Consider the following 57,671-nt stretch of genomic DNA (forward strand, 5'->3'; position numbering starts at 1 on the left):
TGGTCGCAATCCAGTTTATCAACAGACTGATTTTCATCAATTAAAACAACTGGTTAGCTCTTAAGTAAGTGCCATTCGATCCTGGGTCAATAAGATAAGCTGTGTGGGGGATGCAGCCCTGAGATGGAATGAAGAAGGCCAAAACAGTACCTTCTCCCTGTGCTTTTCAGAGGAAGAGCTGGGGGAGGCAGCCCATCAAATAATATGGAAACTTTTGGAAGAGAAAAGCTTGGAAGGCTTTGAACAACTGGGAGCTGACGATATGATTGAACTTTACCGCTTGGCTAATTACTACCAGATAGACTTCCTTCAAAATCTTTGCCTGCAGACACTTTTTAAAGCTATTCGGTACAATTTGCTGACCGCTGGTCAGTTAAATAAGCTAAAAGAATTGAAAGTATCCCACGCTGAACTGAGTGATGTATGTAATAACCTTCTTGAAATGATAAATCTTGAAAGCCCATTATTACCAAATCCGACAAGCCCGCTCATTGAACGACCTTCTCCCCAAACGCCTTCTTTCTTTAGGAGACTTCAAGAGAGATTTTGCACCATCATGTAATATCGGGGGGCTGCTGCAAACTCAAATCATGGTAAAGATCCGAAAGGGGGCGGGTCCGAAAGGAGTCAGAGCCGAATGGCACTTACTTAAGCTTTTTCGGGTGATCATTCTTTCTGATTTCTGATCGCATTTCTTCTCTTGGCATGGTCATTAAAGCGTAAGGCTTTGGTCTTCGCCTTAATGCTCTGGGTTCCACCCGTCCGGGACGATTTCCAACGATACGCTGCCCCATAATATGGAGCAAATCATTCACACCCTCCTACTACGAAAATCAGTTCTGTTATAAGTTGGATGGCTTGATCCCATTCTACTCTGGGGGCATTCTCAGGATGAAGTAAGCTCTACTGACATCGAGTCTAACTCCTACAAACACCAACTCACTTTGTCAGCACGATATACAGTCTGGTTACCATTATTGAAGTAATGTGATGCTTCTGTCAGAGGGTAATCCCCCTCAACACAATTTTTGAGCCGATATGTAACTTTTTCAAAGAAATCAGGTCAAATGCTCAGATGAAGGTATTTTTCAATGCCTGTATCAGGGAGACAGTAAAGGATATTCAGGGATGAACACTATGGATAGTTGCTCAGGGGATAGTTACTCAGGGGATAGTTGCTCAGGACGGCTAGTAGCCAGAAAAAGACCCCTCTCAGTCGATGACTCTCGTCAGGGTGGTTTACACGCGGACAAGAACACCTCCCATTTCTGTCGCGCCAAGCGAAGAAATAGTGAACCTGGTAAGCTTGACCAACCCAGAATAGCGACAAGAGCAGTAAGTCTGTTGCCCAATCCGCAAGTCAATGTAGATCCATCTGTTAACTCCGCCCGTTCCTTTGATTTCCGGTTTGTCTCCAGCGACCAGAATGTACTTGATATTCTGGACGACCTCACCGAGAAAAACGAAAGTCAGGAAGTGGTATTAATGACACACCCTGATGGTCTTCAGCGGGATAACCTGACACGCCGCCTGACCTTGGCAGAAACCGGGAAGCATAATACACGGGAAGGTAGGCTGTTTCGGGATCAGAAACCTTTGACTCTCGTTCTGGATATCCGAAACATGTCAGCAAAAGAGCTCACACAGTTTAATGATTTACTAGACCCCGAAAGCCCTTGTCTTTATGACAAACAGACAAAAAAGAAAAGGACACTTGGCTCTCATATCAGCATCCTGGTATTGGCAGCCTCGGAACAGTTAACCGCAACTGGCACCAATGATACTCAAACTCCCGGTGCCGACTTCTGGCGTAGAGTCAATCGTTCCACCAATACCTGGCAACTCACCGAAACCGTATCCGCTGATGAACCGATGGACGTGACTTCTGATCACTGGCTGCCAGAGTACTCTTCTTCTAAGGGGGCTGACAGTACGATTGACTCTGCCATCACTGTCGATCTGCATATTCACCCCGATTGGCGATCTCAGCTCTTTGGCCGAGTGGGTGTCGACAAAGCAGGAAAGATTTGCCATATACCAGGCGTTCTGGAACAGCTAAAGCCCGGTCAAGGCGTTATATTGAAGGGAGCAGACTGGAGTGATCTGGAACTTCAACACCAGATCCGTCAGCTTCAACACGGTAAACGCTACTACAGCAACGGCAATCCCCGCTTATTACCTGACGATATTGTTTTTTTTCAAGCCGACGTCACGGAATCAGAAGTTCATGAATTGCGCCAGTCTTCCATGAAACTGGTCACATCTCCTCCTGATCACCCCGTTATCATTAACAAGGTAAATCTGTGCCAGTGGCTTAACCCGATAACAATTAATCAAGACGGAGTCAGCGTACCGAACACTGCTCTTTTGAATCAAATCTCATCAGGAGCCGCCATTACCATCACTTCGCCACTGAGTGAGTCACAGTGGTTTATGCTGCTGGGTCACCTCAGAGATATAAAAAAGGAAACAGGAAAATCTCCGGAAATCTTTCTGGCGCACGCCAAAAATCAACCAGACTGGATACAACCTCCTGTCGATTCAGAATGTGAAAAAGGCCGTTTGCCAACGAACCTCCATGCGAAAGTCATCACATACGACTGTGAGACACAGTTTTCTGAGTGGAGAGAACAACAATCTTCAGAACCACTGGTCATCCAGATCAACGCACAAACACGCCCCGGCCAACTGTTTGACAATCTCCATGTTCTGTCGGAACAAACACCTCGCTTTGGTCGCAGTACGACACAACTTCAACGGGCTCTGCAGACAGGGTTACCTGTTGTCTTTTTGGGGCTGGAATCCAACCCTGAAATGCAGCAGGTATTGGAATCTCTCTTGTGCCAACCTTCTTCTGTCATAATTAACGGTTCATTACTGGCGTTTCCACATTCCAATATTCATTTCTTTTGGCCGAGTACAGAGAAAAGTTGTTCGACATTATTTACAGAGGTGATTCAGCGTGCTGAAAAGTGCACTGATATCGATATCTGGAATTCCACTGCAGCCCGACACAGCCTCAGCCGTGACTTACTTCCCAAAAAAGAGCTGGAAGCCATTTATGAAGCCTATAAAGAGCTGCCAACGAACCTGGAAAAACATCCGGGCAAACTGCCGACACTCAGCAGCAGTTTATTGGACAACCTTATTATTGCAGCCCGCCATGCGCAAAAGGTTGATGGTGATAAAGACTTACAACCAGCCCATTGGCGAAAAGCGATTAACAGTGTTCTCACTCATAGTGCAAGGCATAACCCGAGGGTTCGCGACTTTTTAAAAGTCATCTGTGAAAGACTCCTGCCCGATGCTGATCATAAAAACTGGGTTGATCGGGAGCGACTGGCTGACATGCTCAATTCTACCACTCATGTAAACAGGGCTTTTATCCACAAAAATTTCTGGTCCCTGGCCAGGGCTTTTGGTCCTGGTGCTTTCAAAAATTTACAACTTCGATTTGATCACCCCAACCCCATGGGCTCAGACTCGGATGTCGTCGATCGAATGGCGGCTTTGCTGATTAAATATGGGCCTGAAGAATGGCGTCACAGCCTGGTTTCAACACTGCGCCCCAAGAAAGAGCTGGTGAGCAACCGTCCAAAACTTTCCAATCACTCTTCCCGACGGCTAAAGAGGCTGGAAGATGCCCTGGCCAGTGGCTGGGAGTTCTCGGAAAAGGGTCTCTGTCGCACGCAACAAATAACCACTCTTGCAAGAGAATGTTATGCCATAGCCAATAACACCGCTCTGGATAATAACCAGCAACGTGAGCTGATCCGGGTAGAGCTGAACAAGAGCCTCGCATGGAAGAGACACAGCAAAGCGCCACTGGACGAGTTGACAGACGACCTGCTTCTCGGAAAAACCGACCAGTCTGACCGGGAACGGCGAAGACTCAGCCGCCTGAAAGACAGATTATCTGAGTCACCGGTTGTTTTCATTCAGGGCGAAACAGGCACAGGAAAAAGTTACTTTGCCGCTAAAATGGCTCAGGCCGCGGGTGCGTCAAAGGTTATGTCCATAGGGCCATCCACGGATGATAGCGAGCTGGTGCAGCGCTGGGTGTGGCAAGACAATCAGGATGAAACTGATCGCAGCATGGTGCGCCTCAATCAAGTCTTACTCCAGTGGATACAGAGTACTCCCGAGACAGAGGACAGCTATGTCACTCTGATCATGGATGAGGCCAACCTGGCTCAGAACGGACTGCTGGATACCCTGAGGGGGTTATGGGACACGCCTCCCCGTATTTTTGCAGATGGCCAGCCGGTACCTGTCAGTTCCAGGCATCGCGTTATCTTGACGGGTAACCCCGATAGCTACGCAGGGCGGCATATGAGTTCTGCTTTGCAGGAAAAGATGCAGCGGGTTTATTACCCTGCACTGGACAAATCCTTCCTGCAGGACAGAGTCGTTGAACCAGCCCTGTATCAGTATTTACGAGCACACTGTACTGATGAAACAACCGCTCAGCAGATAACCCAGCAAGCGACTCAAGGTGTTCTTGCCCTCTGGCAACATTATCAGAAACTTCTTCCCGAACATGAATTCACTCCACGTGACCTGACGGATATTTGTGCCTGGGTTGGCTGGTACCTTGATCAGTCAGCGTCGTCCATACAGGAACTATCCAGCCAGGAACTATCTAGTGAGTCTGTTCATGCACTGGTATTACAGAGTTTCAGGGATGTATTTGGCCATGAGGCCCAGGAGCAGGCGCAAGAGCCTATCCATGTCATTGAGCACTGGTTTAGCCATCACTTTCCTGTCAACCACACCATTTTGGCAAAGGTACAAAGTCATACCCTGCAGCTGACTAGAAACTGGTTCACGTTTGAAACACATCAAAAGTGGCCAGATTTTGATACATCTTCTGCAGCCGTATCGAATCTGGCCGAAGCGCTACTTCAGGATTTGAGCCGTACCCAGCACGCTTTCCAGTGCAATAGAAAGCATGGTGGCCGCCAGGCGACTCTGGTAGAAGGTCCAACAGGGCGAGGGAAGGATGCCACCTTGCGGCTTGCAATACAGAGTTTTCAGGCTCACATGGCGTCTGAAAAACAGCCCATGCCAGTCATCCACTACCTTAATGCCTGCGACTGCTCATGGGGCACACTACGCAGCCATATCCAAAAAGCAAAAATCAATGGGGAGATTCTGGTCATCTCAGAGATGAACCTCATTGACAGCCAACACCTGGAAGGAGAACTCAATGACATACTGGCCGGAGATGCCCATCCTGGTTTCCATCTATTCGCTACAACAAATCCACCACATTACGCCGCCAGAAAGCCTCTCTCGCCAGCACTGAAGGGCCGATTCAGACACCTGCCTATCAGGGAATACAGACAAAATGAGCTTACATCCATAGCAGTCAGGCTCTTGCCAGAAACGCAGGCTGGTAAAACCTGGGCAGAACAGATGACAGATTATCACTGCCGCCTCAGGCACCACCTGCAGGAAAAAAACATTGCGGTACAGCCCACCAGTCTCGACCTTCAAAACCTTGCACGCGCGGTGGCAACACAATCTTCTTCCAGCCCGGCCGAGATTAAAAAACTTTTTGAGCAGCACTACAGGCTGTACTTACTGGCAGCCAGGCTAACCGTCGACACACTACCGCCCCTGTCACCTCATGGAATAGCCACAGCACCTTTAGATCTACCGCTTTGCAAGTGGCTGAACACGACTCTCTCTCCCCTTGACCATCCCTGGCTGATCAAACGAGGAGGTGTCAATGCTATTCATACCAAAAACCATGAAATAACCCTACAAGCTGGCCTTGAGGAATCAGAAGCCCATCATCAAGTCATTAAACTCGTCGCAGAGGTACGGTGGCAGTCATCAGGAATGTCCATTCAAGCCCCAGACAACGAAGACACTCTTGTACAATCATTTTATGTTTTATGGCAGCGACATTGGTTTCAACACAATTTCCCCCACTTCAATAATGCCGATATTGATAAATATTTCCCCTCAACTCGCGCTCAATCGCTCACACTGAATCTGGCTGCCAACCAGCGCTACCTGGCGCAAATCGAGACATTTTTGAAGACAGCGGATCACACAAAACCACAGCTGCAGGCTGGCAACTGGGCACAGATAAAAGACATTCTCAAGCATCCTGTCAGTCATTATTCAGCTGTTGAGCCAAAAGAACAGGATGAAATAAAATCATCAAAAACCGCACCAGCACTGGATACACAAGCCGTTTTGCCGTCTGCAACTCCGAAGATACTTGATAATGACACAGACTATGACTCTCAATCGGTTCTTCCAACGCATGAGTACAGAACATTTAACTGTTTCCGTGATCCTGGAATGTATCGCTTGCGAGTATTTGACTTGGCAGCCATACCAAAGGGAAGGCTAATAACAACCCGGCAAGGAAGGGGAGAGTATGGCCTTGAAGTCGTTCTTCCCGGGGTGATTCCGGAACAAGGAACACTCAGTTTGGCCAATAACCAAACTTATGGAATAACCACACTTCCACACCTTCAGGAAAGATGGCTTTATTTACCAAGCCTGACGGCTGGTGAAACAATCAGAGCTGTGAAGTTAATACCCGGGAAAAATTTTTCCCTGATGCGGGATCGTTACACTGGTTTACATATGATCCACGTGCCTGATGCCACGCCTGAGGAAAATGTCGCTATACACTACGTTGTCGAGACGCCGAATACGGAGAAAAACAACCATAGATGTGGAGGACAACACCAAACGTTATTTACAACAGGGGAACCAATCAGGCCAGATGCTACCTGCCCCCCCGAAATCAGCAAAGAAATAGAGAATCTATTCAGTTCAAAATGCCTGCAAACACTTCCTGAAGATCAGCAGATGTTACTGAGTGATATAAAAGAAGCTCATGATCCGGAAACTCGCATCTCACACATTTCTATGTACTGCATGTGTTTTTGTGGTGAGTCTAAAACGAAGGACACCAACTTATTACGCTTTTTACTACAAGAAAGACAAGGAGCCTGTAGGCATAGAACCCCGATTTTTGTTGCACTGTGTCGCTATTTTGGTATACCAGCACGAATAATCTCAAGTGCAAGTCATACATACCCAGAGTACTCTCTGGATAACGGAGCAACATGGAAATCCGAAGATCTGGGGGGATCACCTTCAAAAATTATTAAGCATGAAAATAACTTTCCTACCGGGAAAAAAGGTATTTCTCTGGCGGCAGGAAGCCAAAAACTAAACGACACACTGAGAGGAATGAACCCACAAGAGATGGCAGCCATGGCTCAAGCACTTGGCATCACCTCGGAAGAGGTAGTCAGTTCCGCTCATTCAGGGCTGGCTTTACCTGCGAGCCAGACATTTTTAACAAGGGCGGAAGTGATAGAAAAACTGTGGGAGCAAGGTTCTGAATCTGGATTTTCACTGGGTTGTCGGTTTTTAAAGGATCTGGATAAATTAGATTTTCACGAAAGAAATCTGCTGGGGTGCTGTACTACGAAGAGCAAACAACTTGCAGACGCTGTTATTTACGCGCTTGAAAAGTCTGTCCCACCTTGCATTATCACTAAAGAGCTGAAGGAGTTACACCATACATATGTCGTAGACGACCAAGTATCCAGTAGTCACTGGCAACATACCATTCAAGAAATGTTTGAAGGCATTAAAGATCGCTTCGGCATTGAAAGTCACCAGATGCTGGTTATTGCTCAAGTGGCACTTGAAAATAACTGGCTGTCACCAGCTGATGAAAACAGTACTAGCTACCTTCCGCTCCTTGCTTTACTGAATCAGCTACATTCCATCAATATATTGAGACCGTTCGTGCAAAAAAATTTGCTCAATTGGTACATTCATTGTCAAACAAAACAAATCGATATTCTGAATAAAAATAAGTTTTTACCTGACCCCAACCATGGTAGAAGCAACAACCTACTCAAGATGGTCACAGGTTCACACGGTGGATATTCTCCCACTCTAGAATCAGCTTTGAAAAGTGATGATCTGCTACCGGCATGGACAGATGAACCAGAAGGCATTCCCGATATTGAACGACTGCTGACAAGTCATTCCGCCTTTCCCTTGTGTCGTTCAGGTAAAAAGAAATGCCGATCTGTCATTATGGTTGAATGCCCAGAATGGGGAAAAACAAACATTAAACAGAAAACCTCCGGTCTGTTGCTTCGCTGCGCGAATAGTGAGCTGACCCTCAAGGCGCCTCTGGCAAAAGCAAACGGAACCACTGAGGATCAACGACAGAGGAACAGCATAGAAAATCCCCTTGCTGAAAATAGCTATGAATATTGGCAGCTAAGGGATAGCTGTAGTACAGCTATCAAACATGCTTTTGCGCATTATTTATATCAAGCGACGGACTGTAAAGGAGGAAACCTCACAATCGTATTGAATAGCGCTCTGTATGAGTCGATAGGCAACAACAAGTATTTCGGTTCAGTAAAGCCAAGATCGCCGAGTGAAACACTGTCCTCTTTAAACCATTTAGTAAATAACCGTGCAAGGGATTGCTTGGACAGCAGCCTAATAAAGAAAGCTTTCAAGAATGAAAATGCTCTGATTTTAAAAAGAGAAGATCTGAATGTTATTTTCAACGAATTTCTTGAACGCTTGGATATTGAATCACTTTATCAAGAAGATGGTGACCGCATTAAAGGTGTGATTAATCCGTAAAATATGAGTGAGGCCTATTATGAGTGAGGCCTATGTAGGCGACCTATGTAGGCGACCTATGTACGGGGCATGTATGGTCCCGTACATAGCTCCGATGCAATATTCTTTTCAACTGTTGATGATGGTTTTGTCAGCGTATAGTGGCGCTAAGAAAGATAGCAATAACAAATATAAGAGCATGATATGGATACAGTAGTTCCAGTAACAGATCCTGTTTTATCAATCGATACAGCAACTCTTTTGCATACCATAGAGCGTGCGTTTGATCAGTTTGCGGATCAGGCAGCCATTGAAGCTTCCGGACAATCACTAACAACCTACCAGCTAGATGAGTACTGCATATACTTTGCTGCCTATTTACAGCGTGAAGCAAGGCTCCATGCTGGGGATGTTATAGCGGTTCAGGGCGTAGAAACTGTTGCCGGGTTGGTGGCTGTTTATGGTGCTGTTCGGGCTGGGTTGCAGATATTGGTGCTTGATAAAAGCAACTCATTGGAACAGCTTGCCGCAACAGGGGTGTTAGAGGGCTGTCATCTCCGGTTATTTGTTCAGGCTTATCCAGGGCTGTTTGGGAAATCTGCAGTGCATGTGTTTGAGGAAAATACACCTCTTTTGCTTTCCAATGCACAAACAGCCAGTTTTAAAAAAGTGTTGCAGAAGGCAGATGCCAGCCTATGGCTCAGGCCGAGTTATGTTGATCAGAAAAAGAGCCGGATTTTTGGTGTAGACAACGACCAAAAGGCCGCTCAGGAAACAAATACAATTACCCTTACCCTGCCACAGCCTCTACGCTCCTGTTTTGAAGCGCTGATAACTGGGCAGATTATACGATTTTAGGAATCAAAAACTCAGGGCATCATCCTTAGATTTTGAAGACCAGACTTCACTAAGTTAATAGCTGGGTTGCCAGCAAATCCCAGGGCCTGAAGGCCAAGGTATGCGCCTATGAGGTTAAATACACCGAGGTTGGCAACTCTTCTCAGGAGGCGACGCTCCGGCAGCTCCTGAGTCAAAGCTAGTTTATCGGCTGGTGGCGCTCCCAGTAGTTTGGTTACAAGGTATCCGCCACCAATAAACATTGGCATAGTCCCAAAGATATTGGTGAATGTGAGCCCGGCTGCAGGAAGAGCTGGTAATGCAAAACAGCAGACAGGGCTCATTATCGGTAAAAAGGTGATAGCTGCGGCTCCGGCAACCAGCCCTCCTAAAAGAGCTGTGGTGGGTACGCGGTTCTTAATTTCTTTACCTGCGACCCCTGCAAGACCAACACCCATCATGACATGGCCCAGAACACCCTTAACATCACCTAAGACAGTGATTCGACCGGCTTTATTGGCATCCGGATAAAGGGTTTCGAGAGGGATTCTCGAATTTGGGTGATATTGTACTTGTGTGCCGTCCATAGCTCACTCCATCGATTTAAAGCTACCTGCCTTACATAGAGTGCTCTTGGAGCGTGAAGTTCCGGGACTTAGACCAAGGTCTCATACCTATAGATGAGTCTTTGACGAGGAAGCGTTCTCAATTAAGCATACGACTCAGTGGCGCTGAAAGCCGCCAGACGTTAGAAAGTCGTGTGAAAATCGTAGTATTCTACATTGAGCAAGCCTGACGCAGCGTATGGCGGCATTTCAGCAATGCTGAGTTCGATGCCTAATTGAGAACGCCCCCTGGGGTTTACTGAATTTTGTCGTGGGCCGGTGTACGTTTGGATGCCCGGTCAATAATAATTTGAGAGTTATCAGGAGCATTACTTTGGTTGCAGATCGTTCTTCTTTTACGCAACTCTGGCAGAGTTTGCTTTCTTCTCCATTACGAACACTACATGGCTGGCAGCAAAAGCGCCTTACCTGGCTGATTATGCTGGCAACAACTCTTTTTCTTGAAGGTTGTGCTCTGTTTTTCCAGTATGTGATGCTGCTTGATCCCTGTGAGTTATGTGTTTATCAGCGTCTGGCTATTGGTTTGCTGGGAGTTGTTTCGCTCATTATGTTGATTGCGCCATCGAATATTTTCATTCGTTTGAGTGGTTACAGTTTATGGGTTGTTTCCGGACTTTATGGCTTACAGAAAGCGATGATCCAGACTGGCTCCTATGAAACCTTTAACACCATAAATCAGTCGTGTAATTTTTATCCAACTTTCCCTTTTGAATTACCTCTGTATGAGTGGCTGCCTTCATTGTTTATGCCTACCGGTTTTTGTGGTTCTGATGACTGGGCTCTGCTTGGTCTGAATATGGCGGAGTGGATGGTGATTGTATTTGGTATTTATCTGCTGGCAGCGGCTGTGTGCATTTTCAGCAGTGCCTGGTGCTGGATTCGTACCGAAAAACGATAAAAAGTCTCTAAAATCTGTTCTAGAGTTGCTTGCCTTTCTGTTGGTTGTGGTAAACTTGCCGCTTCGGGCAGAAGGTTGAGCCTTGAAGGCAGTATCTGTTTCCCCTTTCTTTGGTGACGGAACCAGTACTTAAGTACTGGTTTGCAGAGCACGCCTTCCAAACCATGAAGTATAAAAACATGGTCTATAAGAGAACCTACCAGTCCGGCATAGGTGCAAGCCGATACGGCGTTGTGCCATTTTGGAGCGGGTTTGCCAAATTCTGAAATTTGAATGATTTTCGGTAGCCATTGCCTGGCGTTTCCCGTTAGAATCGCCCGCTTTTTTACAATTCTTACAGGCGCACATTACTTATGCCCGAAACCCAGACTGATACAGTTACCGCTTTTGACCAGCTGCCATTGTCGGATGCCGTGCTGCGTGCCGTTCGTGATGTGGGTTATGAAACCCCGTCACCGATTCAGGCGCGAAGTATTCCTCATCTGCTGGAAGGGCGGGACCTTCTCGGTCTGGCCCAGACTGGTACCGGTAAAACAGCTGCTTTTGCACTGCCCGTACTGTCCCGAATTGATGCAACCATGAGCGACACTCAGGTTCTGGTGTTGTGTCCTACCCGAGAACTGGCCATTCAGGTTGCTGAAGCCTGCCAGACTTACGCCAAACATATCCCGTCTTTCCATGTACTGCCTATCTATGGCGGTCAGGATATGCGCGGGCAGCTCCGTGGCTTGCACCGTGGAGCTCAGGTTGTTGTCGGTACTCCCGGCCGGGTTATGGACCACCTTCGCCGTGGCAGCTTAAAGCTGGAAAACCTGAAAACTGTTGTGCTGGACGAAGCTGATGAAATGCTCCGCATGGGCTTTGTTGAAGATATCGAGTGGATTCTGGACCATACCCCAAACCAACGTCAGACTGCGCTGTTCTCCGCGACTATGCCTCCGGCTATTCGCCGTATTGCGGACAAGTACCTGACAGATCCTGTTTCTGTTGAAATTCGTGCAAAAACCACCACTGTAGACACTATTACTCAAAAGGTATGGATGGCCAGTGGTCTGCACAAGCTGGATGCCTTGACCCGCATTCTGGAAGTCGAAGACTTCGATGCCATGATTATTTTCGTGCGTACCCGTTCTGCAACCACAGAACTGGCTGAAAAGCTGGAAGCTCGTGGTTTCTCGGCTGCTGCGCTGAATGGAGATATGAGTCAGGCGCTTCGCGAGAAAATGGTCGAGCGCCTGAAAAAAGGTTCTCTGGATATTCTGATCGCTACCGATGTAGCGGCTCGTGGTCTGGACGTTGAGCGTATCAGCCACGTTGTAAACTACGATATCCCTAATGATACCGAAGCCTATGTACACCGCATCGGTCGTACAGGGCGTGCGGGTCGTCAGGGTACTGCAATCCTGTTTGCCGCTCCTCGTGAGCGTCGTATGTTGCGTGCTATTGAACATGCGACTCGCCAGAAGATCGAACCTATGCGCCTGCCTACTCAGCGCGATGTTCGTGATATCCGTATTAAAAACTTCAAAGAGCAGGTTTCTTGCACTATCAGCAATGAAGACCTGACTCCGTACCGTGAAATCATCAATGAGATGATTCAGGAACAGGCTATTGAAGTTGAAGATGCTGCAGCCGCTCTGTGCTTCCTGGCTCAGAAAGAACGTCCATTCCCTGATGGTAATGAGCCCGAGCCTCGTCAATGGGAAGAGCGTGAGCGTCGCCCTCGTCGCGATGATCGTGAAGATCCTCGTAATCAGGGCAAGAAACGCTACCGTATCGGTGTTGGCCGTGACCATGGCGTAAGCCCTGGCGAAATCGTTGGTGCGCTGGCGAATGAAGGCGGAATCTCTGGCCGTGATATTGGTCATATCCGCTTGTTCGACAAGTTCTCCACTGTTTACCTGCCAGAAACTCTGGACCAGGCCGTACTGAGCACCATGAGCGAAATCAATGTTCGCAATCAGGTGTTGGGACTGCGTGAGTGGAAAGAGAGCCCCAACGGTGGGCGTGGTCGAGGTGAACGAGGTGATCGTGGTGGCTACCGTGGTAACCGTGATCGAGGTGGAGAGGATCGTTCCCGCCGTCGTCCAAGTGGTAATGGCGAGCGTCGAGGTGGTTATCGCGGCAATCGCAGCGATGATAGTCGCGGTAACCAATAAGACTTCATAAGACTTCATAAGACTTCATAAGACTTATTGGTGAGTTGTAAAAAAATACCGGATATTTCGATATCCGGTATTTTTTTATCAGTCATTATTTCTGGCTATATGCCACAGCAATAGCTGAAGCCAGTTTGGCGTTGTTCATAATCAGGGCAATATTTGATTTCAGGCTATCACCACCGGTGAGTTCTTTAACCCGTGATAGCAGGAAAGGTGTGGATTCTTTGCCTTTTACACCCTGCTCGTCCAGTTCCTGAAGTGCTTGCCCGATAGCCTTGTCAATAACATCTTTGGGCATGGAATGTTCCTCGGGGATAGGGTTTGCGATAATCATCCCACCCTGCATGCCTGTTTGCCATTTTGTCTGCATGATGACGGCAATATCTTCATGGGAATCAATCTGGTGATCAACCTGAAAATTACTGTCCCGGGTATAAAAAGCAGGCATAGTTTTCACTCCATAACCCAGCACCGGAACACCCTGGGTTTCCAGATATTCCAGTGTCAGGCCGATATCTAGAATGGACTTACAGCCCGCGCAGACGACAGCAACATCGGTTTTGGACAGCTCTTGAAGATCGGCTGAAATGTCAAAAGTTGTTTCCGCACCGCGATGAACGCCGCCAATCCCGCCGGTAGCAAAAACTTTCACTCCAGCCATCGCAGCAATAATCATTGTGGTGGCAACGGTTGTTGCACCATCCAACTTACGGGCCATGATAACTGGCAGATCACGACGGCTGGTTTTGGTGACGGCCAGACCGCTTTTGCCCAGGTGTTCGATCTCTTGCTCTGACAGGCCAACTTTCAGGCGTCCACCGATAATGGCAATCGTGGCCGGAGTTGCACCGTGCTCGCGTATGGTGTTTTCGACCTGTAATGCCGTAGTTACATTGTCAGGGTAGGGCATGCCGTGGGAGATGATTGTGGATTCCAGGGCAACAACCGGACGACCTTCATTAAGGGCGGCTTTTACCTCTGGATGGATATCAAGAAAGGCGTTATTGAGCATTGGTTTTTCCATTATTACATCGATGATTGAATGCGTTTTCTGATGGCCTCGGCCGTCAGTTCCGGATTAATAGTTGCGTGATATTCAAGAGCCATAGCCGCACAGGTTTGGGCCGTAGTAATCGACTGTTCGAAATCAAAATTCTGAAGGTAACTGTGCAGTAGCCCAGCCATCATGGCGTCGCCGGCCCCGGCGACACTTGTTGTCTGGATATCGGGTGATGGCATCAGAAGTTGCTGCTGTTCATAACTGGCGAATACTCCTTCTTTCCCCAGACTGATCACCAGTTGCTGAACACCTTGCTCATGAAACCATTGAGCGCATTCATGGAGATCTACTTCTGATTTGACTGGTTTACCCCACAATAAACCTGCTTCCATGCGGTTGGGTTTCAGGCAGAAGATACGATGCAGCCAGGGATTAAGTCGTTTGGCTTTACTGGCGGAAACACAGTCAGCAAATATCGCCGGAAGATTTGGAATCGTGAATAAGTGTTCCAGTGTTTTCTCAGGCAGGTTGGCATCAATCACCAGTGTCTGACAATGTTGCAAGGCTGCGGTATGGAGCGTTAATAACTCTGGGCTTAACTGTTCAATCAAGGCCATATCATTAATGGCTTGTATCAACTCATGGTTGTTATCGAGAATAGAGAGGTAAATCGGAGTTGGCTTATCAGCAAGCTGTTCTACTGAGGAGGTATCAACACCAGCGGAAGCTGTTGCTGTTAGAACCTGCTGGCCAGCCTCATCTCTACCAACTGCTGAAAGTAAGCGAACATTGTGCCCAAGGCGAGCGATGTTTTCGGCAATATTTCTACCAACGCCGCCGGGAGTCATGGAAATCTGGCCAGGAATGGAATCACCTGGGAGCCCCGGGATTTTTGGGATTCCCTGAATGTCCAGCGTACAGCCGCCAATCACCATGACATCGAGCAGTTCGTTAAGTAGATATCCTTTCCCGCGAATAAAACCCTTTCGGGTCAGATTCATAATGTGGTTCGCTGCAGCTTCACGGCTTATACCCAATTGTTCCCCAAGGGCTTTCTGGGAAATCAAAGGGTTCTGGCGAATAGCTGAGAGAACCTGCTGCTCCCGTTTCGTCATTGGCTTTACCAAACATAAGTTTGTTTAATGTTTCATTTGTTTGGTATTGAATCATCTTGCGGTTTGCTTTTGCAAGGTTTCGTTTGTAAGTGTGATAGGCGGCTTTTACCTGGGTAATGGCGTTTTAGCTGCGCTTTGGCAGCCTGCCTGTATTCTGATTGTTATTGGCGGATCTCTGGGTTCTTTCTTCGGGCCAACACCACCAGACGTACTTGCTCTGACTCGTTCTTATCTGGGTAAACGCCGGGGTAGAGAAGACTATGAACAGTTGCTGGTACTTCTTCACGACTTGTTTCAAGTGATCCGCAGAAAAGGACGTCAGGCTCTGGAAGAGCATATCGAAACCCCGGCCAACAGTGACCTGTGTAAACGTTCCGGCTTTCTGGATAGCCCCCGCCTTGTGACATACATTTGCGACAATCTATGGATGACCAACCTTAGACAGATTTCTGCAAAAGAGTTGGAAGCTTTACTGGATTCGGAGCTGGATGCTTTTGAGGTCGAACAGATGCAGAGTGTCAATGCATTGAAGCGTGCTGCTGATGCAGGGCGGCGGGTTCTTTTCTCCGGTTTGCAGCCCAGCTTTGTTGAACTTAAGAGAAAGCTTCAGGGGGGGGCTACGGCATGAGTCGTAAATCCAAACAGCAGCCTGAAGAATCTGTTGGCTGGAAAGGCGCTTTTGCTGATTTTTGCATGTCAATGATGACTCTGTTTATGGTGCTCTGGATTGTTGCCATTGCAGATCAGGAACAGCGTGAAAGTCTGTCGCTTTATTTCAACGATCCGGGGGTTTTTGACACAGTGAATTCCCGTTATGTGATTAAACAGGTTACTAATGGTTTTGTGGTGAGTCTGGAAAGCAGCAGTGGGAAGACCATTGTTGACCGTCCTGACCCTATTGCCAATGAAACTCGCGGTGGTGACCCCTATGAACTTCAGTTAATGCAGCTCAGCGATAATCATGGCAACGTAAATGTAAAAAAATTCCGGGTGGCTTGTTGATTGAATTGGTTGAAACAGAAGAGCAGCCTATGTTTCAGCGCAGTGAGTATCAGCTAACACCGTTTTTTGAAGATCTGCTGCTGGAACTGGCTCCTAAACTGGTGAACTCCGGTGCTGAGCTGGCTATTATCGGACATGCCGATTCAACCTCTTATACCGGTCGTGCTTCTTTCGAGAATAGCTGGTCTGTGTCTTATGCCCGGGCTAACAGTGTTCGTGAATTAATGGACTTTGTTGGGATGCCTGAGAAAAGTATTGTTCAGGTTTCAGGCATGGCAGACAGTCAGCACTTGATAAAAACACCCCCGCAGTGCTATTAATCGCAGGGTTGAATTGATTCTGATCGATAAGGCGAATAGCAGTAAGAATCGTACTCCTGAAGCTGATAACAATATCTTTACCGTGATGGACGGTGCTCGCCATCAGGCCCGTAAAAATCAAATCTGAATGAACCCCTGCAATTGGGGTTTTGGGGTAGATTAATGGGTGCCAACGAACGGCGATTTTCTAACTCAGGTTTCTGACCCAACATAAAATCAGCGAGCTGCTCTGGGTCTACCCATAGAAGCTCTCGGCAGTGCTGAGTTCGATGCCTAATGAGAGCCCCAGAGGTTGCTTTACTGGTTGTTATTTCCTTGAAGTCTGTTTCTCAACTTTTTAAATAATTCAGAAGTGTTTTGTTCATCACCTTCGATGAACTTTACGACCTCGTAGCCAGGGCGAAGTAACGGCCTTGGACTTTTATCAAGAATTTGCTTCATTTCATCAATTATCTCGTTTAGATCGTCGCCAGTTATATTGCTGAACCGGTTATTGAAAGCAATGACTATTCTTTTCTGTGCTTCAGATGGATCGGAGAACAGTTTGACTACTTCTTCAAATTCTTGATCTTCGCCATCTTCCACTCGTGTGTGCGCGCCTTTGACGTAAATGACATGATCAATTTTCGATGTGAGTCGTGACCTCACACTACGTAGCCGTTGATCACTGATTTTTTGCAGCAGGGTTGGTAACTCAGTCACACGATTGCCATCTGGTAGGCTGAGGCTTTTAAATCCAGTTGGGGCAATCAAGCTTCGTTTTGAGCTGAATACATTTGTTCCTGTGAGGTGGTGTGCTATATGACTTTTACCATTGCCACCCCTCCCTGCCAGAACTATATGTATCCCATCCGTTTGTAAGTCACTTTCTAATCTGTTTGCTTCAATCTGAGTTATATCTTCATCGTCAGTAATGTTGGTGAATCCATCTTTCGTGAAGTTTCTTCCCTCAGTGAACCAACGAAGAGTTTTATCAAGCAAAGTATGGTGAGTTATAGATCGTGTTGCACTCAGCAGGCGCCATATGCCGTGCTCTGGCCCAGGGCGCCGTTTTTCTTCCAGGGTTTTCAGTGCCGCTGCTGCTTTTCTGTGGGAAATCAAAGGTTCTACGCTCAACCAAAGCTCTGGCAATGCCAGCCCTTGGGTATCGGTGTGATCACTCAGCAGATAGGCTCCATCCCCCAGCCCGGCCACAATCATGGACTTGCCTCCCACAACTGTAACGGTTAATTCATCTTCCGTAAGTGCCGGAGCCTGCGGGCTGGAATCTCCCTTCAGTGTTTTGACAATTGCAGCGAGAGCGCCTTCCGCCAATGGAGAGAGCACCATGCCTACACTGGTTTGTTCAGGTGATTTAGCCAGAATCTCTGTGAGCCATGTATTTTTGTTCTGTGAGTTGGAGTCTTTCTGAGGCGCCGGTGTTACGGCTATCTCTTTGGAGAAGGCCTTTCCATTGTTCTTGGTCACTTTAATTTTGAGAACATCTTTAGATGTGGATCCATTGCTCTCAGGTTTGATTTCTAATGTGCGAACACCGCTTTGATAAGCAGTACAGGATAGTTGTTCCAGGTATTTGTGGTAGGGCAGGGAACAACCTTTCCGCTCCTGATTGTGGCAGCTTTCTGGCTGCTGGCGACTGAACTGGAAAACAAAATGTGGGGCATCAATATTACTAAATAGAATCTGGAAAGATTCTTTATCCTTTCCTGTGTGAATCTTTTTTGTCCCCTCTGGCAGGTGATTTTGTGATTGTATCCACATTTCCCAGGCCCCCATGAGTAGGGTCGGACTTTGCATTATCAGTGAGTTAAGCCAGAAGGAGTGGGTATTATGGCTATACCAGCGCAAAGCCAGCAGTGGAATTTGTGTTATTTGACGAACAGCAAAGTCTGTCAAATTTTTTGACAGAAACCAATCCATAGACACATGAGCTGTAGACAGCAGTACACTGAGGGGGAAAATTTTCTGACTTAATTTGTGCAAGCCGTAGCCTGCTGCAATCATGGTTCCAGTCGAGAGGACGTGACGGGCTTCATTCATCAGATGCCAGTTAAGTCGGCTCTGGTTTTCGCTGAGCATATAGGGGGCATACCCAGGTAAATGCCATTGAAAATTCTCTGGGTGTGTTCCAGGCTCAGAGTGCGCCGCTTGCCCTGTAAACGAAGCGGTGAAAAGAGCCAGGCAGAGGCTCGTAGATTTGAAACCTGCCATCTTATTCAGTGTCGGATTATTTATAGGGCAGTGAATATAGTCTACAGGCTTTGAAGCGAGAGCTAAAAACAGTTGTAAGATGTACTGGGGGTTCTGTTCACAACAAATGTGGGTTTAAGCCAATGCGAGGGTTCCTGATCTAACAAGCTTTCCTTCTGCTTCTGCTTCTGCTTCTGCTTCTGCTTCTACTTCGGCTTTGCCAGTACCCAGCTAAAATCGCCCCCCAGCGCAACAGGAGCAAGAACAATCTGAACAATGCTAAACAGTATGGCGAGCCGGTCACTATCAATAACACCCTGAAGATAAAACCCTGTCAGCCACGGCATGAGTCATATGGCCAAAAGAGTGGAAGTCAGAGTCATGCTGATAGGCAGGGCAATATTCCCCGGCCAGATAAGTTAAAACATTGGAGGCCGTACCACCGGGCGCTGTGCCCACCAGAATCATACCGGTCATAAGAGCCGCAGAAAGCCCCCACCAGTGACTGATTCCATAAGCCAGCAGCGGCATCATCAGAAACTGCAGAGATATACCAATAATCAATGGCAGCAGACGACGGAACACCTGGCTGATATCCGGGGCAAAAGATAACCGATAATGCCGCCAGGCAGCGCCAGTATTGGCATGAAGGCAGAAATCCTGGACATTTTTTATCTCGTTATCAGTTAGTACTGGTGTATATTGCCCAGAGTGGAGTATTTTACTCTTCTCCCTGCGGGGAGGTATTTATTTACAACAGGTTTTCCGTATATATGCAGTCAGCAAACCAACCAGAAAGCAAGGATGGCCAGTCACCTGAGGTGAAAACAACCTCTGATGAGGTGAGTAGACTTCTGGCTGAACTGAGCAGTAGAAACATCAAGGATGTTATGGGTCATGAGGCTTTGAGAGTATTGCGTCTGCTCTGGCCTGCTGTTTTCCGTGTTTCTTCTCCCCGACCACTCAAAGTGGGTATTGATAAGGATATAGCTGCTACCGGCAAAGTTCCTCAACCGCTGATTAAAATTGGTTTACGCTGCTATACCCGGCTGGATCAATATTTGGAAAGCACTCGCGACGGCCGGGCTCGCATTGGCCTTGATGCCAAGCCTCATGGCAAGGTGCGGCTGGAAGAGGCAGTCAATGCGGATATGATGCTCTATGACCGTTTCTGCAAGAGAACCCCCCGCAGAGCTTTTGTTGGGCAGTTACGCGTTGTGACCGAACAAGAAAAAACAGAATTGGCACACTGATTCCTCCTCGGCAGTCTTCTCAGGGCTGCCAGTATTCCTGCCATTATGGTTAGTCGCCATACATAAAGTCCTATAACCAGCTGTCTGATAATACCTGTTTCAAATTTCGGGGATTGGTCAGACATGGAAAGCCAGGTTCGAACATCTTCACCTCAAGCAGGTGTGCAGCCTTCTTGTACGCAGCCTCATTCGCCTGAGTCAGATGATAAACATCTGCTTCCCGGTGTTGGCAGGGATGACAGCCTTGTTCCCGCATGCCCAATTACCAAGCGATCTGTAGCTGGTATCGCACCAAATTCTGCTTACATTTCTTCAGGCAGTACATCTCCAGACTCAACTGCCAGTGCTGGCAGTTATGTCACAGAATATGATTTTATGGCTCACTTAGAGGATCATTTGGAGGTTGTCCTAGAACTCATTGCAATGCTGGCGACCTCGAAAATTGCTGCAGAAGATGTTGTAAAACAGATCTTGGGGTTTCTGGATATGTCGAGATCATTTCTTCTTTCCCGAGGCTGCTCAGAGAAAGACTTCCAAACTATTTGTGAATGGCATGCCCGGCTAGGTAAAGCTATTCCTCCCGAAATGAAAGGTATCATCACAGCACGGATAACAGGCATAAAGCAGTTTTGTACTGGCATGGGCAGGCTGCATACGGAGCCAGAAGCTGCAAGAAAGGATCTTGCGTCTGCTGCATCCAGGAGAGAGGCGAACGCATTTTTTTGGAGTGCGCTGATGAATTTGCCTGCAAATGTAGCGCAGGCTTCAGCTGATATGAAAAAGGCTCTGAATGGAGGCGTGCCAGAAGCCAAAAAATGGCTTGGTGCTTTGTTGGCGCTTGAAGCTGAGCGGTGGCGGGAGCAAGTTACCTCGAAAACTCCTTATCTCTCTGAAACGCACCGGAAAGAATATGAACGAAGAGTGTTGGAAGCGGCACATCATGGAGAGTGCTGTCTGCTGAGTACACTGGCTGATTTTTATATTGATGGGGCTTTCGGGTTTGAGAAAAATATCGAAAAGGCTGCTTTATTGATTGCCCAGGGGAGGATGCAGGAATGCCCTGTGGCTTGTGTTTGTCAGGCTCAGCTATTGGGTGGTTTCCGTCATTCTGATTACTGGCGTCATTACTATTCCGACCCCTGTTCCACAAGAGATTTTTTGCAACAGGCAAGGATGTGGTTGGGTATAAAAGAAGTAAATCAAACAAAATCGGTTGCTGAGGGAAAGGTTATTGGCTCTGGTTTCGAATGGCCGCACGATAAGCTTCTGAAAACCTATTTCAATAACGCCAGTAAAAGAGTATATCCTTTGCAGGCCATTCTTATGAAAGTGTTTGAGCTGGGCTGTTCTGACCCGAAGAAGACAGGTTTGCAGGAACTGGAAGGGTATGGTGATGCTGAGCCTTTGCTCTGGCGGGCGGCTGCATACGCCTGCGAAGGTTTGGATTGCCTTGAAGTTGATGCCCAGACTACAGCTCTGCTCAGCTGTAATAGGGGCGAGTGTGGAGCGTTCACGCTTTTGGCACGGCTATGGGAAGATGATAAAGAGAATGCAGCCGGGAGTGCTCTGGCAGGGTACCGCTATCACGTGGCAGATCTTTTTTCTCTGGATCAGAAACCATTGTCTTCGAATTTTCGGTCGAAAACGTTTTATCACGTACAGATGGGGCAACTGCATGACGCTATGAATGCAGCGGCTAAAGCGCTCCAACACAAAGGCTATCATGACCCGGAAGATCTCTTTGTTTACGAGGTTTTGACAAAGTTGATCTATGGTCGGGAACAATGCCTGTTTTCTGATAAGATCATTCCAGGTTGTTATCGTGATGTTATTCAGAGATGGCGCCAACAGGTTCAAGCAACAGATAAAGAGAGCGCGTCCGAATATAAATCACTGTTAACCAGTGAAGCCAGGCTTCTGCGCAGTATTCGTCGGGGCAAGAAAACTGAATTGCCAGATTGTGCTTTTGATACACCCAGAAGCAGCTATCGTGCTTTGGATCTGATCTGTGAAGGTTATTTTGAAAAACCTTCTGAGGATCAATGGTATCAGTTACTTAATAAGCTGTGTGAGTTGGAGGATAAGGAATGTTTTCTGCTCCGTCTGGATGCCGGTGTGAATAAAGTTGTCGGTGCTCTGCAAGCGTATTTTGATGTTGAAGACCATAATCGAAGGCTGCAGTACAAGAGATTGGCGGCCTTACTTTCTGGCTCTATCGAACAGTATGTTTTCTATATCGAAGAGTTAGCTCGACAGGAAAAGTATCAGGCTGCGCTGGCTGTTATTGTTAGAGCCAGAAATGAATGCGCAATCATGGGAGCTGTGTGGGGCTTAGGGCAAGAGGTTCCTGTTAAGGATAATCCTACCGTTAATATTATTTCTCAGTTGGGCTCATTGGAAAAAAAGATCCGGGAGCTTGCCCAAAATGATAGAAAAAAACCGCTGGCTGTTGATGCTTCGGCGCGTATAGATGACCAGCTTTTGGCGTTGACAGATAAATTGAAGGTAACAACAGAGTCGGAAGACTCTGTCAGCGAAAATGTATTAATGACCTTAAGACCATTGCTGCCGGCAGTATTTCATAACTGGGGATACAGTCTTGGCCCGGAAACAGGAGATAAACAAAGAGATGACTGCCGGGAACGGGTGAAAACCTATTTCTGCCTGTTAGGGACTGCAGCTCATAATCTGGACTCTTACGGGGAGGCCGCAGAATATTTCGGTCTTGCTCTAGCCCATGGCTACAGAGGGAACGACCCTTTAGTTCATGCCTATGGAGCTGTTTCAACGCCTTTCATTGGTTCCAGAGTCATTATCACACCAAATAATGAGGCTATTCGGCAATGGATGGTTGATAGCCGTTGTCAGGCGATCCAGGAAGTTATGGGATTAATGGGGAAAGGTAACTTCGATTCGGATGAAATTCGGCGCCTTCAAGGCGTTGCTGGTGAGATGGCAGGATTGGGCTGCTGTGATGGTTATTCAGAAATCTGTGGGAATCTGACCGGAATGGTGCTTGCTGGCTTGAATGATGTACAGCATTTAAAGTCGGCCAGTTATGAGCTTGAGCGAACCAAAAACGTCGCCTACGCAACCTGTGCTCCAGGGGCTGCTATACCGATGATGCAACACTTTGTCGTCCCTTGTTGTAGTTGGATTTTAACAAACCCACGTCAGCTGATGTATGCTCTGAAATCTTTGCCGCCGCTTTCTCCTAAAAAAGGGACTGCTCTATCCTGTCTGGCGAGTGATACGGATTTGTTTACGCTGGTGACCTCAGAAAGGGAGACTGCTTTCCAGAAAGCTATTCGCAATATTGAAACCACTCAGAATATCGATCATCTGCCATTGCTTTACGCAGCAGGGCTTGCTTTTAAAGATGACCCTGCTTATGTGCGTACTGTAGAGATTTTAGGCATGGAGAAGGGAAGCTGGGCTCTTGCGGAGCTTATTGGGCGTCTTGCTGCAGGTGCGCCTGGGAATGAAATTGAACCATCGTTAAACCTGATCAAAACCCTTCCTAAAGATGATCGTGCCGCTGGTCAATTGTTATATGCACAATTAGTTGTTTATGGAGATCACCCAGATGACATAAATAGCTTTCAGTTGATGAAGGCATTGAACTTTGCCTGCATGAGACATTTTGCCTGCGCCTGGACCTGTAAAGGTGTTCTGGCTTTGCGGAATGGGCACGAAGAAGAGGCAAAAGACTGTTTCAACGCTGCTGGCACGAAGTATGTTAAAGACATACAGGTACAGGCTCCAGACCCGGAAGGCTTGTATATGTCTGGGCTGCTTTTGTTCAAAAGCGGGAGGTACAGGCGGGCTTGCCTGCAGTTAACGCAGGCCTTCAGGCTGAATTACTTGCCAGCCATGTGTACTTTGCGACAGTTGTCGGTCAATGGCCCGACAGCGTTTCGTGGTTCAGTTGTGAACCTCTCCCAGCCTTGGCTTGACCACTGCTCCCAAGCGCGGTTAGTGCAGGATATAGAGGCTCTAGAAACATTTAGTGAACCACTGATTGAAGAGATACTCGAGAGAATGCGTACCTATGCAGGTAGCACAGATCCTCAGGTTATTTTTTACCTTATAGAAGCTGTACAGCGTTTTCCCAAACTTCAGGAAAAAATTTCTCTTATCGAGCTTGTTGACTCCTTTCATCAGCACCTGGGGTTGGCTCATGCCCATTTGCTGGCTGTGCACCCCCACAGAAACGCTGTGGTAAAGATTATTCAAGAGATTGCTGGAGAAAGTGGTAAGGATTATTCGCAGCTATTGAAACTCCTGACTTTGGGGGGGCAGCCACTAGAAAAGGAAGTCAAAGTCCGTTCACCCGAAAAGACTCCGGCAGAGGCATCACCGTTGGATACGCCGGAAAGCTCTCCCGCGACAAGTGAGAGAAGGAAAAGAAAGAAGAAAAAGGGCAAAGGCGGCGCCGTTAAAGAGAGCTCGGAACAGCCTTCATTACCGGTTGCGGTTGCGGTTGCAACGAAAGAGCAGATTGCAGCTCCTGTTTCGTCACCTCTTCTCTCAGATAATAGAGTCGAGAATGAGGCTGTTGCTGATCCAGAGCCGATATCGCCACCTTCTAAAGAGGAAGCAAAAAGCCCTATTGAAATGCTTCCGCTGGCCGGGTTGGTGGAGAGTCTGAATGGCCCGGTGTCTGATACTTCTCATGACGAGACTTCTCATGGCGAGACTTCTCATGGCGAGACTTTGCATGAGCTAAACCGACGTTATCACAACAACCTGATTCCCAATGCTGAGCTGTTTTCAGTCTGTTGCAGGGTGATGGAATTCAGTCGTCAGTCAGGTAACCGAGGCCAAACTCTGGGCTGGTTGAAAAAGGCCTACCAGAACAAGACAAACGAAGGCCTATTGCAGATGCTTCAAAGGGAAATGGCTGAGATTCCTCCGCGAGTCGATTGGGTTCTTGATCTGTGCCAGAGCATTGATTTTGTTCACATGAAACTTCCCTTGCAGTGGCGACAGGGTGAGCTTCTCCAGCTTCTCAGGGGGCTCTCACTTTGGAAGGCAGATAAAAGCGTGCAGCATTTGAATAAGCATCTGCTTGCGGGATGCTACAAGGTTATTAGGTCAGCACCCCAGGCTGTGACATTGCCAGAGCTGTGCATGCTCCTTGAACTGGATAGTTCGAAGGAAGCTTCCCAAGTGGTGGCTGAGGTCGCTTGTCGGCGCGCTGATGTCATGAAAAATGATGAGTTGCGAAATACTCTGCTACAGCGGACTGTTTCACAAGGGTTGCCGGAGGTTGTCGTTAAGTTATGTGATGTCATTAAGAATATAGACCCTGAGCAGGCGTTGCAGACCCTTGATGCGGTTGGAAACATGTGTTCTCAGACCGAACGTTGGTGGGAGTTGTATCGTCAGTGCTTAGTGGGGAGTGACAGGCTGCATTCTCTCCAGCAGGTAGATGTTGAGGTAAAGGGGAATGTGCAGCATTACGTTAGTCGTTTGGAAAAAGTCAGAGTGTTGAATAAACAGCTGAAGAAAGAGCTTTGGCTTGTGCGTGCTCGTTTGAATGCGCTTGATCAGCGAAAGGCCGATGGAGTAGCGAAGTTACGCGCTCAGCTTCAGCAATATGAAGATGTTGTGGCTATTCGTTGTTTGTTGGATAAAGCGGGAACTCGCAAGTTAAATGAAGAGAAGAAAAAATTAAAAAATATATCTGCTGAGCAAAAAGCGTTGTTATCAGAAGAGGATCTGAAAAAGATTGCTCGCGCTTCTATGACGGATGTCGAATGGAAGAAGCATTTGGCTATGGAAGAACAGAAAGAGCTACAACGTGCAACTATTGCTGAGATAGAACGCGCCGCTGTTGAAAACACTCTCCAAGAAAAAACACAGTCCCAGTTGAGGAAGTGGAAGCAAGCTCTAAAAAGCAGAGTGCCTGTTCAGTCGCTTGAAAAGCCATATGAAGCTGTTGAGGTAAGCAGGCAGACTATTGAGTTATTGCTATGGACATATGAAAAGTCGTCAGAAAGACACAAAACGACAACGTTATTGGGGAATATTCACTCCCATTCATGTGGTGCAATTCTGGTTGAAAGGCTGCCGACGGTTGTTGCTGCTTTGTGTCGGTCGTGTATTGAAAGCATGAAAACGGTTCATAAGCAGGGTGAACTCAAGCCTCAGATGAAAAATCTGGTAGAACAGGTTATTGAGCTTTGGGGGCGTTGTGGCCTTAGTCAGGAAGAAGCTAAAGGCCTGCGCGCGAAGCTTATCAGTGGACAGGATACGGAGAAACCGGAGGGTCACAGCGACCAGGGAAGTCTGCCGGCAATTCATTCGGTCAGTCCTGATTCAGAAGAACCGGTGAGTCATGTTGACGCGATGGTTTCAGCTTCAGGCTCGACTGAAGAGGTTATGACAGATGCTGGTGAAGAAGAATTAATCACTGCTGCAAAACAAAGTGTCGCTAGTGCGATTTCAAGGGCACAGAAAAAAGTAGCGGAAGAATCGGAAACTGATAAGGGTGTGCAGAAGAAGAGGTCGCTGTCCCTCGAGCCTCATTTACAACGAACAAAGACCCCGCAGTCTCTATTGGAGCAAGTTCTTTCTGCTCCAATAGATCAATTTAGCCCTGACCTGTGTGAGGAGTTATTGGCTGGTGTGGGAGCTGACCCTATGGTGAGCCGGGGTAAATATTTCCTGCTGAGTATGCAGGTGTATTACAAGTGCATGCGTTACTACCATCATCAGAATAACCCGGTTCAGGTCTGTAATTTTTATTATGCTCTTGGCTGCGCGTTAAATGGGAACTTCAGTTGCTTATCCCTGAGGTACAGAAATGCAATTATAGAGGCTCTGGATGCTGCTTATGAGCATATTGTCGATCAGGGTGAGAGGCATTCCTCAACCGGTCAAAGGTTACTCATGGCGTGTAATCAGCAGCGATTATGGAATCATGTGTATTTCTTCGAGCAGATGGTTGATTTGATTGAAGCTAAGGGTTGCAATGCTGAGCTTTATAAGGATGCAACAGATAAGATTCAATACATAGAAAATAATATATTGCAGGCAGGGTCAGTACCTGCTATACATCATCGCTTTCAGGCGCTGTATGATCGGGTTATCCCATATCTTCTCACGTTTTCTGAGCAAGAGCGTGTGAGGTCAAAGGAAGCTTTGCAGCAGAAGAAAGAACGCGTGGGGTTAAAGGAAGCTTTGCAGCAGAAGAAAGAACGCGTGGGGTTAAAGGAAGCTTTGCAGCAGCAGAAAGAACATACATACAGTGTGTTGGATAAATTGGTCAATGAAGATTACAAGTTAGCATTAGAATCACCTGTAGAATTTGTAGCCAAACTGCCTGAGTTTAGAAATGCAGTGAGCCAGATTGCGCCCTTTGAATCTGATCCTCTCGGCGTTACTTCTTATGAATTATTTGTCGATCTATTGGAATTGGTTATATATCAAGATTCTGATTATAGGGAAGATAACGGAGGAGATGAGCGGGTTGATGAAGTAAAAAGGCGGTGTTTGACCGCTATGGAAAAGTTGAAAGATCTGTCAGATATCCCAGGGGTGGTTCGGATATCACCACAATTTTATACTGCAATTCAGGAACTTAAAAAATATGCCGAAGGTAGAGCAGATCTTGAATTCAGTAAGATTATACAAAACGTCCACGTGCGACCCCCTAATCGCTTTGCAGGAAAATCTTCAGAGAAAAAATTTGTGCATCTGGATCCACCCAAAGGCTACTTATGGAGCGATCAAGCCGTGTTGGGTGGAAAGACTATTGTTTAGATGTAGAAGTTTAGAGTTTCAAATAATTAGAGTTTCAAATAAAAAGGTTTCAAAAGCCTTATAAATTCTTCTGTATATCCGCCTGCTCCATGGATACAAATCTCTCTCGTAGTGATGCCTTTTTCTTGGTGGCCAAAGCTAAGAATCTGGCGAGAAACTTCCTTCCTTAATGTCGGGCGAACCGAGAAGTTTTCTGAAAGAAACAAGCCAGCCTCACGGCATGCAGCCATAAAGCGTTCCTGTTCAGATGTTGGCAATAGCACATGAAATAAACCATCGGTGTCCAAAAGAGCTTTGGCGCCGGCTGCCAACTCTTCAAAACTTAAAGAATCATTGTGTCTGGCTTGATGCCTTAATGAGCAGTCTGAGGCTGTGTGGGCGGTGAAAAACGGTGGGTTGCAGATAATGCGATCGTAACGCTTTTGCAGATTCTCGCGGGTAAAACGCTGAATAGATTGTGGGTATACAGTTATGCGGTCTGTCCAAGGGCTTTGTTCCGCATTGTTTTGAGCCTGGGCTGCGGCATCAGGATCAAGTTCAACCGCATCAATATGCGCATCGGCTCGCTGAGCCGCCATCAATGCCAGCAGGCCTGTACCTGCTCCGATATCGAGAATTGTTTGACTTCCATCAAGATTCACCGCTGCGCCGAACAAACAAGCGTCAGTAGAGACCTTCATGGCACAATTTTCTTGGAAAACAGAAAATTGTTTGAAGTGGAAATGTTGGTTTCTGGCCATAGGTATCAAAGAATTGCGTTAAATTAACAAAAATGAAAATTGGATAGGACCAATTTTGTTTGGGTTATAAATACCTGTCGTAGATCAATATATGGGCATTTTATGGGGCGTAAGGTAGTACTCATTCCGATTGAAGTGCTACAGCGTGAAGCGTTGATGCACGGGTTTGGGTAAACCTTTCTGTTTAAGCTTTTGTTTAAAAAAAAGGAGCTATCATGGCCGCATTTTCATTCTTTATGCCTCCTGTTAACCACATGGGTGAAGGCTGCCTCGAAGGCGCGATGAATGATATCGTCAGTCTGGGGTTAACAAAAGCGTTGGTTGTTACTGACGAAGTTCTGAACAAAATTGGTCTGGTTGCAGACGTAACAGAACAACTGGGCGCTAAAGGTATTGCCAGCGTTATTTTTGATGACACTCAGCCTAACCCAACCTGTAGCAACGTTGCTGAAGGCCTGACGCTGTTGGAAGAAAACGAATGTAACTTCGTTATCTCTTTGGGTGGTGGTTCTCCACACGACTGTGCCAAGGGTATCGCTCTGGTTGCTACGAACGGTGGTGCCATCAAGGATTATGAAGGTGTAAATGTATCTTCCAAGCCGCAATTGCCGCTGGTTGCTATTAACACAACTGCGGGTACTGCTTCTGAAATTACCCGTTTCTGCATTATCACTGACGAAGAGCGTCATGTGAAGATGGCGATTGTTGATAAGAACACCACTCCAGTGATGTCTGTTAACGATCCTGAGCTGATGAAGGGTATGCCTGCTTCCCTGACGGCTGCCACCGGTATGGATGCATTGACTCACGCTATTGAAGCTTACGTATCTACTATCGCCACTCCTGTGACCGATTGCAGCGCTCTGAAAGCGATTGAACTGATTGCCCGCTTCTTGCGTCGTGCCGTTGGTAACGGTGCCGATATGGAAGCCCGTGAGCAGATGGCTTACGCACAGCTGCTGGCCGGTATGGCGTTTAACAATGCCAGTCTTGGTTACGTTCACGCTATGGCTCACCAGCTGGGTGGTTTCTACGACCTGCCTCACGGTGTTTGCAACGCGGTTCTGTTGCCTCACGTACAGGCTTACAATGCCCGTGTTCGTCCTGAGAGACTGGCCGATGTGGCTGTAGCTATGGGTGAAAATGTTGAAGGTCTGACTGATGTAGAAGCTGCTGAAAAAGCGCTGTCTGCTATCAAGCGCCTGTCTGCTGATATCGGTATTCCTGCTGGCCTGACTGAGCTGGGTGTGAAGGAAGAAGACTTCGAAGTTCTGGCGACTAATGCTCTGCAGGACGCTTGTGGTTTGACCAACCCTAAGCAAGCGAATCTGGAAGAGGTTATCGCTATCTACAGTGCTGCTATGTAATTGCTGATTGGCTATTGAAGGCAGATAAAAAACCCAGCGTAAGCGCTGGGTTTTTTTATGCGGTTTGGCTCTAACCTTACATCTCCGTGGCTGCCACAACCGTGGTGATTTGATGAGTAAGACCACCAACCATCTTGAAGACAGCCTGCTGCCTTTCTTTGAGTGTTTCAAGCTCAAGCTTCAACCTCGCAAGCTCTGTGGTCAGATCAGAATTTTTTCCGTTAGCGCTGTCCAGTACTTCTCTGATCGCTTCCTTCTCATTGTTTAGCTCCAATGCCTCATCCTGCGCAGTCTGGAGTCTTGTTTTAAGATCTTGCAGGTCGTGGGTCATCTGGGCGTTGTCACTATTGGCTTCCCTTAATTTGGCGTTTGCTTCACTTAATGCTGTACCAAAATCTACAGCCGCCTTGTCCAGCACGGTAAGTTCTTTCTTGGCTTCCAGAATGATGGCTCGCTCTGGTGAAGCGGTTGTGCTGGCAATGTAGAGAACACCCTGACCGTTGGGTTCGCACAAACGCTTGCTGATCGCTTTAAAGGGGGCGGTATTGCTGATCAGGTCTTTTAAGTGGCTGCATGCGTTCTTCAATTGTTTCCAGCCGCTGCTGATTGCATCTGCAGTATCCAGAAATGTGGACGCCATGAAATTTACACTGCTGTTAATTCTGTTCCCTATCATGCTCATATCTGTGCTCTCCGTGTTTAACTGGAATGCCTTGAAGTCTATGAGCAGGGTTCGTTGCTTGCCATGCAACTATGGTCGCACCGGCGTGGTGGTTTAGACCAAAGTCTAAAGGTTGATGCAGGTCAAAAGAGGCTTGAGTGGTATTGCGTATGATTCGCAATAACAATTCATAACATGAAATGCGGGTTCACGTAGCAATTTACCGATCATTGCTGATGCGAACGCTTCTCATTACCTCTATATTCTAGGCTGGCAGTTTATGCAGCTAAACGAATAAACAACGACTCTTGTTGTATGAACCTGCTTTGGTGGCCGTTAGGCCGCCCCATGTTGCCAGAAGTAAGGAGCTCTTAATGTCATTAACACTGGGTGATCTGGGTGTCGGCGATGCCGGACGGGTATCCGGTTATGCCGGTGGCGGTGGCTATCGCCGTCAACTACTGGCCATGGGGTTAACCCCTGGAACCGGGTTGAAAGTTGTCCGCAGAGCCCCGATGGGTGATCCGGTTGAGCTTGAAGTTCGTGGTTTCAGTTTAAGTCTGCGCCGGGATGAAGCCCAGTGCATTCTCATCGAGAAGGAGGCATGCAATGGTGCAGGCAACTGTAGCTGTACTCGGTAACCCGAACTGCGGTAAAACAACACTCTTTAACAGCTTGACCGGTGCCAGGCAGCAGGTTGGTAACTGGCCTGGGGTAACCGTTGAAAAGAAAACTGGTGTCTACGCCTTCGCAGGTCGGGATATTGAGCTGGTTGACCTTCCCGGAACCTACTCCCTTGATGTAGGTATTGGTAATACTGCTATTGATGAGAAGCTGGCCCGTGATTATGTGCTGGCTGATGAAGCAGATCTCTACATCAATATTATTGATGCTGGCAATATTGAACGTAACCTTTATCTGACCACCCAGCTGTTGGAAATGAATCGCCCTATGCTGGTGGTTCTGAATATGATGGATGTGGCCGAGGAGAAGGGCGTAAAGATTGATGCCGAGGCGTTGGCTAAGGGGCTGGGCTGTGATGTTATTCCCGTTATTGCCAGCCGCAGCGAAGGTGTTGATCCACTCAAAAAGGCAATAGAAACTTATCTGGCCGGTAGGAAGGATGAGCGAGTAAAAGTTTGTTATACCGGCGCTATTGAACATGCGCTGGAACAGCTCAAACCGGTTGTTGGCGTGAAAGCAGCTGAGCTCAATGTGTGTAAGCGCTGGCTGGCTGGCCGCCTGCTGGAAGGTGATCAAAGCCTTGAAAGTGTGATGTCTGCTGAATCCATGGCTGAAGTCATTGGCACCCGCAATGAGCTACAGGCTGCCGGGGAAGAAGAGGTTGATATTCTCTTTGCCGATGCCCGCTATCAATTCATTGATACCCTGACCAGCGATACGGTTTTCCGTAGTCAGAGCATCAGCAAATCCCTGACTGAGAAGATTGACTCAGTGGTTCTAAGCCGTGCCCTGGGCTTGCCAATTTTCTTCGGCATTATGTACCTGATGTTCCTGTTCTCTATCCATGTGGGCAGCGCATTTATCGATTTCTTCGATATTCTGGTAGGTACTCTTTTTGTAGATGGTATGCGCCACCTGCTCGAAGGAGTGGGATCTCCTGAATTCCTGACCACCATATTGTCTGATGGTATTGGTGGCGGTATCCAAACAGTTTCTACCTTTATTCCGGTTATTGCGGCTCTGTATCTTGTGCTGTCTCTGTTGGAAGATTCCGGTTACATGGCTCGTGCGGCCTTTGTTATGGACCGTGCTATGCGTGCGCTGGGTCTGCCTGGTAAAGCGTTTGTTCCTGTTCTGGTTGGTTTTGGCTGTAACGTACCCGCGATTATGGCAACCCGTACCCTGGAACAGGAACGTGACCGTAAGCTGACGATTCTGATGAATCCGTTCATGTCCTGCGGAGCCCGTTTACCTGTTTACGCACTGTTTGCCGTGGTGTTCTTCCCGGACAGTGGTCAGAACATAGTGTTTGCTCTGTATCTTACTGGTATTGCTGTAGCAGTTATTACCGGCCTGATTATGAAGCATACCCTGCTGCCAGGTGAGGCAACGCCTTTTGTTATGGAACTGCCACGTTACCATCTGCCAGCCTTCCGAGGCATTCTGCTGCGTACCTGGGATCGTCTGAAGTCTTTCATTGTTCGCGCTGGTAAAACCATCGTTATAGTTGTTGCGGTTCTGGGTGTGCTGAACTCTCTGGGTACTGATGGCTCTTTTGGTAATGAGAACACCGAACGCTCTGTGCTTAGCCATATCGGTCAAGCAATTACCCCGGTTTTTGCACCAATGGGCATGGAGCAGGAAAACTGGCCAGCAGCTGTAGGCCTGTTCACCGGTCTGTTCGCTAAGGAAGCGGTTGTAGGTACTCTGGATTCTTTGTACAGCAACATGTCTGAGGAAGGAGGGGGCGCACACGAATTCGACCTGATGGCTGGCGTAAATGAAGCCCTGGCGACTATCCCTGAGAATCTGGCAGGTATTGCCGGTGCTCTGGCCGATCCTCTGAGCCTGAATGTTGGTACCACCGACAATGTGGAAGAAGCCGCTGAGGAACAGGGAGTAAGCGTAGGAACCTACGAAACCATGCGTACCCAGTTTAAAAGTGAAGCTTCAGCCTTTGCTTACCTGCTGATGGTTCTGCTCTATGCTCCTTGTGTAGCGGCCATGGGTGCAGTGAACCGTGAAGCCGGACGAAGCTGGATGTGGCTGGTCGGTGCCTGGTCTACCTATGCAGGCTACACTGTGGCGTCTTCTTACTACCAGATCGTGACCTTCAGTCAGCATCCGGGTTCTTCTGCAAGCTGGCTGACGGTATTTGGTTTGATCTTTGTGGGTGTTCTGGTTGTCCTGCGAAAGGCAGGGCTGCGGGAAGCCCGGTTGAACATGGCAGGTGCTGTTGGTGCTAAGTGATATCCGTCGTTTCCTGGTATCGAAAGATGGAATGGTCAGCCTTTATGAGCTGGCCAACCATTTCGATACAGAGGAAGGTGTTATGTCTGGGATGCTGACCCACTGGTTGAGAAAGGGGCAGATTATGAGAGTCGAATCTCCCTGCACTCAAAGTTGTGGAGGGTGTGACCGGGCTAGCGATGGCGTTTGGTATCAGTGGGTCAAGCCGGAGGCCGCTCCGACCCTGATCTCTCTGGGAACTCCCTGTTCCCGGTAGTTCTGCCTTAGCGTCTCCCTCCGCTGATTGGATGAAGCAGGGGGAGAAAATAAAGCTGTCTTAATCTTTTCAGGTTTGACGGCTTTTTTGTTTTCTTCTTTCTAGGAGGGCTGTTATCCAGATTGATATTCTCAAGCCCCTCTGGCGCAGGTTTAATGCTGACAATTACCTCACCTGGGACAATTGTTTGGGTAAATCCGTTTGTCCTCGCTTCTTTGGGCACATGAATATCTTCCGGAATAAAAGACAAAGGAGGGCGCTCCCCGGAAGACAGGGCAAAACTGGCAGAGGTTACGCCAAGCAGGGTTAGTGTAATTGTGATTGTTAATATTACAGATTTCATGGGGGCTGCTGATCTCCCACGAGCGATAAGCTTTTTAATGGAGGAGAGTCAGTCTAGGAGAAAAAGCCAAAGAGGCCAGAAGGCTGCTGTGAGCATGTGTAACATCCAGTGAGTTCGTGGAACTTTTTATAGTGTGGCTCTCTCTTTTGACCGGGGCGCCCTACCTCAAAAAGCAATTTGTATTCTGGAAGAATACAAGAATGCCATTCAGCATACTGATAATGCTGAAAAAGCCATGGAACAAGTTCTTAGGCATCAACTGCCGGCAGCCACTCTTAAAAGGAGTGTAATAAAAGCTTATGAAGCTGCTGTTCGTTTAAGTCCCTACGCACAGAATTCTTTTCAAGCACTTATGGAAAATGTATTGCCGCAAGGCAGCAGAGAGGTTTCTTCTGTCATAGTGCCAGTCAATAACTATTTCTATGAGTTTGAAAGACTACAAAGCGTCTTGGAAGATGTTGAGAATACAACAACATAATATGGGCATGACTTCCTTTGGAAAATAGCTGCTCAATATGTTTTATATCCTCAATGTTTAGAACAAAGCGGTTATAAAGACTTGTTTCAAATAACAATGAATGTCTCTCCGGAAGGCTCGCTTTCTTTAGCCAAGAGGTATGACTTTATGTTGGCGGTTCACCCGCAAATCTCCCCGGAAAATAATGAGTTTTCTGGTAAGTGGCGAGTGCTGATAGAGAGTAGTTTGGATGCAACTGATCGTTATGCTGCCTTTGTGGTTAGCAATGAGGAAGACATTAATTCACTGGTTAATTCACTGGAAGAGCGCTGCTCTCAAAACAGTCAGTATATCGAAGAGTAAAAAGTTACTGTCCAGAGTGTCAACATGCCGTTGTTCAAGAACTGGAAAAAAGAGACTCTGTATAAGTGTGCAGTGATTTTTGAGAAGACCAATGCGACAACAACCATGACAAGCAATCATGAGAAGCAATCATGAGAAGCAATGCGGTCAGAAAATAATTCTCTTGCAACGAATACTAACAGTGGTGGGAGTCAGGCCAACAAATTCTTTCTAGAATTGATACTTCCAGAATAATAATTGTCCATAGTGCTTCATTGAATATTTTTATGTGAGGATGAACATGGACAAATCTGGGGGGATAGGAAGAGGTTTACACACTACGAGCGCGCGAGGAGTGTCGCTCGATAACCTGTTTCAGAGTAATGATAGTAGACAATTTCAGCAGCGGAAGATCGTCCCTAGATACTCTTTAGGCCCCAGAGTCGTTGTTTCTATGGAACCTTCTCACACTTCATCTGGCGCAAAACATCAGCATTTTTTATCAGATACGCAAGCACAAGCCGTCGACCCTAATAGACGATATACGAGAAGTTTATCTACAGGAACTGGTTCACCCCAGCATGTTAGTAGTGGCAGCTTATTAAGTCCTGGAAGTGGCCCTTCTTCAGCCACAGTGTCTTCAGCAACTTCAGCCACAGCGTCTTCAGCCAGTCTTCATCTGCTCTCACCATCGGGCAGTCACTCTCCGTTGTCATCATCCACCGCTTCCATTAGTGATGATCTTCCTTTAGATAGAGCGGAGCTTGAAAAACATATAAAACAATTAGGTGCAACAATATCACCGGTAAATTATCTGGGGCAGAGTGGTCTTTTAACACTGTTTCTTGTTGATCCGGATATGCACTATGCGAGGAAGCGGATTTATAAGGCCTTGTGCGATAAACTAAAGCCTGCACATGGGCGCTGGAGTTTTAGTGGGAGTGGTGCAACTGCACAGTCAACACTGACTGAAGAAGAACAAACCCTTAAAGAGTTCTTGGAGCTTTCTAGAAAGTATAAAGTCAAAAGGAATTCCAAAACACATACAGTCGATAAGAAAGAACTCAGGGAAAAGCTGGAAATTATCAGAGATGAGGTGCATAAAAAGTTTCCTTTATTTCATTGCCAGCCAACGGTATCCAAACAGTTATGGGATGAGGTTTCTGCAAAGAAGAGAGCCCAGGAAAGCTTTGCTATTACACAGGATACTATGGAGAAGAACATGGTACTTCTGGATAAAATGTTGCAACACCTTGTTTCATCAGATGGGTTGGCGACGGGAGAGGTAACGAATCCAAGCTGTGATACGAGCCCTGAATTTAAAATCCCTGATTTTCCCTGGGATAAAGAACCCGGAGATTACGCTGTTCCTTTTGATGCACGCCTGCGGGTTGATGGTAAGCAGATTGCTATTCCTGACGACTGTTATAAAGATCTCGCTGCTTCTTTTTTTGTGAGGATGCAGGCCGCGAAAGCCTTTGCACTGTCTGGTCGAAGCAACTGGATGAAAATGAGTAGAGAAACACAAGAGATTATTGCCAGTCAGCTGCAAGATGATGAGGATTCCCTGGCAAGTGATGCTTCTCGATTTGATTGTGAAGTGCAGATGTATGCAGGGGATGATTTGCCATTGCTTCCAGTATTCTCTACATCGGCTTTCTTGAAGACCTATGAGGATCATGTTAATAGGATGGTTCAGGAGCCTGTGACGAGCAAGGCTGAATCAACAGAAAGGCATAACAGAAAAGCTTCTCAAGTTGGTAACGGTTTGGAGGATGGCGAGCGAGCGAACGTGCAGTCAGACTATCTGGCTTCAGTTGCAACAGGGCAACAATTAAACTTTGTCCTTAGTCAGGTGCTTGGCTTACCAGACGAACTGCTTGGCTTGGCTGCTGGCTCTATAACCCAGGGGTCGCTTAATGAAATTTACCTCAATGCCAAAACAAAGCTGTTTCCACGATGCAATGTCGCTTTTATACCTGTTGACCAGACAGTGCGTGGCCAAGGGCAGAAGAATCAGGGAAGTATAAAAATCAATTCCTGGGGCGATGGACAGGTAGAGCTGATTGGACAGAAGCATTATGAGCATTTCAGAGCCAGCGATACTGAGAAAAAGTTATATCGTGCAGATACCTATTTTACGATAAGAGTTCTGGCTGTTTGTAGGAGTGAAGGTGTAGTCGTCACAAGGGTTGAAGTTGATATTGATATTAACCGACTGCTCAATAGAAAAGAGAGAGAGGAGTTACTTAACGAGGAAAAAAATAAAAAACGCATAGAGAGAGCCAAGGCCGCAGGTAAGCTGATTGCTTCGGAGGCAAAATCAAGATCTGCCTCTGCTAAAAAGAATGGTTTCAACGATGGCCAGAACTCCGTTATTACAGATTTAATTATTAAGCAACCCAAAACGATTGCTGATTACTTTGATGATGCGAGTGAACAACAGATGTTGTTGCAAATGATTCAAACGGAATATGCTGATAAGAATGACAGGACTGCAGCTGTTCTAAAGGCTGTTTCAGAATGTCAATCAAAGAAGGCTATAGATTTTGGTAATTGTCGGCCACTGCCTCATTACCTGTGCCAGTTCCGTGAAGAGCCGGGTGGAATTGATTTAAATATCGGTGAAAATGCGTGTCGCCTCATCTATACGCAAGATAATGAGTGTGTAGTTACAAATGTTAAGTATGCGAGAACGCAGGATATTGAACTGAAGCCGTCCAAATTACAACGATATAAGTCAAAGGATAACATGCTCCATATTACTACTTACAGCTCCCGCGATGACTTGACAGGAGAGACTGTAGAGCCATACATGGAACGTCTTGTGGAGAAATCCAGGATAAGCCGTGTTCGCAGATCTTTCCGCCATCGTGCGAAACAGCAACAGTTTAAGGGTATATATATTTCTACAGCTGGGCGGGAAAAACTGGCCAAATCACTGGGTATCAAAACAGGTAATGGTATGCCACTTATTATGACGCAGATGGAGCTTGCTATCTTGGCAAAGCCACTGTCAGGTGAATGGGAATTACAAGTTCAACGTTATTGTAAGGGATCCCAACTGAGTCGTTCTGACACTCGAAGCGTTCTGAAATACGCCAAGGTTTATTATGCTCATGATCCTCATGAATCCGGTACCTTGAACAAGCGTCGCAGTAACTCTTTACCAGCTCTGGCTCATGTTGGTGTGGGAAGGCAGCGAACACGTCGAAGTAGTGAACACTGGTCATCATCCCAAATGGTTCCTCTTAGGGGTCAGTATCAACACGCTTCTGACACTCATTTAGCGCGAGTTGTGTCGAAGCCAGATCCCCTCCTGATTCGTAGCGCAGACACTCTTGAACCCATTAAAAGTGGCGCAACCCCAAAGACGGTAACATCCGAGGGGACAGGACATTTCCCCTTTTCTTCCACCGGTGAGGATGAAGTTTTAATCTCAGAGTTGATGGACGCAATATCGGAAGAGGATGAAGCGTCTGTTGTGGAAAACTATGTTACGAAAGTAAGTGAAAAGGTTTTTAAAATGGAAGGGCGACCTTATTCACCGGAAATGATTGTCGCATTTAAGCGAGAGAGAAAGGCGTTTTTTATTTCATGCTTGCGGAGTGCCTTTCCGGGGGATGGTGAAAAGGTTGAGCAATATATAGGTAGGTATCGAACTGAAATTATGAATAATCAACCTATAGTATATGGCACACTCGTTTAGTGGCTCGTTTAGTGGGAAACTGCTTATTGCTGTTTTATAAAAGCCCGTTATCTTCTACTCACTAGATAACGAGCATTTTATAGAAATGCCACTTTTTTGGCGCAGCCATAAAAAGATCAATCCCTCAATTGTGTGAATGTGTCTGTATTTTGCGGACGAGAGCTTATTGCAAAGTCATTTCTTGGCTTGTATGCCAGTAAATTTTTCATTATCCCGCCTTAAACGAATCTTTGAGATTCACAGCTAAAATTAAGCATAAACATCAGTTTATTTTTAAAAGGCTTAGTTGTGAGCGAATTTGGAGCAGGGCCGACAAGAACACACTCACCTTCTCAGGTGGATCACACCGCTGGTAGAAAAGGTGTTGAGAGTGTGGAATCTATTGGCCGCCACAAAGGCAAAAAAGTATCCAAATCAAAAAACCCCTTTAAATATATCCTCAAAGTCGTTACTTCTCAGTTCACTAAACCGAAGAAAAAAGTTATTGAACGGTCAGTTTCTTCTCCTGCGCAGCAACCAACGGGCACTTCTGGAGTAAAACGAAGTGAGTCCTTTCCAGCTCCCAGCCCCCCTCAGCTTGATACCCAGCAAACTCACCCCAAACAGTTTAATGTTCCTGGGCCGGTTAAGGATGAAAGTGGTCGGGTTGATGCCGATGCTACAGCCCAAAATGTTATCCAACAACTGAATGCTCTGGTGCTTGGTTCAAGTAAGGCGGCAGGCTCCGCAAAGGCCTTGGAAAAAGGATTTATACGACTCGACCCTAAATCTCTCGGGGTTATGTTTACTCAGGTGCTATCCCAATCCCTTGCTGCTGAAAATATGAAAAGTTATGCCGTGAAACTTGATACCGAAGGGCGTCAGGCTCTTGACGCTGTTCATCAGGACATGCAAAAGAAGGCAGACAGTCTCATTGCAGATGTGCTCAAGGCATACCCCAAACTGGATGAAAATCTCGCCCGTGAAGATAAGCAGGCCATAAGTCGTGATGCTCAGACAGCTGCTTTCCGGACAATGCAGAAGGAAGTGTGGTCAACGGCAGAAGTTCAGGTGTTTGCAGAAAATGTTGAACCCGATCTTGAACGTTTAGCACTCTGGGCAGAAACACCTGAGGTAAAACCAAAGATCCAGCCGCAGTTTAAACCCATGGTTGCGCAAAAACCTTCAGCACATTCACCTGAGAAAGGAATAAGGGAACGGACAACCGCTCAAGTAGGAAGCACCCCAAAAAGTTTCGTTAAGGCAAAGGAAACCGCTAAAAGTAAGGCTGTTGAAGCTCGAACTATTAAACCTGTTTCCCATTCAACGACATCGTCTATTTATCGTCCAAGGAAACAGTCATTTGTTCCTGTACGGAGTGAAGTTATTCCCCAGAAACCCGGTGCGACAAAAAAGAAGCTGGAGTCCGGGGTTGAAAAACCGGTTCAAGAGAGTGCCCAGCCGAAGAAACCTGTTGATTCTCCTGTTCCAAAAACGGTGGCGCAAACAGCACCTTCTCGACCTGATGTCATTACTCCAGAAGCCAAAACTGTTTCAGCGTCAGATACTGATGAGCCAAACATTGCTGGTGAGTTGCAGGATTCAATCAGGGTAATTGGCAATCTTCGTGAAAATGAATTGAAACCCCAGCTCTCTGAAAATGACACGGGTGTGGCCATACACCTGTTTGTGAGTCTGGTTGATAAAGGTGCTACGGAAGTTGAAGCGCACGCAGCGGCTCTGGCTTACCGGGATGCTGTCGTTGATCAAAAGTTAACCAGTGATCAGGCTTTGACGGTTGGTATAGAAGTTTACAACTGGATTACTGATGAGCAGGCTTATGGGGAGTCAGACGTTGTTGAGGCCGGAAAGACTCTGGCCTCATGGTTAGCGGCGGGGGAAAGTGAGATATCTGCCGTTGAGGCTTTAACACAATGGTTGGATGAAACAATTGCTGCTGCTGATGATGAAAGCTGGGAAGAGGAATGGGGTATTGAGCCTGATAACTCAGAACCTCTTACTCAGCCTGCTTCAGACCAGGCGCCAACGGAAGCTCCTGCGCCACCGCCACCGCCACCGCCTCCAATACCGTCCCCTCCATCACCGGCTTCTCTGCAAACAACAGGTAATGTTGTTGACCCCAAGATTCAGGAGCGATTTGCTTCCGATTCGCGGCAGGATCTTTTGGCGGCTATCCGGGAAAGACAGGGAAAGCCGATTCAAAAGGATAAGAGTGTAGGGGAAGAGAAACCAGTTCAAGAGCAGGCTTCTTCAGATTCTCGTCAGGATCTTCTGGCAGCTATCCGAGCGCAACAAGGAAAACCGGTTAGAAAGGCAAATAGTACTGGATCTGAACAACCAACCAATACCGAGCAAGATAAGAAAGCAGGCAGTAAAGGTGAAGTAAAGTCGAAATACTCCGAAGGTGGAGATGCTGTTATAAGGGCTTTAAAAAGCAGAGTTTCTACTGAGGCTGCCGAACCCCAAAGAGATTTGACGGAAAGTTTTGGGGGAGTTTTTGAAGAATTTTTCTTTGAGTCTGGAGGTGAACTGGATCCAGAGAGCCAGCCTCAGCTACGGGAAGATTTGAAACTAGCTATAGAAAACACTGGTATTGCTGTTGATGTCGAAGCTTTATCCCAGAGTGCACTGAACCAGCTAATAGTCTCTATTCATGGCAAGCAGGGAGAGGCTCGCCATGTGATCGAAAGTGCTATTAGTGACTGGATCAGTGAAAGGCTGTTTCCAGGAAGCGAGTAACCTTTTATGCCGCAGCACCAAATTGGCTTTCCAGATGCTCAATAATTGCGCCTGATTCATACAGCCAGGTAGTGTTGCCATCGTCGTTTGTGATCTTCAGACAGGGAACCTGAATCTTGCCTCCCTGTTCAAGTAACTCCTTTCGAAAAGCGTTATCACTGTTTGCGTCACGGCACTCAATATTTAGGTTAAGGCGGTGAATCGCTCTGCGGGTTTTAATGCAGAAAGGACAGCCAAAGAACTGGTAAAGAGCCATCTGGGCTGTTTCACTATCTACCTGCTGTTGCTTCTGCTTTGAACGTTTGAGCTTGCGCGGGCGGGTTAGTATATCGATACCGGCAATGGTATAGCCCAGTGCATTTCTAACAAGTTTCAAAATCATCGGTACACCCCGGAAAATTTTCTTATTTTCTGCTGATAGCAGCTTGCGGAGGTATTGTACGGACTGTTGCTGGTTTTGGCTCGGTTTTCCGTATTAGCTCTGCCAGTAAATCTGGCTCCACTGCTGTTGTTCCTGTTTGTTTAGAAAACTCCAGGCCAGCATGTGGCTGATTTTTTGCCCCTGACTCATTTTTATAACGTCAACCTGCTTCGCTCCCAGTTGCTGGAGTGTTTTTCTCAGGGGGTAGAGGTTATCCTTTTTGGAAATCAGGCTGGTAAACCAGCAGACTTGCTGGGAGAAGTCAGCGCTCTCTTTAATCATCTGTTTCAGAAAACGAATTTCCCCGCCCTCACACCAGAGTTCAGCTTTCTGACCTCCAAAATTTCTTTTGTTTTTCCGATCATCCTGAAAATTTTGGTTCTTGCCCTTCAGATTGTTCCATTTTCGCAAGCTGCCAGCCTGAGCATCGGCAAGTGAGGCATGAAATGGTGGGTTGCAGAGAGTGATATCAAAACGGCTGGATGGTTTGATAATGCCATGGAAAATAAGTTTGCTGTTTTTCTGATGAACGACTTTGATCTGTTGAATCAAACCGGGGTTGCCCTGAGCAATCAAGTTGGCCGTTTTCACTGAAACGGGATCAATATCGGAAGCCATAAACTGCCAGCCGTAACTGCGGCTGCCAATAATTGGGTAAATACAATTGGCGCCCGTGCCTATATCCAGAGCCCGAACCTGATGCCCTTTAGGTGGTGTTCCGTGGTTAGCAATTGCCAGGAGGTCAGCCAAATAATGAATGTAATCGGCTCGACCGGGAATTGGAGGGCAGAGGTAGCCCTTGGGTATCTGCCAGTTAGGCACTTGGTAGTAATAAGCCAATAACGCTTTATTTAGACAGATAACGCCTTGCTCAGAACTGAAATCTACCGTTTTTTCTCCAGAGGGGGTCAAGTGAATAAAAGTATCCAGTTCCGGAAGTACCGTGCACAGAGCATCAAGATCATATCGACCCTGGTGTGGATTCCTGGGGTGGAGTTTTGCTTTTTGGGGTTTTGAAGAAACTTTGGAATTTGGACGGGTCAAAACAAAAAATTCATAAAGTCGAAAAGGCTATATTTTACCCTCTGTATGAGGGAGGCGCTAATGTGTTACGCCTGATTTATGCAGGAATCAGAAGGGTTTCCTGATTCAGGGTTTTTCCAGTTTGTTTTATCGCTTTAAGAATTCTTTGGATATCTTTATCGCTACTCTTTTGGAGTTTCTCCAGGTTAGCGTAAGGGAATTGATCAACAGCCCGCTGGGAACTTCCCTGACGGCTTTTCAGGAGAGTTTCTATATTTTCGGGAACAAACAAGCGAGCCTGAGGTAAGTGCTCCTTCAATCTCAGATAGTTGGCTAAACCCACATAGTCATAGTCGGGGAACAGCCAGACTTCAGGAGCTCTCTGGCGAAATGTCAGCCAGCGCAGCAGGGAGTCTGCCAACTGACCTTTGTAATACAGAAGGCAGCCGAAGTTTTCTCGCCCGAGCATTTGTTCCGGGTAGTGCAACGGTTCAATGTTTTCTATCAGAGCTAAAGGCTGGTCACAGGCCAGGTCATCTTCCGGGTGGAAAGTGAGAGAGATCGGTCCTGAAAACTGACAGAGCTGGTGTAGTTCGATTTTGTCTTCTGGATTATCCAGGTGATACCAATGACAAGTTTTCCAAGTATTCAGAAGATAATACTTATGTGTAGAAGTCGGGACCTGATCCGACCCTTTGGCCTTATTCGTGGAATTCGCTGTTTTTTTGAAATAGGCCAGCTGCTCTTGCAAAGCTTTCAGGCGATCTTCAACGCTGTTCTTCTGATCAGTGCGAATAACCCATTGAGATTGGGACTCGTACTGAATAAGACCACAGACTTTCATATCTTCCCTTAAATGAAAGCCAGACCCTTTGTTCCACTCACTGTCGTTCAGGCCGCCTTCACTCAGCAGTCTGGATAGTAATCGGATTTGTTTTTGCAGAGATTTTTCATTCATGGGATTTCTGTCTTACTTTATCAGTCAGGCTCATCCGTGAGCCCGCACAGTTGTTAGGCTGTTATCGGTTCTTCAGATTTGTCTACGTCCACTTTGATCTTGGGATCCAAAGTCATCCAATTTTCCTGATTGACCACCAGAGCCTGCTGGCGTTTGACACCTGTGTGAGCTTTCACCACGTCAATACCATAGCGCGCCAGATCGACCGCATAAACGGACGTCAGTAGCGGAGTAAAGCCAAGAACTTCGGCACTTTCCAGCAGCTGACGGGCATTGGCTGAGTCAACACTGGCTATTTCATCAATAGTGAACAATAAACGCTGATTAAGGGCATGTTTGGAATCCATCATATGACGGATCAGGTACATCAACGTCATCAGTTTCAGCGTGCTTCGGGTGCCAGTAGAACCAGCATCATCAATTTTGTCATAACGCTTCAGTTCGCCGGTGGCATCTTCAATCTCGAAGGAGACGGTGAAAATATCGGCGAGGCTCAGGGACTCACTGATACGGCTGGCAATAATACGCGTGGAATCCATGGCTTTTTCTTCGTTAATCACTGGCGTATCAAAGCTCAAGCCGGGCTGATCTTCTTCAAGAAGTTGGCCGGTGTCGACTATATAACGAATAGCATCATAGAGTTCCTGCACTGGCTGCAACAGAATGCGGAAATGCTTAAGGTTGGATACCTTGCGCCGGGAAATACTGCGGTTGAACTTATTTACCTGCTGTTCCAAGCGCAGGTAATCCTGCAAAAAGTCATTCAGTACACTGGAGAGTTGGAGAATCGCGGTTTTGCGATATTTCATCAACATCTGTTCAACTTCCGGGCGGGCTTCCCAGTCTTCCAGCACTTTACGCCAGGCGGCTTCTTCCGTTGTCTCGGATTCTGCCGCGCGATAACCCTTCAAACGGATATCTGAGTACAGAGTCTGCATTCGTAAAGTAGCATCGTGGGTAATTTGCCATTGTTCGCGATACAATTCGATGCGTTCTTCCAGATCTCGTTCTGTGAAGTTCTCTGAAGGGCGAATAATATCGGGCCAGTTGTCTTCTGGCGCTTTTAGCTGTTCCCACTGATCACAGACTTTTCTGCGGCTGGCGCTGAGTCTGGTGAACTCTTCTCTTTGTTGCTCGTTATCATGGCTGAGTTGTTCCAGCTGTTCCCTCAACTCGGTGATGTCGGCGTCGTGCTGGTGGATTTCTTCAACAAGTGTCGTGCGTTGTTCTACCCAGTTTTCATATTCGGGAATGCTGTCCTGCCAGGTTGTCCAGTCAGACACTTCACGTTCACGGCGAGTAATGGTGCTGCGCACCTGTTTTAGCTCTTCCCTGATTTCCTGATGGTCCAGCAGGGCGCTGAGACGTTGATCCAGCTCATTCAGGCGCAGCTCCTCTTCTTCAAGCTGCTTTTGAAGGTCCTGTTTGTTCTGCACAAGGCCGCGGGGTGTTGGTAGTTCATCCAGATGGATACGATAACCATCCCCCTGGAAGATGTGGCCTTGCATTCGAGAAAGAAGCTGTTGAGCTTCCTCAACCAGATGTTGTTCGTTGTCGAGATTCAGCACAGGATGATCATCGGTCACTGGCAGCATCAACAAACCTTCATTCATGAGTTTGCCAAGTTGAATAACGGATTCTTCGGAGAAGTGTCGTCCCAGCAAAGCTGCAAGCGTTTCATCGGCAGACATAGCCGTTTCCAGCTTCTCAATGCGCTGTTCCTGCTGTTTCATCTCCCTACGCAGGGAATCTTCATTTCCGCCCAGGTTGGCAACCCCCAGCTGGCCACCAAGTTTTTCTTCCCGTTCCCTGAGGTGTTCGATATCAGCATGCACGCTGTTGATATCATACATATTACCCAGCTCGGTAAAGGCTCGGGCACTTTTCTCATGACGATTAATGCGCTCAACCAGACGAGCTTCTTCGCGGTTTTTCAGAACTTTCTGCTGACTCGCGCTAGCCTCCTTCTCTTTCAGGGTGTTTGCTGTCTGTTGAGCGGATGCCAGAGTTTGAGCCAGCTCTTCAATGCGTTTATCAATGCCTTCAAGCCAATCCTCGTAATCTGTTTCGATTCCTTTCTGTAGAGCAAAAACAACCCCCGCTGCTTTTTCTCGTTTCAGACCGGTATGGCGCATAGCTTCCACATGAGATGCTGATGCGCCCAAAGCATCAAACTCTCGTTTTAAGCGCTCGTACTCGGCAAAAACTTCTTCTTTCTTTTGATGGAAGTTGATTGCGCCTTGGGTCATGTCGTTGGCAGACAGTTGAGGAGAAAACACGTCTAGCAAAGATTGTTTAATCATCCCGGCGTTGATTTCAGACTGGGTAATCAAACTGACGAAAAGGCTTTTAAAAACCTGATAGCGGCGGGTTCCACCAACTGGAACCAGATCAAGGGTTGCCCGGATTTTGCTGCTGACAGCGCCTTGTCCGCCACTGATAAGAACTTCAACATCCTGCGGGTTGAGTAAAGTAATCTTTTCTCCGGTCAGGGCTATGCGCTGGCGTACATCGGCAAATTTCAGTGGTGTGCGCTCATTAAAGAAATGTTCGCGCTTGAACTCACCGCGGTAAATAAAATGTTGATAACGATGACCGCTGGCAGAACCTTTACCGGCAATGCCCAGTACCCAAGGTCCGTGGGGGGTGGTGATCTGGGTAATGATGTAGCTATTGTCGTAGGGGAAATAGAATTTCCGGGTAACGTCTTTGGCGTACTTCTCAAACTTACTGCCCATCATGTTGGGCAGGAAAATAAACTGCAGGGCATTGATCGCCGTAGACTTTCCCCGATTGTTGGAACCAAAGAAAGAAACGGAACGATCCAGCGGTAACTCACCCCAGGCATAGGTTCCCGATTGAATCAGATACAGGCGGGTCATACCATAACGATTATTCAGAGGGCTGGTTGTGTCACTCATTCCTCTCGCCCTCTATTGTTTCTGTTTCTGTTTCTGTTTCTGTTTCTGTTTCCGGGTTGCCAGTTGCTGACTGTTGAATCTCTTCACGTTCTAATTCAGCACTGTTTTCCGCGACCTGTTCGGCAGCTTCCAGAAAGCGGCTTATGGGCTTAAGAAAACGAATATGATCTTCTGAGGCCATATGGCAAAGACCTCGGCGAGCCATCCATTCAAGCAACGTGATAACAGCGTTTCTGCTACCAAGATCTGCCTGTTCATAGAGATCAGAATAATGACGGCGAGTGTCGTCAATAACCTGCAGCTCTATAGCCTCACCGGAAATAGTGGCAGCCGGATCGTAATTATTGTCTTGGAGGAAATCGATCAGGGTGTAGACCAGCAGGGCAACTTTGCGGCTGGTACTGAGAGACTGACCGGTGACACTGTCTGGATAGACAAAATAGAAAAAACCATCAGGGTGATAAATCAGTTCATAACCCAATAAAGCAAATAAATGGGTGTAGCTATCTCGATGATGTTCCAGCTCTTTAAACAGAGCGAACTGATCGGGGCTGTCGGCAGATAAATGTGAACCTTCACGAAGGCGAGTGTATATTTGCCGTCCGTTTGGCAGGTGACTGCTCAGGTTTTCATCCAGAAGCAGTTGTGGAGCCGCAGAATCCACAATGCTTTCAGACTGTGGTGCCTGCCACTCAGCCGGCTCGGCCTTTGTCAGGGTAGATTCCGAACTGTCATTCATGGTTAATTTGCTTATGTCGTTTAATGTTGAATTCAAAGTGCCTTAACTGGATTCCAGCGCTAGAGTCCGTCTTTCCATGGTGAGGAAATGATCACGAGTTTCATAACGATTGGAGCTGCCACTGATGACCTGGCTGTTTAAGTTTTCAGTTTCATTGGTTAGCCGCACCAGAAATTCCAATAGCTGACGGGTATTCAATGTTGGGTAATGCTCTATCAACCATGCCAGACAGTCATTAACAGGAAGCGCCGGTTGAATATCCTGATTAACCATGGAAAAAGTCACCGGCTGCTCCTCTTCCTGTTCTATTGCGTCAGGGATATCGAACTGACGGGATTCCAGAGCTGTTAATTCACTGAGGTAGGCGACCAGGGAACTGTTGCTGTCGGTCAGGTTTGGCCGGGTTCTACCGGTTAGCGGAACCTTGGTGGGGCTAATGGCATAGCGGAATTTCTTACGGCGCATTTCCGCAATGGCTATAGCGGCACCTCGGGTTAGTGCTGAGTTGCGCTGGAATCTCCGATAGATCGGCTCAAGCAAGCGGGAGCAGCGATCAATGCTGTGACGCAGGCCTGAACGAAGATCCAGTAATCGTAAGTTCAGGCGGGCAAGCCGAGTACTTTCTGAATAACCAATGTTATGGCGAGCCTGCTCCATATAATCCAGCAAGTTGTGTTCGATGGCTTTAAGGGTCCGTTCATACTCACCCTGTACATCCAGCATATCTGCAGTGGGCTGAACGTACTGGGTCCAAGCATCCAGGGCTTGTGTATAACGGGCTTTCAGTGGAATGCTGCGAGAAGAATTCTTGGCATCCTCAATAATGCGCAGAATAGCCTGTTCATTATTTTTCAATTCCCGGTGGACATCACGAAAGCGGCGATCAAGTTGGCTGGTATAGCGAACCACTAGATAATTGTCTTTAGCCGAAAGAGCCTGTCCCAACTGTTTGGTTAATCTGTGCAGGTCATCAATCTTGGCTTTCAGTGAGACAGATAATCCCAGTTGCTGCTGATCGGTAATCAGCTCAACAATATCCAGAATGGTGGGGTTTAAATCAAACTGATTTTCGGCTCTGGCGACAGGAATAAGAATTTCCAGTTGGCAAAGTCGGGTGAATAATTCAGTTAGTTCCGGGTTTGAGTGCTCTTCTGATTTCTCTTTTATGCAGTTGCGGGCAACATCAATAAATTCTCTGGAAGAAAAACTCAGAGAACCAAAGTTACGGTGCAGGGCATCAATAAGATCAATATGCTGTTGAAGATTGCGGAGAAATTTTTTGACGTACTCCACTGTTAATCCGCTGTTTTGTAAAAAGCCTAAGCTAGCAGACTTGGCCAAGCCTATAAAGAGAGGAATTGTTCCAGGGTACGTTCACAGCCCAACATCTGACTCAGTGGCTTTGAAAGTACCCTGGTAATTTCGCAGTAGAGATTCAGTTAGTGGAACCTGATCATTAACTGAGAAAAACCGGCCCACCACCAAACTGCCAGAATATTGCGGAGCCGACTTTCATGCAGACCAATAACACAAGACCGGCGCAGGCTAGCGCAGAAGCAAACATAAACCCACGTTCAAATGGAATTCCCATAACATGGGGCATGCCAATAAACAGAAGGTAAGTCGCATAGCCAATGCCAGCGATGATTCCGAACAAAGTGAGAGGCAGGGATGGGTAGAGTGCCAGAAGGCCGCAAAAGTAAAGAGGTGTTGCTACATAGGCCGAAAAAATAATGCAGCGCTGGTAAGAAGGGTTGCTGCCAAAGGTTTTCGCCATCCAGTGGGCAAAAATCCCCATTACGATGATGGCACCAATAATGGCGAAGTACGACACCACACTCATAAACAAAGCACTGGCCATTGTTAACTTAACTGGATCCAGCCCGGTAAGGGACCAGCCGACTTCTGTTGCGCCAATAAACGAGGCTGCACCCGGTATGGCCGCAAGTACTGTCAGGTGCCAGAGATAGTCATGGCCATGGTCTCTGATTTCACCATTAATTCTGTCCCATTCTTCGTGAGGGTGGGACATCATTCCCCAAATGTGATGGAGCATAACCATACCTCAAGTGGATTGTGTTTCTTTGACTTTAGACTGTGGATCCATCATTCCAAATAGCGTTATTAAAGCAAGCTATAGATCCTAAACTCTGAGCGCAGTTAACCAGTAAATACTAGTCGGTCTTCATGGTCCGTCTCATGCTCATGCTTTATATAAATCTGATACTTATTCGAAAGAAGTATTTAAGTTGAAAATTGGAGAGGGCAGATTCATCTAGTGTTTAAGTATTCATGATGGGTAAAGGGTATTACCACTTCGATCTGAACTGGTTTGCGGATAGTTGTGCTTTCAGTAAGCGCTTTATAGGAGCAGTATCATGAAACAACACCATTACATGTTTGATTCACTGGATGATTTACAAAGAGCTTGCTGTGATCTTGAAGATATAGGCGTTGCTCATGAGTCTTTGCATGTTGTCCACAAAAACCGGGCATCTGTTGAGAAACGTTATTTAAACGGTGTTGGGGAGTTGGAAGAAACAGATCTGATTCACACGGGATTACGAGGGTTTCTTTTCGGCGTTATCGCTTCTACCTTTTCTGGCTTGTTAACTTGGAACTGGTTTGGCACCCATGAGCTGGGTGGAGTGATTACTGGCTTTGTGTGCTTTGTCACTCTTGGGTTTTTTACTTGGGTCGGTGGTTTAGTCGGTATCAATCATGATAACTGGCGACTGTCGCCTTACCATGACATGTTGGATCACGGTAAGGGATTATTGCTGGTAGATCTCTGGCCGCAGCAGGAAATGGAAGTGACAAGACTTATGGCAGCGCTTCATCGTGAAGGTCGCCATATTGGGGAGTGTTCGTCTCTGGAGTCCCCCTTTGAAGGTGGCTGGCATCTCCACCTTCACAAATTCAGAGGTGTAGCCTGATTGTCGCTCCCCGCAATACCGGAAAGGACTGTCGGGATTCAGGTTACAGCCCAGCGACTGTAGCCTGATTGTTTTCTTTTCTGGTAAAACGGTATAGAAGATTCGGTTCACTGGCGATATAAATATCACTGTTGTCGTCCATTGTTACCCCTTCCGCTTGAGGTATAAATTGGTCAAGTCTTGGGATGATTCCTAGCCCAAGGGTGCTGATCACATTACCTTCCAGATCAACTTCGATCACCTGATGGGATTCGTCACTGAGAACCAGCATATGGCCACTACGGCTATCATAGTGGAGCCCGGAAAGGTCGCTGCTCTCAGATGTCACCGCGTCATTAAATTCCGCGTAATGATCAATTTCTACCGAATGATCCAGACCATTTTCAGAGAACCCTTTCACGCTGTATAGCATCATGGGATCACGCTCTTTCGCAATCCAGACGCTGTTTTCTGAGGTGTCCCAGGCTAGCCCTTCAAAACCTTTGTTTTTTCCAGAACGTATGCCAACACCAACTTTCGGGCTGTCTGCGTACACAATTTTTTTCGTATCTTCAGTTATCCATATCTGGACAACGCTTTGTCTGCGTTCATCCGCAACCAGATAGCGGCTACCACCCGCCCAGGTAATGGCTTCCAGATCCTCAAAACCCACCATTTCAATATTTCTGAGCAGGTTTCCGTGTCGGTCTATTTCGATCAATTGCGCTGGGCCATTAATCACTGAGAACAGCGTTTTTGTTTTGTCGTTCCAGGTAAGACCGGACAAGTTATCTTCTATACCATCAATAGCACGGATTGTGTCGTCCATTTGATAGTCATTTAGCCAGATAGAAACGTTCTTGGTCTCTTCAGTGGTGACCAGTCCCAGATAGATCCTGAAAATAGCATCATCCAGGTCAATAAAGTGGGCAAGCCCTGCAATCAGGCCTAGCGCAACAGCAGCCCGGGCTGGTCTGGATAAAATTCTTCTGTGTAAAAAGGTCAAAACTGAATCCACCATGAAAAGGCTGAGAAGAGGGTAGAGCGTAAGTGTGCAACGGAGAGTGTGAATAAAAGATGAATGAACTCTTAAGAGTTTCTGACAGAGAGATTGCGCAAGACTAATGTAGCTGGCATTCGTTTTATGGGAGTAAGATCATAACTATTGCCTATGAACTAAGCTGTTGGCACAAAAAATAAGGGTACTGGTTATGCTCTCACCCTCTGAAAGTTTGCTGACAGCTGAATACATGGGGCGACCGGTTGCTTTGTATAAGCATCTCCATAGGCTGGGGCCAATCTACTATGATGCTAACCATGAATTCTGGATTGCCAGTGAGTTTGATTTAGTATCCGGCTTGTTACGCCATCCTGATATGAGTTCTAACCGTGAAGGAATGAGTTCTCGCCGGTTTGAAGGTGCGGAAAATCGCAGGGTCAGGGCGGCGATGGAAGCGCTAGGGCGCTCGATGTTGATGATGGACCCACCTGAACATACCCGATTACGTAAAATGGCGAATCCGTTGATGGGGCGGGAGCGGGTTGAGAGTTGGTCTGCGGATATTAACGATGTCTTCTTAAAGTTAATGACCCCCTGTAAAGAGAAAGGCGAGTTTGATCTTGTCCATGATGTGTGTGAACTTTATCCGACGGAAGTTATTTTCAAGCTGTTTGCTGTTCCTGAAGCTTTGCGCCCGAAATACCGGGAGTGTGTCTGGCGTTCTATGAAGTATTTTGGATTCAACCTGAGTGAATTATCGATGCCCATGGCGATGGGCAGTGTTGCAGCTTCGACGCAGACGCGAGGTTTTCTTACAGAATTGTTGGAAAAACGCTGTGAATATCCGAGCGATGACCTTCTAAGTGAGCTGGCTGCTTATGTTGTCAGCGGGGAGACAGAGGTTGATGAAATGACTCGCATGGCCAGTCTGATTGTGAATGCAGGACACATAACAACAATTGATCTGCTTGCTAACGGGGTTTATCAGTTACTGAGTCATCCTGATCAGTGGCGGTTATTGAAAGAAAATCCTGAGTTAGCGGGGCAGGCTGTTGAAGAAATTCTTCGTTACGACTCTTCGGTTCCCTTCACATTTCGACGCGCCACAAATGATATTGATGTGCCAGGCGGAACTATTCGTAAAGGAGATTTTATCGCGTTAGGGCTTGCTGCTGCCAATCATGACCCTGCTATTAATGAAGACCCGGATGTATTTGATATTACCCGGCCAAAAGTTCGCCATGTGTCGTTTGGGCAGGGAGTGCATGCCTGCCTGGGGGCAAATTTGGCTCGCCTGGAAATGAAAACGGCTCTTGCTGCATTGGTTCAACATATGCCAGATCTGAGGTTTGCAGAACACCCGGAGCCTTATATGAAAAGCGACACTCTTGTCTTTAAGGGGTTTCATGCTCTACCTCTGGTTTGCTGAGAGGACACTGACGACTCTGCCTGTTGATCATCAATGTTTTGAGTGAGTCTGTGTAGTCATTGGTCTGGGGTGTCGCGATTCATTAAGCCATCCCTGGCTGTCATTTTGTATATCAGGTAAGAGTCGTGCTTATTTGGTTATTAAGGAGAAGGTGTCCACGCTTCAATATGCCCTTTACGACTGGCTGAAAGCTTTTCGGCTGATTGGCTCTGCCATTCGTTTCCGTGCCACTGCTTATAGAGGCGGCGTAACCATCCTGGGGTATAAAGAGGAAATGGAAGCAGAAATCGGCTGCGACCAAGTTCCTGAAGAGCCCCCTCAGGTTTGCCGTCGTTATCAATGGCAAGGTCATCTGCATAAATCTCTATATCTTCAATGCGGTCACCAATCATCTGGGCAACATTAACTGGTTTCCCTGTTACCATGCCTGTACGAATAGCTGCAAATCGCATGCGTTTATTGGTGTCGCTCCTATCACTGAAATCCCCGAACATTAGAAGGTGTTGGCTGTCGGGTACGGGGAGCCCTGTTGCTTCCAGAGACGCCAGCAAAGGGCCTCTCATATCATTGCCTCTTGCAGATTGGGGCGGCCGGTTGGTGACGTAGAAGATTTCTCCACCAGCCTCTTTCACGGCATGAAGATACTCCTTGGCACCAGCTACCAGGGCTTGTGGTTGTTCCAGGCCTGCCCAATGATTAAAGAGCTCGAGAGGGTTTTCTGTATGGTTGTTCAGGAAAACATGGGCTGGGAATGGAATGTTCTGAACAATAGTTCCATCAATATCAATAACAACGGCTGCACCTTGCTCGGGTCGTGATTGCTTCCAGTACTGGCTGGCTCGGTTATAAATTTGCCGGGTAATAAACGGGTACTCTGCAGACTCGGTGGTCCACTCTAATAAGTGACCCATTTCTGTTCCGCGATAGAATTTGTCAGAAGCGAAGAAATCTGAAGGGGGCTGCTGAAAGTCGCCCACCAGCTGTTTGGCTTTATTCTGCCGTAAAGTATGTTCTTCATCAGGTGAATGAGGGCAGTAGCCATGGGTGACACACTCCCAGGTGCCATAAGCCGCATTTGTTTGCAGAAGGCTGTGTTGCCCAGGTTTACTGGGGTTGTTTTCCAACCACTGTTTTTGGGTCTTTGATTTGATCGGAAGCTCAAACCCGAGGTCAGCCATCTTATCGCCCATAGTCAGGATGATCTGCCTGTTCTCCTGCTCTCCCCACAGACGGATCAGGTCGCTCTTTTGGAGTCCTGAACTGATCTGCAAATGTTTGGTATCTGTATAGGGAAGGTCAGCCTTGGAGAGCATTTCCAGGGTGCTACTCGCAACAATAGGATCGTGATACCGTGCAGTGAGATACAGAATCTCAACGCCTTTGCTGGAGGTGTTCGATAAGAAGTATTTCGCTCCGGGTGTCAGCTTGGGAGGTTGAGATTGCCACCAGAGGTAATCACGTTCTTTAGTACGCTTTTCGTTAGAGCCAATAAAGCCAGCAAAGTAAGCGGATGCTTGGATAATTGTGTCATCAATATCGGTAACAAGAGCCGGCTTTTTTCCTGAGGCGTGTGTTTGTTCCAACTGTTGGTCAACCACATCCGCAGCCATGTTGAATGTTTGCCAGGATAGAGCTCTGCTCTCTTCAGAGTGCTGCTGCCAGAGCATGGCCAGAGTGGTTTGTTCATAGAGGTCTTTCCATTCCAGTGCATAGAGTTGACAGGAAAAGAGCAGATGGAGAAATACAAGACACTTATGGGCTGGTTGGGACATATTCGCCACCTATAAAACAGGAGACGAGAGATTAGCTGCTATTTCTTACCAGGGTGCTAACAGTCGGGAAAGCGACGCTTGGAATTGTTAAAGACAAGGCTCAGGAGAGCCTGTCCTTAAAGTCATTGTACCCAAACTCTTTGGTGAACCTTAAATTATCGGTTTCAGAATTCCAGATAGCTATAGCTGGTAAGCCAATGCCATTAAATGTACTGGTTTTCACCATGGTGTAGTGGGCCATATCATCAAACATCAGCCTCTGAGCAACTTCCAGAGGCTGGTCAAAGCTGTAATCACCCATCACATCTCCTGCCAGACAGGTTTGGCCTCCAAGGCGATAAGTGTGTGACTTTTCATTCGGTAAACCTGCCTGAAAAATATCTGCCCGGTAGGGCATTTCCAGTGTGTCCGGCATATGGCAGGTGGCGGAGGTGTCAAGAATTGCCAGATCCATAGTGTTATGAGTGATATCCAAGACTTCACTGATTAATACACCGGAATGAATGGCGATTGCCTCCCCTGGCTCCAGATAAACCTGAACCTGATATTTTTTCTGGAAAGCTTTGATGCGATGAATCAGGGCTTCTACATCGTAATCTGGAGCGGTGATATGATGGCCACCACCGAAGTTCACCCATTTTAGAGTATGGATAATATCACCAAAGTGTTCTTCTACAGCGGAGAGAGTTCTGTTCAGAGGTTCATATCCCTGCTCGCAGAGAGTATGGAAATGCAGACCGGAAATACCTTCTAAACTCTGTCTTTCAAATTTACTTGGAATAATACCAAGCCGAGAGCCGGGGGCGCAGGGGTCATAAATAGGTGTGGATCCCTCGGAATGAAGAGGGTTTATACGCAAGCCAAATTCAAGTTTAGGCCTCTGAGCTTTTGCCTGCTGTATGAGTGTCTGGAAACGCTGCCATTGGTGAAATGAGTTAAAAACAACGTGGTCAGAAATGTTGAGGATTTCTGGTAAATCCCTTTCAGTGTATGCCGCTGAAAATGTGTGAACTTCTTGACCAAACTCTTCATGGCCGAGCTTTGCTTCATAGAGCCCACTGGCGCATGTCCCCGACAAATATTTGCTAATCAAAGGGGCCAGGCTGAACATGGAAAAAGCTTTCAGGGCTAGCAGAACCTTGGCTCCTGATTCTTGTTGAACCCGAGCCAGAATTTTCAGGTTGTTTTCAATAGCCACCTCATCCACAACAAAACAGGGAGAAGGTACTCGTGAACAATCAAAACAGTGAAAGGTTGTCGCTTTTATCATTCTTTGAAACGGAAACTTATATTTATAAAGGACTGAGTGGTTTGCTTCTGAGTTAAAGGCTAACCATAACTAAACCCGATAGTATCAGGAATAGTCCACACTTCTTCGGTGTCGGGACACTTTCTTTCAACCAAACTACGCCCATAAGTACACCAATGGGAATGCTGGCTTGACGCAGAACCACTACGTAACTGACATTATCTACAAAGGCCATGGAGCATAGCACCAGTCCATAGGTTATGACTATGCAGCAGCCGGTTATGATGAAGGTAATGCCATGTTTTTTCGGCAATGGTATGGCCTGTGTCTGCTGTTCAGGATGGCAGAGTACTGCAATGCTTAACTGAATGGCCGTGCCAATCATCTTCAAAATAATATAAGTTACAGCGACCCGTTGGCAGAAATTAAATATGAAGGGGATATGTAGCCCTGAGTAGAATATCAGGGCTACAGTCAGATCAAATCAGATCAAACTCTGGGTTTTCCATCACTTTCCATGGCAGGCCGTGTTTGTTCATATCTTCCATAAAAGGATCTGGATCCAACTGCTCCATGTTCCAGACCCCTGGTTTCATCCATTTACCTTCGATCATCATCTTGGCACCAATCATGGCTGGTACGCCGGTGGTGTAAGAGATGGCCTGGGATTGAACTTCCTGATAGCAATCTTGATGGTCTTTGATCTGATAAACGTACACAGACTTCTGTTCGCCATCTTTCACACCCTGAACAACGCAACCAATACAGGTTTTGCCTTTGGTGCGAGGGCCAAGGGTGGATGGGTCAGGCAGAAGGTGTTTCAGGAACTGAATGGGTACAATTTCTGTGCCGTTAAAGTTTACTGGTTCAATACCTGTCATGCCAACATTACCCAGTACTTCCAGGTGTTTCAGGTAGCTCTCACCAAAGCTCATCCAGAACTGGGCTTTCTTGATCGTCGGGTAGTGTTTGGTCAGAGATTCCAGCTCTTCGTGGTACATTCGGTAAATATTGTATTCACCAACCTCGTCCGGGCAGGTGAAGCTTTGCTTGAGAGACATGGCTGGTGTTGCAACAAACTCACCATTTTCCCAGTGGCGGCATTCGGCCGTTACTTCTCGGATATTAATTTCCGGGTTGAAGTTGGTGGCGAAGGGATAACCATGATCGCCACCATTCACATCAATAATATTGAGAGTGTGAATTTCATCGAAGTAGTGCTTGGCAGCGTAAGCCGTAAACATATTGGTGGCACCGGGATCAAAGCCGGAACCCAGAAGTGCCATCAGTCCAGCCTTCTCAAACTTTTCCTGATAAGCCCACTGCCATTTGTATTCGAACTTAGCGGTATCCAGCGGCTCGTAGTTGGCGGTATCCATATAGTGGACACCTGTTTCCAGACAGGCATCCATAATGGTTAAGTCCTGATAAGGAAGAGCCACGTTGATTATCAGAAAAGGTTTGATCTTGTTAATCAGCTCGACCAGTTCCGGAACATTGTCCGCATCAACCTGCGCCGTTTCTATCGGGCGAATCAACAGCTCTGCAATAGCTTTACACTTGGACTCTGTGCGGCTGGCCAGAACGATTTCTGTAAACACTTCCGGCAATTGTGCGCATTTATGGGCGACCACCTGGCCGACACCGCCTGCACCGATAATTAACACTTTTGCCATTATTCAATTCTCACTCTGTTATTTTTCGCTGAAGGTTATTTCTCATAGTAGGTATAGCCTTGCATGCTGGCATTGAAGGTTTTCATCATGTTCTGCCGTTCTCTGGCAGTAATTCGACCTTCCTTTACGGCTTGTTCTGCGGTGTTGCGGAATTGCAGATACATCTCTTTCGGCTGGTATTCCACATAGCTCAACACGTCTGCGATGGTGTCA

The 57,671-nt window shown here is 47.1% G+C and carries 41 protein-coding genes (1 of these 41 running past the window's edge); 20 read left to right on the forward strand and 21 right to left on the reverse strand.

What is annotated here, in order from left to right:
- The first annotated feature begins 103 nt into the window (after nucleotides 1-103).
- The 3 genes from QMA35_RS01990 (at nucleotide 104) to QMA35_RS02000 (ending at nucleotide 9,492) form a co-directional block, all read left to right on the forward strand.
- On the forward strand, nucleotides 104-562 hold the full coding sequence (locus QMA35_RS01990) for a hypothetical protein (RefSeq protein ID WP_281645454.1): 459 nt from the start codon (nucleotides 104-106) through the stop codon (nucleotides 560-562).
- 566 nt (nucleotides 563-1,128) lie between these two features.
- Nucleotides 1,129-8,655 carry an AAA family ATPase gene (locus tag QMA35_RS01995; RefSeq protein WP_281645455.1) on the forward strand — a complete coding sequence of 2,509 codons (7,527 nt, stop codon included), beginning with the start codon at nucleotides 1,129-1,131 and terminating at the stop codon, nucleotides 8,653-8,655.
- A 183-nt stretch (nucleotides 8,656-8,838) separates the two neighbouring features.
- Nucleotides 8,839-9,492, forward strand: coding sequence for an AMP-binding protein (locus tag QMA35_RS02000; RefSeq protein WP_281645456.1), 654 nt, complete (start codon nucleotides 8,839-8,841; stop codon nucleotides 9,490-9,492).
- An 11-nt stretch (nucleotides 9,493-9,503) separates the two neighbouring features.
- Here the strand turns inward: QMA35_RS02000 and QMA35_RS02005 are convergent, their stop codons facing one another.
- Complete coding sequence (locus QMA35_RS02005; RefSeq protein WP_281645457.1) at nucleotides 9,504-10,058, reverse strand: hypothetical protein; 555 nt, start codon at nucleotides 10,056-10,058, stop codon at nucleotides 9,504-9,506.
- Between the two features lie 352 nt (nucleotides 10,059-10,410).
- On the opposite strand from QMA35_RS02005, the gene QMA35_RS02010 reads away from it, so the two are divergent.
- Together QMA35_RS02010 and QMA35_RS02015 are read left to right on the forward strand one after the other, a co-directional pair.
- Nucleotides 10,411-10,995, forward strand: a complete 585-nt coding sequence (locus tag QMA35_RS02010) for a disulfide bond formation protein B (protein ID WP_281645458.1) — start codon at nucleotides 10,411-10,413, stop codon at nucleotides 10,993-10,995.
- Nucleotides 10,996-11,348: 353 nt separating this feature from the next.
- On the forward strand, nucleotides 11,349-13,154 hold the full coding sequence (locus tag QMA35_RS02015) for a DEAD/DEAH box helicase (protein ID WP_281645459.1): 1,806 nt from the start codon (nucleotides 11,349-11,351) through the stop codon (nucleotides 13,152-13,154).
- A 94-nt stretch (nucleotides 13,155-13,248) separates the two neighbouring features.
- Here QMA35_RS02015 and QMA35_RS02020 read toward each other — a convergent pair whose 3' ends face one another.
- Nucleotides 13,249-14,169, reverse strand: a complete 921-nt coding sequence (locus QMA35_RS02020) for a pseudouridine-5'-phosphate glycosidase (RefSeq protein ID WP_281645460.1) — start codon at nucleotides 14,167-14,169, stop codon at nucleotides 13,249-13,251.
- Nucleotides 14,170-14,183: 14 nt separating this feature from the next.
- Nucleotides 14,184-15,272: a PfkB family carbohydrate kinase gene (locus QMA35_RS02025; RefSeq protein ID WP_281645461.1), complete on the reverse strand. Its 1,089-nt coding sequence runs from the start codon at nucleotides 15,270-15,272 to the stop codon at nucleotides 14,184-14,186.
- Between the two features lie 46 nt (nucleotides 15,273-15,318).
- Between QMA35_RS02025 and QMA35_RS02030 the strand changes: the two genes are divergently transcribed.
- From QMA35_RS02030 to QMA35_RS02040, 3 genes are read left to right on the forward strand one after another with little or no spacing between them, the layout of a single operon-like run.
- Nucleotides 15,319-15,900, forward strand: a complete 582-nt coding sequence (locus QMA35_RS02030) for a motility-associated protein (RefSeq protein ID WP_348650922.1) — start codon at nucleotides 15,319-15,321, stop codon at nucleotides 15,898-15,900.
- Nucleotides 15,897-16,274, forward strand: a complete 378-nt coding sequence (locus QMA35_RS02035; protein ID WP_281645463.1) for a flagellar motor protein MotB — start codon at nucleotides 15,897-15,899, stop codon at nucleotides 16,272-16,274. The genes QMA35_RS02030 and QMA35_RS02035 overlap by 4 nt, the downstream gene beginning before the upstream one ends.
- Complete coding sequence (locus QMA35_RS02040) at nucleotides 16,271-16,594, forward strand: OmpA family protein (protein ID WP_281645464.1); 324 nt, start codon at nucleotides 16,271-16,273, stop codon at nucleotides 16,592-16,594. Before QMA35_RS02035 ends, QMA35_RS02040 begins: the two co-directional genes overlap by 4 nt.
- Nucleotides 16,595-16,891: 297 nt before the next feature.
- Here the strand turns inward: QMA35_RS02040 and QMA35_RS02045 are convergent, their stop codons facing one another.
- Complete coding sequence (locus tag QMA35_RS02045) at nucleotides 16,892-18,673, reverse strand: hypothetical protein (protein WP_281645465.1); 1,782 nt, start codon at nucleotides 18,671-18,673, stop codon at nucleotides 16,892-16,894.
- A 417-nt stretch (nucleotides 18,674-19,090) separates the two neighbouring features.
- Complete coding sequence (locus QMA35_RS02050) at nucleotides 19,091-19,369, reverse strand: hypothetical protein (protein WP_281645466.1); 279 nt, start codon at nucleotides 19,367-19,369, stop codon at nucleotides 19,091-19,093.
- A 188-nt stretch (nucleotides 19,370-19,557) separates the two neighbouring features.
- On the opposite strand from QMA35_RS02050, the gene QMA35_RS02055 reads away from it, so the two are divergent.
- Both QMA35_RS02055 and QMA35_RS02060 read left to right on the forward strand, forming a co-directional pair.
- The gene (locus QMA35_RS02055) at nucleotides 19,558-20,037 is read left to right on the forward strand and encodes a ProQ/FINO family protein (protein WP_281645467.1); all 480 of its coding nucleotides are present in this window, start codon (nucleotides 19,558-19,560) and stop codon (nucleotides 20,035-20,037) included.
- A gap of 123 nt (nucleotides 20,038-20,160) precedes the next feature.
- Nucleotides 20,161-27,807, forward strand: coding sequence for a hypothetical protein (locus QMA35_RS02060; protein ID WP_281645468.1), 7,647 nt, complete (start codon nucleotides 20,161-20,163; stop codon nucleotides 27,805-27,807).
- 26 nt (nucleotides 27,808-27,833) lie between these two features.
- Here QMA35_RS02060 and QMA35_RS02065 read toward each other — a convergent pair whose 3' ends face one another.
- Entirely contained in the window at nucleotides 27,834-28,547 is a 714-nt protein-coding gene (locus QMA35_RS02065; protein ID WP_281645469.1) for a methyltransferase, read from the reverse strand.
- 215 nt (nucleotides 28,548-28,762) lie between these two features.
- Between QMA35_RS02065 and yiaY the strand changes: the two genes are divergently transcribed.
- Nucleotides 28,763-29,914: an L-threonine dehydrogenase gene (gene yiaY, locus QMA35_RS02070; RefSeq protein ID WP_281645470.1), complete on the forward strand. Its 1,152-nt coding sequence runs from the start codon at nucleotides 28,763-28,765 to the stop codon at nucleotides 29,912-29,914.
- A gap of 76 nt (nucleotides 29,915-29,990) precedes the next feature.
- On the opposite strand, the gene QMA35_RS02075 is transcribed toward yiaY, so the two are convergent.
- Nucleotides 29,991-30,554 carry a hypothetical protein gene (locus QMA35_RS02075; RefSeq protein WP_281645471.1) on the reverse strand — a complete coding sequence of 188 codons (564 nt, stop codon included), beginning with the start codon at nucleotides 30,552-30,554 and terminating at the stop codon, nucleotides 29,991-29,993.
- A 395-nt stretch (nucleotides 30,555-30,949) separates the two neighbouring features.
- On the opposite strand from QMA35_RS02075, the gene QMA35_RS02080 reads away from it, so the two are divergent.
- The 3 genes from QMA35_RS02080 to QMA35_RS02090 are packed head-to-tail and all read left to right on the forward strand — an operon-like array spanning nucleotide 30,950 to nucleotide 33,765.
- A complete protein-coding gene (locus tag QMA35_RS02080) occupies nucleotides 30,950-31,216 on the forward strand; it encodes a FeoA family protein (protein WP_281645472.1) in 267 nt (88 codons plus the stop codon).
- Nucleotides 31,185-33,509: a Fe(2+) transporter permease subunit FeoB gene (gene feoB / locus QMA35_RS02085; RefSeq protein ID WP_281645473.1), complete on the forward strand. Its 2,325-nt coding sequence runs from the start codon at nucleotides 31,185-31,187 to the stop codon at nucleotides 33,507-33,509. The genes QMA35_RS02080 and feoB overlap by 32 nt, the downstream gene beginning before the upstream one ends.
- Nucleotides 33,499-33,765 (forward strand): FeoC-like transcriptional regulator, encoded by a 267-nt coding sequence (locus QMA35_RS02090; protein ID WP_281645474.1) that lies wholly within the window; start codon nucleotides 33,499-33,501, stop codon nucleotides 33,763-33,765. The genes feoB and QMA35_RS02090 overlap by 11 nt, the downstream gene beginning before the upstream one ends.
- Before the next feature lie 7 nt (nucleotides 33,766-33,772).
- Here the strand turns inward: QMA35_RS02090 and QMA35_RS02095 are convergent, their stop codons facing one another.
- A complete protein-coding gene (locus tag QMA35_RS02095) occupies nucleotides 33,773-34,108 on the reverse strand; it encodes a hypothetical protein (protein ID WP_281645475.1) in 336 nt (111 codons plus the stop codon).
- 133 nt (nucleotides 34,109-34,241) lie between these two features.
- On the opposite strand from QMA35_RS02095, the gene QMA35_RS02100 reads away from it, so the two are divergent.
- The 4 genes from QMA35_RS02100 (at nucleotide 34,242) to QMA35_RS02115 (ending at nucleotide 41,355) form a co-directional block, all read left to right on the forward strand.
- Nucleotides 34,242-34,586 carry a hypothetical protein gene (locus QMA35_RS02100; protein WP_281645476.1) on the forward strand — a complete coding sequence of 115 codons (345 nt, stop codon included), beginning with the start codon at nucleotides 34,242-34,244 and terminating at the stop codon, nucleotides 34,584-34,586.
- 81 nt (nucleotides 34,587-34,667) lie between these two features.
- The gene (locus QMA35_RS02105) at nucleotides 34,668-34,928 is read left to right on the forward strand and encodes a hypothetical protein (RefSeq protein ID WP_281645477.1); all 261 of its coding nucleotides are present in this window, start codon (nucleotides 34,668-34,670) and stop codon (nucleotides 34,926-34,928) included.
- A gap of 433 nt (nucleotides 34,929-35,361) precedes the next feature.
- Nucleotides 35,362-38,616 (forward strand): hypothetical protein, encoded by a 3,255-nt coding sequence (locus QMA35_RS02110; protein WP_281645478.1) that lies wholly within the window; start codon nucleotides 35,362-35,364, stop codon nucleotides 38,614-38,616.
- Between the two features lie 288 nt (nucleotides 38,617-38,904).
- The gene (locus QMA35_RS02115) at nucleotides 38,905-41,355 is read left to right on the forward strand and encodes a hypothetical protein (RefSeq protein ID WP_281645479.1); all 2,451 of its coding nucleotides are present in this window, start codon (nucleotides 38,905-38,907) and stop codon (nucleotides 41,353-41,355) included.
- A gap of 4 nt (nucleotides 41,356-41,359) precedes the next feature.
- Here QMA35_RS02115 and QMA35_RS02120 read toward each other — a convergent pair whose 3' ends face one another.
- The 7 genes from QMA35_RS02120 to QMA35_RS02150 all read right to left on the reverse strand — a co-directional run bounded on the left by QMA35_RS02120 (nucleotide 41,360) and on the right by QMA35_RS02150 (nucleotide 49,473).
- Nucleotides 41,360-41,737: a glutathione S-transferase N-terminal domain-containing protein gene (locus QMA35_RS02120; protein WP_281645480.1), complete on the reverse strand. Its 378-nt coding sequence runs from the start codon at nucleotides 41,735-41,737 to the stop codon at nucleotides 41,360-41,362.
- Between the two features lie 93 nt (nucleotides 41,738-41,830).
- A complete protein-coding gene (gene rlmF, locus QMA35_RS02125) occupies nucleotides 41,831-42,820 on the reverse strand; it encodes a 23S rRNA (adenine(1618)-N(6))-methyltransferase RlmF (protein ID WP_281645481.1) in 990 nt (329 codons plus the stop codon).
- A 76-nt stretch (nucleotides 42,821-42,896) separates the two neighbouring features.
- Nucleotides 42,897-43,757, reverse strand: coding sequence for a hypothetical protein (locus QMA35_RS02130; RefSeq protein ID WP_281645482.1), 861 nt, complete (start codon nucleotides 43,755-43,757; stop codon nucleotides 42,897-42,899).
- Nucleotides 43,758-43,810: 53 nt separating this feature from the next.
- Nucleotides 43,811-46,678 (reverse strand): hypothetical protein, encoded by a 2,868-nt coding sequence (locus QMA35_RS02135; RefSeq protein ID WP_281645483.1) that lies wholly within the window; start codon nucleotides 46,676-46,678, stop codon nucleotides 43,811-43,813.
- A complete protein-coding gene (locus QMA35_RS02140) occupies nucleotides 46,671-47,417 on the reverse strand; it encodes a hypothetical protein (protein WP_281645484.1) in 747 nt (248 codons plus the stop codon). The genes QMA35_RS02135 and QMA35_RS02140 overlap by 8 nt, the downstream gene beginning before the upstream one ends.
- 42 nt (nucleotides 47,418-47,459) lie before the next feature.
- On the reverse strand, nucleotides 47,460-48,710 hold the full coding sequence (locus QMA35_RS02145; protein WP_281645485.1) for a hypothetical protein: 1,251 nt from the start codon (nucleotides 48,708-48,710) through the stop codon (nucleotides 47,460-47,462).
- Between the two features lie 163 nt (nucleotides 48,711-48,873).
- Nucleotides 48,874-49,473 carry a Yip1 family protein gene (locus QMA35_RS02150; protein ID WP_281645486.1) on the reverse strand — a complete coding sequence of 200 codons (600 nt, stop codon included), beginning with the start codon at nucleotides 49,471-49,473 and terminating at the stop codon, nucleotides 48,874-48,876.
- A gap of 322 nt (nucleotides 49,474-49,795) precedes the next feature.
- Between QMA35_RS02150 and QMA35_RS02155 the strand changes: the two genes are divergently transcribed.
- A complete protein-coding gene (locus QMA35_RS02155) occupies nucleotides 49,796-50,353 on the forward strand; it encodes a hypothetical protein (RefSeq protein WP_281645487.1) in 558 nt (185 codons plus the stop codon).
- Nucleotides 50,354-50,396: 43 nt separating this feature from the next.
- Here QMA35_RS02155 and QMA35_RS02160 read toward each other — a convergent pair whose 3' ends face one another.
- A complete protein-coding gene (locus QMA35_RS02160) occupies nucleotides 50,397-51,338 on the reverse strand; it encodes an SdiA-regulated domain-containing protein (protein WP_281645488.1) in 942 nt (313 codons plus the stop codon).
- A gap of 205 nt (nucleotides 51,339-51,543) precedes the next feature.
- Here QMA35_RS02160 and QMA35_RS02165 point away from each other — a divergent pair, with 205 nt between their 5' ends.
- The gene (locus QMA35_RS02165) at nucleotides 51,544-52,761 is read left to right on the forward strand and encodes a cytochrome P450 (protein ID WP_281645489.1); all 1,218 of its coding nucleotides are present in this window, start codon (nucleotides 51,544-51,546) and stop codon (nucleotides 52,759-52,761) included.
- A gap of 140 nt (nucleotides 52,762-52,901) precedes the next feature.
- Here the strand turns inward: QMA35_RS02165 and QMA35_RS02170 are convergent, their stop codons facing one another.
- The 5 genes from QMA35_RS02170 to speA form a co-directional block, all read right to left on the reverse strand.
- A complete protein-coding gene (locus QMA35_RS02170) occupies nucleotides 52,902-54,533 on the reverse strand; it encodes an HAD family acid phosphatase (protein WP_281645490.1) in 1,632 nt (543 codons plus the stop codon).
- A gap of 100 nt (nucleotides 54,534-54,633) precedes the next feature.
- The gene (gene nspC, locus QMA35_RS02175) at nucleotides 54,634-55,803 is read right to left on the reverse strand and encodes a carboxynorspermidine decarboxylase (RefSeq protein ID WP_281645491.1); all 1,170 of its coding nucleotides are present in this window, start codon (nucleotides 55,801-55,803) and stop codon (nucleotides 54,634-54,636) included.
- Between the two features lie 52 nt (nucleotides 55,804-55,855).
- Complete coding sequence (locus QMA35_RS02180) at nucleotides 55,856-56,017, reverse strand: hypothetical protein (RefSeq protein WP_281645492.1); 162 nt, start codon at nucleotides 56,015-56,017, stop codon at nucleotides 55,856-55,858.
- Nucleotides 56,018-56,261: 244 nt separating this feature from the next.
- Nucleotides 56,262-57,458: a saccharopine dehydrogenase family protein gene (locus QMA35_RS02185; protein WP_281645493.1), complete on the reverse strand. Its 1,197-nt coding sequence runs from the start codon at nucleotides 57,456-57,458 to the stop codon at nucleotides 56,262-56,264.
- A gap of 35 nt (nucleotides 57,459-57,493) precedes the next feature.
- Nucleotides 57,494-57,671 carry the end of a biosynthetic arginine decarboxylase gene (speA, locus tag QMA35_RS02190; protein ID WP_281645494.1) on the reverse strand. It continues 1,742 nt past the right edge of the window, so the window shows 178 of its 1,920 coding nt (coding positions 1,743-1,920); its start codon lies beyond the right edge, outside the window; the stop codon is at nucleotides 57,494-57,496.

It is taken from the genome of Parendozoicomonas sp. Alg238-R29 (genome assembly GCF_947331445.1).
Lineage (GTDB): Bacteria > Pseudomonadota > Gammaproteobacteria > Pseudomonadales > Endozoicomonadaceae > Sansalvadorimonas.

Excerpts from the sequence above, each read along its gene's own strand:
- QMA35_RS01995 (WP_281645455.1), top strand. The coding sequence starts at position 1,129 with ATGAACACTATGGATAGTTGCTCAGGGGATAGTTACTCAGGGGATAGT.
- QMA35_RS02025 (WP_281645461.1), bottom strand. The coding sequence starts at position 15,272 with ATGACGAAACGGGAGCAGCAGGTTCTCTCAGCTATTCGCCAGAACCCT.
- QMA35_RS02035 (WP_281645463.1), top strand. The coding sequence starts at position 15,897 with ATGAGTCGTAAATCCAAACAGCAGCCTGAAGAATCTGTTGGCTGGAAA.
- QMA35_RS02020 (WP_281645460.1), bottom strand. The coding sequence starts at position 14,169 with ATGCTCAATAACGCCTTTCTTGATATCCATCCAGAGGTAAAAGCCGCC.
- QMA35_RS02045 (WP_281645465.1), bottom strand. The coding sequence starts at position 18,673 with ATGCTCAGCGAAAACCAGAGCCGACTTAACTGGCATCTGATGAATGAA.
- QMA35_RS02095 (WP_281645475.1), bottom strand. The coding sequence starts at position 34,108 with ATGAAATCTGTAATATTAACAATCACAATTACACTAACCCTGCTTGGC.
- QMA35_RS02005 (WP_281645457.1), bottom strand. The coding sequence starts at position 10,058 with ATGGACGGCACACAAGTACAATATCACCCAAATTCGAGAATCCCTCTC.
- QMA35_RS02120 (WP_281645480.1), bottom strand. The coding sequence starts at position 41,737 with ATGATTTTGAAACTTGTTAGAAATGCACTGGGCTATACCATTGCCGGT.
- QMA35_RS02065 (WP_281645469.1), bottom strand. The coding sequence starts at position 28,547 with ATGGCCAGAAACCAACATTTCCACTTCAAACAATTTTCTGTTTTCCAA.
- QMA35_RS02140 (WP_281645484.1), bottom strand. The coding sequence starts at position 47,417 with ATGAATGACAGTTCGGAATCTACCCTGACAAAGGCCGAGCCGGCTGAG.
- QMA35_RS02075 (WP_281645471.1), bottom strand. The coding sequence starts at position 30,554 with ATGGCGTCCACATTTCTGGATACTGCAGATGCAATCAGCAGCGGCTGG.
- QMA35_RS02055 (WP_281645467.1), top strand. The coding sequence starts at position 19,558 with ATGCAGTCAGCAAACCAACCAGAAAGCAAGGATGGCCAGTCACCTGAG.
- QMA35_RS02000 (WP_281645456.1), top strand. The coding sequence starts at position 8,839 with ATGGATACAGTAGTTCCAGTAACAGATCCTGTTTTATCAATCGATACA.
- QMA35_RS02180 (WP_281645492.1), bottom strand. The coding sequence starts at position 56,017 with ATGGCCTTTGTAGATAATGTCAGTTACGTAGTGGTTCTGCGTCAAGCC.
- QMA35_RS02155 (WP_281645487.1), top strand. The coding sequence starts at position 49,796 with ATGAAACAACACCATTACATGTTTGATTCACTGGATGATTTACAAAGA.
- nspC (WP_281645491.1), bottom strand. The coding sequence starts at position 55,803 with ATGATAAAAGCGACAACCTTTCACTGTTTTGATTGTTCACGAGTACCT.
- feoB (WP_281645473.1), top strand. The coding sequence starts at position 31,185 with ATGGTGCAGGCAACTGTAGCTGTACTCGGTAACCCGAACTGCGGTAAA.
- yiaY (WP_281645470.1), top strand. The coding sequence starts at position 28,763 with ATGGCCGCATTTTCATTCTTTATGCCTCCTGTTAACCACATGGGTGAA.
- QMA35_RS02060 (WP_281645468.1), top strand. The coding sequence starts at position 20,161 with ATGGAAAGCCAGGTTCGAACATCTTCACCTCAAGCAGGTGTGCAGCCT.
- QMA35_RS02150 (WP_281645486.1), bottom strand. The coding sequence starts at position 49,473 with ATGCTCCATCACATTTGGGGAATGATGTCCCACCCTCACGAAGAATGG.
- QMA35_RS02080 (WP_281645472.1), top strand. The coding sequence starts at position 30,950 with ATGTCATTAACACTGGGTGATCTGGGTGTCGGCGATGCCGGACGGGTA.
- QMA35_RS02135 (WP_281645483.1), bottom strand. The coding sequence starts at position 46,678 with ATGAGTGACACAACCAGCCCTCTGAATAATCGTTATGGTATGACCCGC.
- QMA35_RS02110 (WP_281645478.1), top strand. The coding sequence starts at position 35,362 with ATGGAACCTTCTCACACTTCATCTGGCGCAAAACATCAGCATTTTTTA.
- QMA35_RS02130 (WP_281645482.1), bottom strand. The coding sequence starts at position 43,757 with ATGAATGAAAAATCTCTGCAAAAACAAATCCGATTACTATCCAGACTG.
- QMA35_RS02185 (WP_281645493.1), bottom strand. The coding sequence starts at position 57,458 with ATGGCAAAAGTGTTAATTATCGGTGCAGGCGGTGTCGGCCAGGTGGTC.
- QMA35_RS02165 (WP_281645489.1), top strand. The coding sequence starts at position 51,544 with ATGCTCTCACCCTCTGAAAGTTTGCTGACAGCTGAATACATGGGGCGA.
- QMA35_RS02015 (WP_281645459.1), top strand. The coding sequence starts at position 11,349 with ATGCCCGAAACCCAGACTGATACAGTTACCGCTTTTGACCAGCTGCCA.
- QMA35_RS02170 (WP_281645490.1), bottom strand. The coding sequence starts at position 54,533 with ATGTCCCAACCAGCCCATAAGTGTCTTGTATTTCTCCATCTGCTCTTT.